Origin of the sequence: Flavobacterium anhuiense (assembly GCF_900101855.1) — a bacterium.
GTDB classification, from domain to species: Bacteria; Bacteroidota; Bacteroidia; order Flavobacteriales; family Flavobacteriaceae; genus Flavobacterium; species Flavobacterium anhuiense.
Map to the genome: position 1 here is coordinate 57,672 of NZ_FMVC01000011.1, position 43,574 is coordinate 101,245.

38 protein-coding genes (1 of these 38 only partly in view) are annotated in these 43,574 nt (G+C 34.0%); 9 read left to right on the forward strand and 29 right to left on the reverse strand.

The genetic code is table 11. From position 1 onward, the window contains the following. From BLP44_RS22545 to BLP44_RS22560, 4 genes are all read left to right on the forward strand, one after another. A protein-coding gene (locus tag BLP44_RS22545) for a Kelch repeat-containing protein (protein WP_091136583.1) crosses the window boundary here: on the forward strand, positions 1 to 408 show its final stretch. The gene continues 600 nt to the left of window position 1, outside the view; only the last 408 of its 1,008 coding nucleotides appear in the window; the start codon falls outside the window, past its left edge; its stop codon occupies positions 406 to 408. Then, on the forward strand, positions 395 to 727 hold the full coding sequence (locus BLP44_RS22550) for a DUF4907 domain-containing protein (RefSeq protein ID WP_008467334.1): 333 nt from the start codon (positions 395 to 397) through the stop codon (positions 725 to 727). The genes BLP44_RS22545 and BLP44_RS22550 overlap by 14 nt, the downstream gene beginning before the upstream one ends. Beyond that, positions 728 to 1,843, forward strand: a complete 1,116-nt coding sequence (locus tag BLP44_RS22555; RefSeq protein WP_091136586.1) for a sensor histidine kinase — start codon at positions 728 to 730, stop codon at positions 1,841 to 1,843. Between the two features lie 139 nt (positions 1,844 to 1,982). Beyond that, positions 1,983 to 2,732 carry a LytR/AlgR family response regulator transcription factor gene (locus BLP44_RS22560; RefSeq protein ID WP_240628185.1) on the forward strand — a complete coding sequence of 250 codons (750 nt, stop codon included), beginning with the start codon at positions 1,983 to 1,985 and terminating at the stop codon, positions 2,730 to 2,732. Between the two features lie 94 nt (positions 2,733 to 2,826). Here BLP44_RS22560 and BLP44_RS22565 read toward each other — a convergent pair whose 3' ends face one another. Together BLP44_RS22565 and BLP44_RS22570 are read right to left on the reverse strand one after the other, a co-directional pair. Then, positions 2,827 to 3,345, reverse strand: coding sequence for a gamma carbonic anhydrase family protein (locus BLP44_RS22565; protein WP_066032770.1), 519 nt, complete (start codon positions 3,343 to 3,345; stop codon positions 2,827 to 2,829). 11 nt (positions 3,346 to 3,356) lie between these two features. Further along, positions 3,357 to 4,346, reverse strand: coding sequence for a PorP/SprF family type IX secretion system membrane protein (locus BLP44_RS22570; protein ID WP_091136589.1), 990 nt, complete (start codon positions 4,344 to 4,346; stop codon positions 3,357 to 3,359). Positions 4,347 to 4,489: 143 nt separating this feature from the next. On the opposite strand from BLP44_RS22570, the gene BLP44_RS22575 reads away from it, so the two are divergent. From BLP44_RS22575 to BLP44_RS22585, 3 genes are all read left to right on the forward strand, one after another. Beyond that, positions 4,490 to 5,389 (forward strand): NifU family protein, encoded by a 900-nt coding sequence (locus tag BLP44_RS22575; RefSeq protein WP_008467344.1) that lies wholly within the window; start codon positions 4,490 to 4,492, stop codon positions 5,387 to 5,389. Between the two features lie 143 nt (positions 5,390 to 5,532). Continuing rightward, a complete protein-coding gene (locus BLP44_RS22580; RefSeq protein WP_008467346.1) occupies positions 5,533 to 5,940 on the forward strand; it encodes a YtxH domain-containing protein in 408 nt (135 codons plus the stop codon). An 86-nt stretch (positions 5,941 to 6,026) separates the two neighbouring features. After that, positions 6,027 to 6,839 (forward strand): mechanosensitive ion channel family protein, encoded by an 813-nt coding sequence (locus BLP44_RS22585; RefSeq protein ID WP_091136593.1) that lies wholly within the window; start codon positions 6,027 to 6,029, stop codon positions 6,837 to 6,839. A gap of 6 nt (positions 6,840 to 6,845) precedes the next feature. On the opposite strand, the gene tsaB is transcribed toward BLP44_RS22585, so the two are convergent. From tsaB to BLP44_RS22620, 7 genes are all read right to left on the reverse strand, one after another. Further along, positions 6,846 to 7,520 (reverse strand): tRNA (adenosine(37)-N6)-threonylcarbamoyltransferase complex dimerization subunit type 1 TsaB, encoded by a 675-nt coding sequence (gene tsaB, locus BLP44_RS22590; RefSeq protein WP_091136596.1) that lies wholly within the window; start codon positions 7,518 to 7,520, stop codon positions 6,846 to 6,848. 32 nt (positions 7,521 to 7,552) lie between these two features. Further along, positions 7,553 to 8,845, reverse strand: coding sequence for an efflux RND transporter periplasmic adaptor subunit (locus BLP44_RS22595; protein ID WP_066032778.1), 1,293 nt, complete (start codon positions 8,843 to 8,845; stop codon positions 7,553 to 7,555). Between the two features lie 6 nt (positions 8,846 to 8,851). Beyond that, the gene (locus BLP44_RS22600; RefSeq protein WP_008467352.1) at positions 8,852 to 10,303 is read right to left on the reverse strand and encodes a TolC family protein; all 1,452 of its coding nucleotides are present in this window, start codon (positions 10,301 to 10,303) and stop codon (positions 8,852 to 8,854) included. A gap of 84 nt (positions 10,304 to 10,387) precedes the next feature. After that, complete coding sequence (locus BLP44_RS22605; protein ID WP_066032780.1) at positions 10,388 to 11,509, reverse strand: efflux RND transporter periplasmic adaptor subunit; 1,122 nt, start codon at positions 11,507 to 11,509, stop codon at positions 10,388 to 10,390. Between the two features lie 37 nt (positions 11,510 to 11,546). Then, entirely contained in the window at positions 11,547 to 12,812 is a 1,266-nt protein-coding gene (locus BLP44_RS22610; RefSeq protein WP_008467355.1) for an ABC transporter permease, read from the reverse strand. A gap of 2 nt (positions 12,813 to 12,814) precedes the next feature. Further along, positions 12,815 to 14,059 (reverse strand): ABC transporter permease, encoded by a 1,245-nt coding sequence (locus BLP44_RS22615; protein ID WP_091136600.1) that lies wholly within the window; start codon positions 14,057 to 14,059, stop codon positions 12,815 to 12,817. Next, positions 14,052 to 14,753 (reverse strand): ABC transporter ATP-binding protein, encoded by a 702-nt coding sequence (locus BLP44_RS22620; protein WP_008467357.1) that lies wholly within the window; start codon positions 14,751 to 14,753, stop codon positions 14,052 to 14,054. Before BLP44_RS22620 ends, BLP44_RS22615 begins: the two co-directional genes overlap by 8 nt. Before the next feature lie 177 nt (positions 14,754 to 14,930). Between BLP44_RS22620 and BLP44_RS22625 the strand changes: the two genes are divergently transcribed. After that, complete coding sequence (locus BLP44_RS22625; RefSeq protein WP_091136603.1) at positions 14,931 to 16,337, forward strand: DUF4403 family protein; 1,407 nt, start codon at positions 14,931 to 14,933, stop codon at positions 16,335 to 16,337. 18 nt (positions 16,338 to 16,355) lie between these two features. Here the strand turns inward: BLP44_RS22625 and BLP44_RS22630 are convergent, their stop codons facing one another. From BLP44_RS22630 to BLP44_RS22710, 17 genes are all read right to left on the reverse strand, one after another. Beyond that, positions 16,356 to 16,616 carry a hypothetical protein gene (locus BLP44_RS22630; RefSeq protein WP_008467359.1) on the reverse strand — a complete coding sequence of 87 codons (261 nt, stop codon included), beginning with the start codon at positions 16,614 to 16,616 and terminating at the stop codon, positions 16,356 to 16,358. Beyond that, positions 16,606 to 17,148 carry a DUF420 domain-containing protein gene (locus BLP44_RS22635; RefSeq protein ID WP_008467360.1) on the reverse strand — a complete coding sequence of 181 codons (543 nt, stop codon included), beginning with the start codon at positions 17,146 to 17,148 and terminating at the stop codon, positions 16,606 to 16,608. The genes BLP44_RS22630 and BLP44_RS22635 overlap by 11 nt, the downstream gene beginning before the upstream one ends. Before the next feature lie 2 nt (positions 17,149 to 17,150). Beyond that, positions 17,151 to 17,837, reverse strand: a complete 687-nt coding sequence (locus BLP44_RS22640; protein ID WP_008467361.1) for an SCO family protein — start codon at positions 17,835 to 17,837, stop codon at positions 17,151 to 17,153. Between the two features lie 11 nt (positions 17,838 to 17,848). After that, positions 17,849 to 18,490, reverse strand: coding sequence for a hypothetical protein (locus BLP44_RS22645; protein ID WP_066032785.1), 642 nt, complete (start codon positions 18,488 to 18,490; stop codon positions 17,849 to 17,851). A gap of 79 nt (positions 18,491 to 18,569) precedes the next feature. Continuing rightward, complete coding sequence (locus tag BLP44_RS22650; RefSeq protein ID WP_008467363.1) at positions 18,570 to 18,920, reverse strand: cytochrome C oxidase subunit IV family protein; 351 nt, start codon at positions 18,918 to 18,920, stop codon at positions 18,570 to 18,572. An 18-nt stretch (positions 18,921 to 18,938) separates the two neighbouring features. Beyond that, the gene (locus BLP44_RS22655; RefSeq protein ID WP_066032786.1) at positions 18,939 to 19,922 is read right to left on the reverse strand and encodes a cytochrome c oxidase subunit 3; all 984 of its coding nucleotides are present in this window, start codon (positions 19,920 to 19,922) and stop codon (positions 18,939 to 18,941) included. Between the two features lie 42 nt (positions 19,923 to 19,964). Further along, on the reverse strand, positions 19,965 to 20,552 hold the full coding sequence (locus tag BLP44_RS22660; RefSeq protein ID WP_008467366.1) for a cytochrome c oxidase subunit 3: 588 nt from the start codon (positions 20,550 to 20,552) through the stop codon (positions 19,965 to 19,967). 2 nt (positions 20,553 to 20,554) lie between these two features. Further along, positions 20,555 to 21,457 carry a heme o synthase gene (gene cyoE / locus BLP44_RS22665; RefSeq protein ID WP_008467367.1) on the reverse strand — a complete coding sequence of 301 codons (903 nt, stop codon included), beginning with the start codon at positions 21,455 to 21,457 and terminating at the stop codon, positions 20,555 to 20,557. Between the two features lie 159 nt (positions 21,458 to 21,616). Beyond that, positions 21,617 to 23,740 carry an energy transducer TonB gene (locus BLP44_RS22670; RefSeq protein ID WP_091136606.1) on the reverse strand — a complete coding sequence of 708 codons (2,124 nt, stop codon included), beginning with the start codon at positions 23,738 to 23,740 and terminating at the stop codon, positions 21,617 to 21,619. Positions 23,741 to 23,759: 19 nt separating this feature from the next. Then, a complete protein-coding gene (deoC, locus tag BLP44_RS22675; protein WP_091136610.1) occupies positions 23,760 to 24,503 on the reverse strand; it encodes a deoxyribose-phosphate aldolase in 744 nt (247 codons plus the stop codon). Between the two features lie 114 nt (positions 24,504 to 24,617). Then, positions 24,618 to 25,001 carry a VanZ family protein gene (locus BLP44_RS22680; RefSeq protein ID WP_008467371.1) on the reverse strand — a complete coding sequence of 128 codons (384 nt, stop codon included), beginning with the start codon at positions 24,999 to 25,001 and terminating at the stop codon, positions 24,618 to 24,620. Then, the gene (gene gcvH, locus BLP44_RS22685; RefSeq protein WP_008467372.1) at positions 24,994 to 25,374 is read right to left on the reverse strand and encodes a glycine cleavage system protein GcvH; all 381 of its coding nucleotides are present in this window, start codon (positions 25,372 to 25,374) and stop codon (positions 24,994 to 24,996) included. Before gcvH ends, BLP44_RS22680 begins: the two co-directional genes overlap by 8 nt. A gap of 86 nt (positions 25,375 to 25,460) precedes the next feature. Next, positions 25,461 to 32,663, reverse strand: a complete 7,203-nt coding sequence (sov, locus tag BLP44_RS22690) for a T9SS outer membrane translocon Sov/SprA (protein ID WP_091136613.1) — start codon at positions 32,661 to 32,663, stop codon at positions 25,461 to 25,463. A 25-nt stretch (positions 32,664 to 32,688) separates the two neighbouring features. Then, positions 32,689 to 33,270: a Holliday junction branch migration protein RuvA gene (gene ruvA / locus BLP44_RS22695; RefSeq protein WP_008467374.1), complete on the reverse strand. Its 582-nt coding sequence runs from the start codon at positions 33,268 to 33,270 to the stop codon at positions 32,689 to 32,691. A gap of 79 nt (positions 33,271 to 33,349) precedes the next feature. Further along, positions 33,350 to 35,641: an NADP-dependent malic enzyme gene (locus BLP44_RS22700; protein ID WP_091136617.1), complete on the reverse strand. Its 2,292-nt coding sequence runs from the start codon at positions 35,639 to 35,641 to the stop codon at positions 33,350 to 33,352. 154 nt (positions 35,642 to 35,795) lie between these two features. Then, entirely contained in the window at positions 35,796 to 36,221 is a 426-nt protein-coding gene (locus BLP44_RS22705) for a CBS domain-containing protein (protein WP_008467377.1), read from the reverse strand. A gap of 280 nt (positions 36,222 to 36,501) precedes the next feature. After that, entirely contained in the window at positions 36,502 to 36,717 is a 216-nt protein-coding gene (locus tag BLP44_RS22710; protein ID WP_008467378.1) for a helix-turn-helix domain-containing protein, read from the reverse strand. A gap of 115 nt (positions 36,718 to 36,832) precedes the next feature. On the opposite strand from BLP44_RS22710, the gene BLP44_RS22715 reads away from it, so the two are divergent. Further along, entirely contained in the window at positions 36,833 to 37,174 is a 342-nt protein-coding gene (locus tag BLP44_RS22715) for a hypothetical protein (RefSeq protein WP_008467381.1), read from the forward strand. Between the two features lie 124 nt (positions 37,175 to 37,298). On the opposite strand, the gene BLP44_RS22720 is transcribed toward BLP44_RS22715, so the two are convergent. The 3 genes from BLP44_RS22720 to BLP44_RS22730 form a co-directional block, all read right to left on the reverse strand. Then, complete coding sequence (locus BLP44_RS22720; RefSeq protein WP_091136620.1) at positions 37,299 to 39,311, reverse strand: OmpA family protein; 2,013 nt, start codon at positions 39,309 to 39,311, stop codon at positions 37,299 to 37,301. Between the two features lie 8 nt (positions 39,312 to 39,319). Beyond that, positions 39,320 to 40,231: a PorP/SprF family type IX secretion system membrane protein gene (locus tag BLP44_RS22725; protein ID WP_091136623.1), complete on the reverse strand. Its 912-nt coding sequence runs from the start codon at positions 40,229 to 40,231 to the stop codon at positions 39,320 to 39,322. A gap of 47 nt (positions 40,232 to 40,278) precedes the next feature. Next, positions 40,279 to 43,574: T9SS type B sorting domain-containing protein (locus tag BLP44_RS22730; protein WP_091136627.1), on the reverse strand; the 3,296-nt coding region annotated here is incomplete at its 5' end.

Consider the following 43,574-nt stretch of genomic DNA (forward strand, 5'->3'; position numbering starts at 1 on the left):
GCATATTTAGTAACTGGTGTAAATAATGGTGTTTATCAAGAAGATTTCTGGGAGTTTGATCCATCAACAGATGTTTGGACAAGAAAACGTGATATTGATAAAGATACTGATGACGATTACAGCTACAACGACGATTATGCGATTGTACGTTCTAATGCTTCAAGTTTTTCTATGAATGGTTTAGGATATGTTGTAGGAGGTGAAAACATCAAAACAGTTTGGGAGTACAATCCGTCAACAGATTTGTGGACAGAAAGAACTCCAATGGAAGGTGCTACACGAACAGATGCTGTTGGTTTCTCAATAAATAATCGCGGATTCTATATGCTAGGAAGAGTTGGTTCTACGTACTTTGATGATGCTTGGGAATTTAAGCCATTAGACGAACAAAGCGATGACGATAATTAATATTAAACAATTCTTCTGGAGTAATATCCAGAAGAATTTAATGGTTTTTACAGTTCTTTTGCTTTTTGCTGCGTGTGCAAAAAAAGAAGCTTTAACTGCCACATCTTTTAAAACAAATTCTGGATGGGGATATTCAATTGCCTACAAAGAAAAAGTTTTAATCAAACAATCCATTATTCCCGTAATAAGCGATACTAAAAGTTTTGAAACAGAAAGTGATGCTCTAAAAGTTGCAGAGCTTGTAAAGCAAAAACTCAAACAAAACTTATCTCCAACGGTAACCAAAAATGAACTAATTTTATTAAAAATAAAATTATAAATGCAGATCGATACCATTAAAAATACAGGCTATAACAAAATATTATTCCATTTCATGATTTGGATTTTCTTTATTCTGACTTCATTAATTCAGTTTTATGAAAGTCCGTTTAAGCTCGACAATGATTTTTATGCCCAATGGCTTTCAGGGATTTTCTTGTTTTATCTGAACTATTTTTATTTGGTTCCAAATTATCTGCTGCAAAAAAAATATTGGCTGTACGGCGCATTTGCCATTGGTCTGATTGCGCTATTTATGGTAATACGATTAAATTATTTTATTCCTGAATTTAGACATTTAAGGCCCGAAAACATGATGCATGCTGACACCATTATTCGTGATCCGCATTTTTTTCCAAGAGGAGGCAGAATGCGTCACAGAATAGAAATGAGACAGCCATTTTTTTTCAAGATTGCTCCATCATTTTTCTATATCCTGATTATTACGATTTCTGCAATTATTAGAACATTAACTGAATTTTATAACAATCAGCAAAATAAACTGATTGCTGAAACTCATAGAACAAATACCGAATTAATTTATTTGCGCAAACAAACCAATCCGCATTTTTTATTTAATTCTTTAAACAGTATTTATTCTTTGGCACACAAAAAATCTGATTTGGTCCCTGATGCCATCGTAACCTTGTCTGAACTAATGCGCTATATGCTGTATGAAACAGACAATAAAACGGTGGCTTTAGAAAAAGAGGTCAATTATATTCAGAACTATATCGAATTGCAAAAACTGCGATTAAATAATATTGAAGACATTGTCATCAATGTTCATGGCGATACTAAAAACAAATTTATTGAGCCTTTACTATTGATTTCATTTGTTGAAAATGCTTTTAAATACGGAACTGATTACAAAGGCGCGGCTCACGTAAAAATCAAAATTTTGATTATAGACTACAATCTTGATTTTTGGATCGAAAATACAATCGAAAATTATGTGAAAGATCCTGAAAATTCAGGAATTGGATTAGTAAACATTCAAAGCCGTCTTGATCTTCTTTATCCAAACGCACACGAACTGACCATTACGCAAGATGATAACTATTACCGAGTCCATTTGAATTTAAAACTAGACGAAATTAAAACAGCAATAGATTAAAAAATGATTTCAGTGAGCAAAAAATCAAAATATTTTTTACTCACAAAATGATAACCGTTAATGCATAATTTTGATTTGTAAAAACCAGTATTTTATGAAAATTTTAAAACTTAATTTACTGGTTTCAAACTACTTTTGAATGCGAAATGAAATTTTAAAAACTAATCCAGAAAAGATGAAATGTGTAATTATTGATGACGAACCTTTAGCGGTAGAACTATTAGAGGATTTTGTCAAAAAAGTAGATACTCTTGAACTGATCAGCACTTTCAATAATGCTATCGATGCCGTTTCATTTATCAATCAAAATAATGTTGATTTGATTTTTCTGGATATTCAGATGCCCCATTTTTCTGGAATTGACTTTTTAAATACTATAGAGAAAAAACCTCTAGTTATTTTCACGACCGCCTATTCAGATTATGCTGTGGAGGGATTTAATCTTGGCGCGGTCGATTATTTAGTAAAACCGATTCCGTTTCATCGTTTTTTAAAAGCGGTAGTTCGTGCTCAGCAAGTTTTACAGCCTGTGGCAACTCCAGCACTTACAGAAAGCACTAATACGCCAGAAATTGAACAGGATTTTATGTTTGTTAGAGCTGAATATGAAAACGTAAAATTGAATTTTGCCGATATTCTTTTTATTGAAGGTCTTAAAGATTATGTCAAAATTTACACTACAGACAATAAATTTACACTGACATTAATCAGTTTAATCAAACTTGAAAATTTGCTTTCAAGCAAAGGTTTTGCGAGAATTCACAGATCGTATATTATTAATATCAAACATGTAAAATCAATTCAGAAAAACAAAGTGTTAATAAGCGATAAAAGAATTCCAATTAGCGAAAGTTATAAGAATACTTTCTTCGAAAAAATCAACCTTTAAATTTTTTAAATTGCAAATAAAAAAAATCCAAATTCCAAAAAGCTAAAACTCTTGGAATTTGGATTTTCTATTTTGAGATTTCCATTTGGAATTTCTATTCTTCGTTTTTGAACCAACTCGAATACATCACGTAATTATTCGAAATGCGTTCAATTTCGCCAGCAAAATCAGACTGATCGATGTCTTTAACTTTTTTGGCAGGAACACCGGCATAAATACTTCCAGAAGTTACCACCGTATTTTGTGTTACTACAGCTCCAGCAGCAATTATGGCATTGCTTTCTACCACGCAATTATCCATTACAATTGCTCCCATTCCGATTAAAACATTATCATGAATCGTACAACCGTGAACAATTGCATTGTGACCAATTGAAACGTTATTTCCTATAATCGTTGGGTGCTTTTGATACGTACAGTGAATTACAGCTCCATCTTGAATATTTACTTTGTTTCCAATTTTAATAAAATGAACATCTCCTCTCACAACAGCATTAAACCAAACACTGCAAGATGTTCCAAAAGATACATCTCCAACAATAGTAGCATTTTCGGCCACATAACAATCCTCTGGAATAAGAGGCGATTTTCCGTTTACAGATTTAATCAGCATAAAAAATAAATTTAGTTAATGGCAGGACAGTTACAGTCGTAGCGTTCTTTTTTACAGAATAAATTAATTCCTAAAGTAATTTGATGATATCCTCCAGTGTCAAACTTAACATCTCCCATTACTTGAGAATACGTATAAGCAAACATAAAGCTCTTGTAGTTAACCCCAATAATGGGCGTAAAGTATTGTAATTTTTGAGACGCTACACCGCTTCCTGAAATATATTGTGCTCCATCAAAACCTCTCCTATACGATAAAGCAGCCCACAGACTTCCAAAATCCATGTTTTTATAGGCTTTCATATTTATGTCGAGTGTTTTTTCTTTCGTCTGGTCAAACAGCTGAAAAAGGATCGAAGGCTCCCAAGTCCAATTATCATTTCTACCAAACACATAACCAGCGCTTAATAAAAACTTCCTCAAGTTATCACTTTCATAATCTGAATATAACTCTCTCCTCGTTTCCAATAGACCTTGAACTGTTGCATGTGCATAGAAATTCAAATAATTATAAGAAGCTCCAACATCAATATTGAAATAGGAATCTTTCTGAATAGAACCAAAAACTATTGGATCAAATGTGTTTCCAAATTTTGTTTCGTCTAATTGGTTTTGAATCAAACCTCCACTAATTCCAAAAGACAGCTGATTCAAATCCAGTTCATCTCTCGAAAACATAATATGATGCGCATAAGTTAGCTTTACCCCTTTTTCAGAATGGTATCCGTTTTTGTCATTAAAAACAATAATCCCAGCTCCAGAACGCTCTCCTATTCTTCCATTAAAACTCAAAGTTTGAAGCGATGGAGAATCTTCTTCACCAAACCATTGTTTTCTAGCTGTTAACCGCACTTTGGCACAATTGGCTGCGCCTGCCATAGAAGGGTGAATAAGGTAATAATTATCAGACAAATAATCAGAATAAACAGGGATTCCCTCTTGGGAATAAGAGTGAAAAACAGTAATGAGAAAAATTAATAAAACCCTGATTTTTAATTTCATAAAGACAAAATTCTTACTATATATTTTTCACTCTTTCAATTTAACACGATTTATTTGAAAAGAGTCTTAATTATTTCATTAAAAAATCAAATATAGCCATTAGTAGAAAATAACTTTAGTAAATTTGCAAAAAATATATTATCATGACTAAAATCACTATAAAAGAGACTCAAAATCCAACAATTTTAAAGTTTGAATTTGAGGATTTCATCACTCAAAATCAAAATTTTGAGTTCAAAAATATCGATGAAGCGCAAGCTTCTCCGCTAGCTCAGCAATTATTTTATCTGCCGTTTGTTAAAACAGTTTATATTTCTGGAAATTTTATCGCTATCGAAAGATACAGCATTGTAGATTGGGATGATGTAAAAGATGCTGTAGCAGAACAAATCAGCGCTTTTGTTGATAAAGGTGGCGTTATCATTAAAATTGATGAAACAAAACCAAAAAAACAGCCTATTACGGTATACGGAGAAACCACTCCAAATCCATCTGCATTGAAATTTGTTGTGAGCCGTATGCTTACTCGCAATGCCGTAGAATATAAAAATATTGATCAGACTGCTTCTTCTCCTTTAGCTCAGGAATTATTCAAATTTCCTTATGTGAAAGAAATTTTTATTGATGAAAATTACATTTCGGTTACAAAATATGAAATCAATAACTGGGACGAAATTACTTTAGAACTAAGAACTTTCATTAAACAATTTATTGAAAACGGAGGAACTGTTTTAGATGAAAGCTTAATCGAAACTAAAGCGAAAACTGAAGCAAAAAAAGATGAAGCTTTTGATAAGTTGGATGTTACATCACAGCAAATCATTAACATCTTAGAAGAATATGTAAAACCTGCGGTAGCTGCTGATGGAGGAAACATTGCTTTTGAATCTTATAATGAAGATGACAAAACGGTAAAAGTATTATTGCAAGGTGCTTGCAGCGGATGTCCTTCATCTACATTTACTTTAAAAAGCGGAATTGAGAATATGCTGAAAAGCATGCTGAATGATGAAGCTATTAAAGTGGAAGCTGTAAATGCTTAATCTCATAAAAACACAATTCAAAGCGTCTCCTTGAGGCGCTTTTTTTATTATTAAACACTAGTTATCAATTATTTATTATTAAAAAAACTAGTAATTCTATAAAATTAATTAATATTGTATTCTTAACCAATTAATTAAAAACCATGGGATTATCTTCATTTTTTAAAAATTTATTTGGCTCAACCAAAGAGTCTGTAACTGAATTGGCAAATAATGCCGAAGAGACTTTTGAACAAGCAAAAGAAGCTGCTGCACCGTATATTGAAAAAGCTGAAGCTTTTGCGGAAGAAACAATAGAAAAAGTAAAAGAAGTTTCGGATCCGATTATTGACCGCGCTTCAGAATATGCTGAAAAAGCAAAAGAAACTGTAAGCGAGTATGCAGATAAAGCATCTGAAGCCATAAATAACGTTGTAGATACTGTTAAGGAGAAAACGGCTTCTCTGGCTTCTGAAACCCCAGAAACTATTTCTGAAACCGTTGTTGATGTAAGCGAAAAATCTGTTGCAGAAACAGAAGAAATAGCCGACGAAGCTGCTGAGAAAGCATAAACACAGTTTTCTGATAATGTAAATATTTTTATATTTGCACCGCTAATATACCTTCTCTTTTGAGAAGGTTTTTTATTTTAAAAATCATGAATCTTAGTCCAGAACAAGTCAGTAAATACATCAGTCGATTTATTGACATTTTAGTTGATTATTCGCCAAAACTTATTTCTGCGTTTTTAATTCTATTTGTTGGTTTATATGCCATCAGATTAATCAACAGAATCATTCGAAAAGTAATGATTCAGCGAAATCTAGATCCTACATTAACAAAATTCCTAGCCGATATTTTATTGTGGGCGCTACGAATTTTATTATTTGTAACCTTTATTTCTAAATTAGGAATTGAAACCTCTTCGTTCGTAGCTATTTTAGGAGCAATGGGTCTTGCTGTTGGTTTATCATTGCAAGGATCACTTTCAAATTTTGCCGGCGGAATGCTTATTATCGTTTTCAAACCGTTTAAAGTTGGAGATACTATAGAAGCTCAAGGAGTTATTGCAACTGTTCTTGAAATTCAGATTTTTGTAACTAAGATGCTAACTGGAAATAATCAGACGGTATTTGTTCCGAATGGAGCTTTATCTAATGGAAACATTATTAATTACTCTATGCAAGGAGAAAGAAGAGCCGATTTGACTTTCTCTATTTCGTATGATTCTGACATCAGAAAGGCTAAAGAAGTACTTTTAGCAGTGTTGAACAATAATCCAAAAGTATTGAAAACCCCTGCGCCTGAAGTTTTTGTAAAAAACCTTTCTGCAAGTTCAATAGATTTTGCTGTACGTCCTTGGGCAAAAAACGCCAATTATGGAGCCGTTTTTTCAGAAACATTAGAAAATTGCAAAACAGCTTTAGATGAGGCAGGAATTGCTATTCAGCCTTACACAATACAGAAATAAAAAATATTATTCCTTTTTTGAAGGAGCAGTAATAATAAAATCTTTTAAATAATAAGGTTCAAAATAAGCGACATCTACAGTGTCGCTTTTTTGATACTTATCAAAACTGATTTTACTCATAGCTTGTGCTGATGGGTATTTTATATTTTCTAAAAACACAAAGTTGTCTTTAGTCAGAACCGTTTTACATTTTTCTGCACAATCGCCAACAAAGTAAAGTTTGTCTGTATATTCCTGAAATGAATTTTCATCAATAATTTCGGCTTTAATAGCTCTTTCGACAGTCAAATCAGAATTAAAAATGGCACTGTAAACTTCCATACGGCGCGCATCTAGCATAGGTATAATTTTTCCGTCTGTAACTCCTGCTTGCGATGCTAAAGTCTGCATCGTGTCAACAGCAATCAACGGAATATTTAAAGCATAACACAAGCCTTTTGCTGCCGAAACGCCAATTCTCAAACCTGTATACGATCCTGGGCCTTGGCTAACTGCAACAGCTTTTAAATCCTGCGCCGATATTCCCGCTTTTGCGATTACTTCTTCAATAAAGACATGAAGTTTTTCGGCATGCGAATATCCTTCATCAGCCAATTCGCTGCAAACAATGGTCTGACCATCTTTTGCAATAGATACTGAACAATTTTTAGTAGCCGTTTCGATATTGAGAATAAAAGACAAAGTATTAAATTTTAAATTATTGTGGTTTTATATTATTTCTTTGGAGCTTCAGCTTTCTTAAGCTTTACCTTGTCTCCAGAATTTAGTTCTTTAGAAACTGTTGTGTATGGACCTGTAATAACAACATCACCAGGTTTTAATCCCGACATTACTTCAATATTAGTATCGTCCTGAATTCCAGTTTTAATGATCCTAATTTTAGCTTTATCTCCAACTTTTACAAAAACACATTCGAATTTTTTATCGCTTTTTGGAGCTGCTTTTTTATCTTCATTTGGATCTTCAACCTTAAAATCTTTCACCGCCGTAGTATCTGATTTTACTACAACAGAACTAATTGGCACTGCCAAAACATTTGTTTTTGTTGTCGTAATAATATCGACTGTAGCCGTCATTCCAGGTCTGAAAGGAGAGTATGTGCTTGGCTTTCCTTCTAACAAATCTTGGTAAGAATCTTTAAGTATACGAACTTTAACTTTAAAATTAGTTACCTGATCTGAGGTTAAGGTAGTACTCGCAGAATTAGAAATGCTGGTTACAACACCTTTAAATTTCTTCTTCAAATAGGCATCCACTTCAACATTTGCTTCATCCCCTATTTTAATTTTTACAATGTCATTTTCATTCACATCAACTTCGACCTCCATATTGTTTAGGTTGGCAACACGCAAAAGCTCAGTTCCTGCCATTTGCTGCGTTCCTAAAACTCTTTCTCCCAATTCTACATTCAATACAGAAATAGTTCCGTCAGCAGGAGAATAAATCGTTGTACGTCCTAAGTTATCTCTGGCTTCTGTAACAGATGCCGAAGCACTTTGAACATTATAATAGGCGCTTTGTTTTGTTGCTTTTGCAACTTCAAAAGTAGAAACGGCTTTATCCCAATCTGATTTTGAGATTACTCCTTTGTCATACAATATTTTATTACGCTCATAATTTGCTTTTGCTTCCTTAAAACTGGCGTCAGATTGAGTAAGACTTGCTTTTGTTCCTGCTAAATTTGCAACAGATCTTTCTAATCCTGAAGTATATAAATCTGGATTTATTTTTACCAATAAATCGCCTTTTTTAACCACCTGCCCCTCTTTTACATTAAGTGAAATAATCTCGCCCGAAACCATCGAGGCAATTTTAACTTCAATTTCGGGTTGGATTTTCCCTGTTGCAGAAACTGTTTCAACAATTGTTGATGCCGTAACTTTTGCAGTTTCTACCTCTTTTCCTTCGTCCTTATTCCCTATTACTCCAGCCTTAGAAAGACCAACCAAAGCCACAATAAGTACTACTGCAGCACCTAATAAAGAATAAACTGTTTTTTTCTGCATAATAAATTATTTTGTAATAATTGGAACGATTGGAATTCCGAAATAAAACTCTAATATTTTAATTTTAAACATGTAATCGTATTTTGTTCTGATAACATCAGACTGCGCATTGGTCAATAAGGTTTGAGCTTGCGTAAAGTCAAATGAATTCATCAAACCGACATCATACTTTTCTTTTGCATAGTTGTAAGCTTGCTGTCTTGCTTCTAAAGTTACAGTAGCCGATTCATAAGTATTTAAAGCTCCTCTTGCATCGGTAAATGCTGTATAAACGTTACGCTGCAAATCTAAACTTTTTTGCTCTAAATCTATTTTAGATTTTTCTAAACTTACTTTATTACGTTCTACATTATTTCTAACTGAGAAACCATTAAAGATAGGCACAGAAAGCTGAAATCCGAAAGATTGTCCTTTGTTATCTTTAAATTGATCCAAAATTGGGTCTGCTTTTCCTAAAACAGGGATATAATTATCTTGTAAAACTGCTTGGTTTGTCCCTTGAACATATCCAATCTGAGAAGTTGGGTTTGTTGTATTTGGCGTTGATCCAACTATAATATCAGAATAACTTGCTCTTGTATTAAAACTGTAGAAGGCGCTTAAAGTTGGCTGATATGCTCCTTTAGCAATAGCAACGTTTTTCTCTGCAATCTCCAAATTTGTCTGGGCCAATTTTAACTCTGTTCTAGTTTCTTTCGCTTTATTATAGATTTCTATAGGACTTTGGGCTAATATATTGTTTTCATCCATCACATTTGTATCATCAACTACATCAAAATCAGCGAATTCTTTTAATTGTAAGAGCTGAGCCAAACTCAATTTAGAAATCAGTAAATTGTTTTCAGAAACTGCTATATTTTGTTTGTCTGTTGCAACGGTAGCTTTTAAGTCGAACAAATCTCCACGCGGAATGGTTCCTGCATTTACCATTTCTTCAGAACGAGCAAATCTTTTCTCATCGATTGCCAACTGTTCTTTCTTAACTTTTAAATCTTCTTTATTAGATAAAATTTGCAAAAATGCACTAGCCACATTTAAAGAAATGTCTTCTTGCATTTTTAATAGCTGATACTGTGAGGCAACGATACTTAATTTTGCTTTTCTCATAGTGTTTTGATTCTGCAGACCTTTGTAGATGTCAACTCCTGCATTTATTCCAACTGAAGAGTATTGTGTAGTTTGATTACGTAAAATACCCGTTGTAACGTCTTGATTCAAACCAATATTCCATGAGTGAGAAGCGCTCCCATTTACAGATGGAAGATAATTGCCTAATGCCGCTTTTTTATCAATATCAGCATTTTTTAAATCTAACTCTGATTGTTTTATCGTAATATTATTTTCGAGTGCATATCTTACACACTCTTCTAGTGTCCATTTCTTTGATTGCGCCTGTCCAGTTAATCCGAAACCGAATAACAATGCTATAACCAGACTATTATATTTATTTATTTTCATATACTTTTAATGAAGGCGCAGTAAACCGAACTACGCAAATTTAACATTTTTAAAACCAAAAAGATCCTTAACCTTCAAATTAGCTTATTTTTTTTCTTTGTCTCCTTCGTTAATTAAGCCTTGATTCCAGATTTTAATTTTATCTGTATCATTTACACCGCTTTTAACTTGAACGTAGATTCCGTCGCTTACCCCAAGAACTAAATCTCTTCTTTGAAATTTCTGTGGAGCAGTTTCAACTTCTACATAAGGCTTTTGTGTTTTTTTGTCAAATTGAACTAAAGACTCTTTAATTGCCAAAACTTTCTCTGCTTTTTCTAAAATAATTGAAGCATTGGCACTTAAACCAGCTCTAATAAAAGTATCATCTCTGTTAACCATTTGAGCTTTAATTTCAAACTGGATTGCTCCGTTTTCTGTAACTCCTTTTGGAGCAATATAATTTAAAACTGCATCAAATTTTTTATTTTCAATTGCACCAATTGTAATTTCAATTGGCATTTTTTCTTTAATTTTTCCAACTTCAGATTCATCAATTTTTCCAATAAAAATCATTCTTCCAACATCGGCAACACTTGCAATTGTAGTTCCTTCATTGAAGTTATTGCTTTCGATAACTTGGTTACCCACTTTTACAGGAACGTCTAACACCATTCCGTTCACTGTAGAACGAATTAACGTATTAGCATAACTTCCCAAAGAAGAAGTGGTTCCTGTTTTTACGATATCTAAACCTTGTTTTGCAGCCAAATAGTTTTGTTTCGCCTGATTGTAAGCTAACAAAGCTGCGTCATAATCATTTGCAGAAATTACATCTTTCTCAAACAATGTTTTCTGTCTTTTATAGATTTTTTCCTGATTATCTAATGCTATTTTAGCAGTTTGCACCTGATTCTGAGAATTGCTTACATTCGAAACGTTTGCTACAACTCTAATTTTAGCAATCATATCGCCGGCTTTAATTTTTTCACCCGCTTTGATGTACACTTCCTCAATAATCCCTGAGATATTTGGTTTGATTAGAACCTCTTCATCAGGCTGAATATTACCTGTCGCAATAGTATTTTTTACGATGGTCTTAATTTCTGCTTTTTCCGTTTTAAAAACAATCGGCGATTCTTGGTTTTTAGCATACAAATAGTAAAGCGCGCCAAAAAAAACAATTGCAATAAATATTAAAATGGTTACGGTTACTCCTTTTTTCATTTGTTCTGGGTTTAATCGATTTATTTTGATTGATAATTTATTCTGTTCTTAGTGCATCTACAGGTTTTACATTGATCGCAGTCTGTGCTGGGATAAATCCGGCAAGCAAACCAGATCCGACCAAGATGATTAATGCAACAAATACAACTCCTAAATCTACAGTTGGATTCGCAAACATAGTATTTTGATCTGGAGGCATCGAGTCTAATACCATATTTAAAACCGCTATAATTCCTGTGGCAACAGCAATTCCGAGCATACCCGAAATAATAGTTAAAAATATAGACTCCGTTAATATTTGACTTCTAATTGCTCCAGGTGTTGCACCTAAAGCTCTTCTGATTCCGATTTCTTTGGTACGTTCCTTAACCACAATCAACATGATATTCGAAATTCCGATTACGCCTGAAATTAAAACTAATGTCCCTACGAAATAGGCAATTACTTTTAAAATATTGAACAAGCTTTGCACTTTATTAAACTGCTCGTACAAATCAAAATTTCCAACTGCCCTATCATCTGTTGGATTTATAGAATGCAATGATTTTATAATCTCTAAAATTTTAGGCTTTAAATCGGTTATAGAAGTTTCATCTTTCGCGGTAAGCGCCATCCATCCTACTTTATCACCATAATTAAAGGCTTGCTGAAAGGTTGTAAAAGGAATAAAAATATTCTTTTGCTCCTGTTCTGCATTTCCTCCTTGTTGTTTGGATTTATAAACCCCGACCACCATAAAATTGATGCTGTTAATCTTGATATATGTTCCAACAGCTTCCTCTTCTTTTCCATAAAGTTCACTGATAACCCCTTTTCCAATTACGCAGACTTTTCTTCTTTGCTCAATATCCTGCTGATTTACAAATCTTCCTTTAATGATATCCATTGGCTGCTGTTTAATCAGCTCTGGATAATCTCCATAAATTGTGAAAGCCGAAGTTTTAGTGCCTCTTACAACGTTATTTGTTCCGTTAAAATCACCTAGCTGATTTCTTGGCGAAACATATAATAAATCTGGCAATGCTGCTTTTAAAGCTGTTACATCACTATTTCTAAAATCGTAACGTCTTGTTTTTGGCAAACCTTTATAAGCTTTAGAAGTGGTCTGGCTCCACATAAACATAGTATTGGTCGCAATTCCATCAAAACCTTTTTTAATACCATTTTCCAAGCCATTACCAGCAGCAAGTAAAATTACCAAGATAAAAATACCCCAAAAAACACCAAAAGCCGTCAGGATAGTCCTGAAAGGGTTGGCGGTTAAGGCCTGTAAAATCTCGTCCCAATTATCTTTTTTAAACATAATTATTCGTCTCTAAGTGCTACAATAGGTTTAATTTTGGCTGCTCTGTAGGCTGGGAAAAATCCTGCCATTGCTCCTGCAAAAACAAGTAATACCAAAGTAGTTAAAGCTACACTAAAATCTACTTCAGGATTTCTGAAATATTCACTCTGAACCATCGGCCCAACAAATTCCAATAATGCAAGACTGGCCAATAGTCCAACAAAACCTGCAATGGTAGTAATAAAGATAGATTCATGCAGAATCATCGTGATAATTGAAAAAGGCGAAGCTCCCAATGCTTTTCTAATTCCAATTTCTTTTGTTCGTTCTTTTACAATAATAAGCATGATATTACTTACTCCAACCACCCCTGCAATGATGGTACAAATACCTACCCACCAGAAAAACAATCTTATATATAAGTTTAAATCATAAAACTGTTTGGCATCTTTAACTGAATTGTAGACTCCTACACCACCATCATCCTCAGGAGCCACAACATTTTTACTCTTTAATAAATCTTTTAAATCTTGTGTAAATTTTTCTGACTGCGCCAAGGCCTCATCATAATCTCGTGTCTTTTTTAAAGTAAAAAACAAATTGCTGATTTTGTCGCCTCCGCCAAATGTTTTCTGGACTGTAGTCAATGGCAGATAAGCACGAGTTTCTTCTCTTTCTCCTCCTGGATCCGTAAAAACTCCCACTACTTTAAAGTTGATATTGTTAATCAGAATTTCTTCCCCTATTGCCTCTTTGTCTTTAAGCAAATCGTTTTTAAGTTTCATTCCAATGACAGCCACTTTTGCATTACTTTCTAAATCCTTAGCATTGATATAGCGACCTTGAACTATGGTTAAATTTTCTATTCCACCATAATCTGGATTTACACCTCTAAACTGGTAACTTCCAGATTCCTTTCCGTAAGCAAAAGCCTGTCCCCAGTAATTATTGGTTGAAGCTCTCAGATCTAATTTATCTTCAAATTTCTGTACCGATTGATTGTAATCGCTATTGCGAAATTGAATCTGTCTTCCTGGATTTAATCCTTTGTATTCTTTAGTTGTTGTTCCAGACCAAACTTCAATAATTCCAGCTGCATCACGCTCAAATTGTTTTTCAATTCCGTTTTGCAAACCTTTACCTGCCCCAAGCAGGATCACCAAAATAAAAATTCCTGAAGCCACAGAAACACCTGTTAAGAATGTTCTTAAACGGTTTTTAGAAATGGCTTCAAATATTTCCTGCCAGCGTTCAATATTAAACATAAGACGAAGCTCTAACTTGTTCTACTTTTTTATCATCGATAATTAATCCATCTTTTAGGACTACATTTCTTTTGCACATTGCTGCAATATCAGGTTCGTGTGTAACAATCAAAATTGTTTTTCCCTCATCATTAATTCCTTGAATAAGTTCCATAACTTCATAAGAGGTTTTAGTATCTAATGCCCCTGTAGGCTCATCGGCAAGCAAAACTTTCGGGTTTGATGCCAATGCTCTTGCAATAGCCACACGCTGTTTTTGACCTCCAGAAAGTTCATTTGGCAAGTGGTGAACGTGAGAACCTAAACCTACTTTTTCCAAATATTTCATTGCAATATCGTAACGTTCTTTTCTTTTAACACCTTGATAGTATAGCGGCATTGCAACGTTGTCTAATGCAGATTTATAATTAATTAAATTAAAAGATTGGAAAACAAAACCTAAAAATTTGTTACGGTATTTTGAAGCAAGGGTTTCATTTAATTTTTTTATTGGAGTTTTATCTAAAATATAACTTCCAGAATCGGCTTCATCCAAAATTCCCAAGATGTTAAGAAGTGTTGATTTACCAGAACCAGACGATCCCATAATCGCAACCAATTCTCCTTCTTCTATATTAAAATTAATGCCTTTTAATACATGTAATTCTGAACTTCCCATCTTATAGGATTTGTGTAAATCTTTAATTTCGATCATGGTATTGTTAAATTTTTTAGACAATAATAACGTTTTTATTAAGTAATTTATGATAATAAAAAGTTAATACTTTTGTTACCTATTTTGTATTAGACTGCATTTTTTTGTTATTGTTACACTTTTTAAATAAAATATGATTGTTTTCGTAATTTTACCTCGTAATAAAAATCATCTTAAATGAAGCTTAGTTCTATTATTTCAATGTTTATAGTACTTGCGGTACTAACGAGCTGTTCATCGGCTCAAAAATTAGAAACATTAAAACCTGAACCAGACGATGCCAGTCCGTTAATTTATGACAGCAATCCTTCTTTTATCAACCTTCCTATAACCATCAAATTAAGCGATATTGAAAATCAGACCAACTCTTTGCTTAACGGTTTAATTTATGAAGACAACAACATCGAAGACGATGATATCGAAATGAAAATCTGGAAACAGGCTCCAATTAAGATTCAAAATGATCCTTCAAATCTTGACAAAAGAATCAGGACCATTTTACCGCTTAAAGCGAATATCAAGTACCGAATTGGCACAAAAAAACTGGGAGTAGAATTGTACGATGTGAGAGAATTTAACTTAAACGGAGTTATAACACTTTCCAGCGAAACGGCTTTAACCAATTGGAAACTGACCACCAAAACAGAGTTTAAATCTCTAGATTGGAACGAAAGTCCAACTATGACCATATTTGGCAAGAACATGCCAATTACGTATTTGATAAATCCTGCGATTTCTATTTTTAAAAGCAAATTGGAAAAGAAAATAGACGAAGCAATTGAAAAATCAATGGATTTTAAACCTAATGTTCTTCAAGCGGTTGAAAAAATCTGCACTCCTTTTCAGATGAGTGACACTTACGAAAGCTGGTTACGAATTGTCCCTATCGAAATATATTCGACAAATGCCAAACTTAAAAACGATTCATTCCTACTTGACATGGGTATGAAATGCAACATGGAAACTATCGTTGGCAAACAGCCAGAATCAAAATATAGCGCTAGTAAAATTGTTCTGAAACCTGTTGCTAAAATTCCAAATCAGATTTCTGCCAATATTGCCGCCATTTCAAGTTATGTAGATGCCTCTAAAATTATGACCAAGAATTTTGCAGGTCAGGAATTTGGTTCTGGCAGTAAAAAAGTGACTGTAAAAAATGTTTCTATCTGGCATAAAGATGGCAAAATGGTAATTGCTCTAGACGTTTTAGGCTCTATCAACGGAACACTTTATCTGAATGGCTTCCCTTCATACAATGCTCAGACAAAAGAAATTTACTTTGAAAAATTAGATTATGTTTTGGACACCAAAAGCAAATTGATGCGTACAGCAAACTGGCTGGCACAAGGATATATTCTTAGAAAAATGGAAGAAAGCTGCCGATATTCTATTCAGCCGAATTTGGATGAAGGCAAAAAAAGCATGGCAAGCTACCTGAAGAATTACTCGCCAATGCCAGGCGTATTTGTTAACGGAAAAATAGAAGATATTCAGTTTGATAAAATTCAGCTAACCAATCAGGCCATTATAGCTTTCATCAAAATAAACGGAACAGTGAATGTCTCAGTTAACGGACTTAAATAAAAAAAAAGCAGTGTAAAATTACACTGCTTTTTTCTTTTTAGAATACATTCGATAAATCAAATATCCTATTATCAATACGAGTAAATATGGAATCACCATTAGGTAAACAATCCCGTCATTTACTGCTTCAGCTTTTTTAATATTAGAATCTCCACCTAACGCAGCACGACACATCGCACATTGAGCATTAACTGAAATTCCAATTAAAAATATACAAATCCCAAGAATGAAACTTTGGAATTTGGAATTTGATTTTTGGATTTTATTTTTAGTGTACATAATAAGGCGAAATCATTAAATAAACAATCACTCCCGTTACTGCCACATATAACCAAAGCGGAAAAGTGATTTTAGCAATTTTTCTATGTCGGTCAAAACGTTGCGCAAGCGCTCTTACATACGTAATTAAAACAAGCGGAATAATGGCAATTGACAGTAAAATATGCGTTATAAGAATAAAGAAATAAATGTAACGCAACGCCCCTTCTCCTCCATACTTTGTAGAATCCGAAGTCATATGATACGCTACATACATAACCAAAAACGCAACCGACAATGCAATTGCAAAAGTCATTAATCTTTCGTGTAATTTTTGGTTTCCCTTTTTAATTGCTAAAACAGCCCAAACCAGTACTACAGCTGTAATACCATTTGTAGTTGCATAAATAGGAGGTAAAAAAGATAGGGGCTCTACATTAACTCCAAAATCTTTTAATTTAACTCCAAACAAAATTGCTACAACAACAGGGATTATTATTGAAACCGCAATAATAAATTTGCTAAATTTTTTCTCTAAAGTATTATCTTCCATTTTTATTCTGCTAATAAAATTTTAATGTCTTCTTGAATATCTCTTACTCCTTTTTTATCTAGACCATCATAATAAATATTCGGATTTCCATATTCATCTTTTCTGCAGCGGATGTTTCCGTCTTTATCAATTAAAGCAAACAAACCAGAATGCTCAAATCCACCGCTTACTTTATCATTTTCTCCTGCATAAAGATTAAAGCCTTTATTAGACAAATCCATAATTACGTTTCTGTCTCCAGTCAAGAAATTCCAATTAGAAGACTTTACTCCAAGTAATTTCGCGTGATCTTTTAAAACCTGTGGCGTATCATGTTTTGGATCGATTGTAATCGAAACAATTCCAAAGTTCGGATTTCCGAAAAAGGTCTTTTCTATCTCCAGCATACTCATATTCATCTTTGGACAAATTGATGGGCAAGTTGTGAAGAAGAATTCCAAAACATATACTTTTCCTTTATAGGTTTCATTTGAAACTTTAACATTATCTTGGTTTGTCAATTCGAATTTTGGCGCTGGGCCAATTGTCAAAAGTTTAGCTTCTTTGGAAGATTTTGCTCCAACATTATCCAAACGGTTTCCTTTTACTACGTCCCCGTTTTTAATTCTATCAACAATTTTAGGTACGGCGTAAATCCCAAAAATCAGAATGACAAAAGAGATCCCAATATATGATTTGTTTTTAAACATTATAAATGATATTAAAGTTGCTTTGTAGCGTTATGATTCTTCTTTAAAGCGGCGCGGTATTCATAAAGGATAATCTTAAAGTCATCCAGCATTTCATTGCTTAACTCAGACGGATGAAAAGTATCGTAGCCTTCTTTGTATTCTTTGGGGTCTTTTCTTCCTCTTAGATTACGTTCTTTATCGATAATATAAACATTGGAAGTTCCAAGATTCTCATTCAGTTTTTCTTTTAAATGTAATCCGTCATAAAATTTCTGAATATCTTCTTTTGAAGCAAAAACAAAGTTCCAGTTTTTAACATCTGTAAAAGGAGACAAAGCATCAACAATTTTTTGAGCTTCCGCTTCAGTTCCAGTTGGACACAGCACTACAAACTGAAGATCTTCAAAACCATTATAACGTTTGTAGATTTTTTCGTTTAAGTTGAAATAATTACCTCTATTTTCAAGAATGTTTGTACCAGAAAAACCTAATACAGTAATTTTTTTATCAAGGGAGATTTTTTTTCCGTTTAATGAATTCCAATTTCCAAAATCAGCCACTTTAGGTGTTATTACAGGAAGTGTCGTAAAACTATTTACGCCAGAAGCAAAAAATAAATACGCTACAATTGGCAATACAAAAAGTACAAAGAGAACTATATTTTTTTTCATTGTATTAACGGAGAATTATTGAGGTACAAAAATAAAAAAATCCCGATGTTATCGGGACTCTTTTCGAATTAATATCATGTTAAAAATTCCATTTAATAGTAGAATCTTTAAAAACCCCATAAATATAATGTCCTTCTGTTAACAGAATAAACAATAAATATAAAACTAGGAAGATAACAGGAGAAACTACAGACCATCTAAGGCTGCTTTTTTCACCTTCCATGTGCATAAATGCCCATACAATATAATATGCTTTGAAAATTGTAAGGATATAGAAAATCCAGTTTAACAAATTCAAACCAATAAAATGAGTAAATTCTAATGATGCAGGTTTGTAGATACCTAAGATAACTTCAATTGTAGTTACTACTGAAAGCAATCCGAAAACAAACCAGATTCTTTTTGTATTTGATACGTGCTCGTGTGACATAATAATTAAATTCTAAAATTAAACTAGGTAGAAAACTGTAAATACAAATACCCAAACTAAATCTACGAAGTGCCAGTATAATCCAACTTTTTCTACCATCTCGTAGCTTCTTCTCTTCTCGTAAGTACCTAATAATACATTAAAGAAAATAATGATATTGATGATAACTCCAGAGAATACGTGGAATCCGTGGAAACCTGTAATAAAGAAGAAGAAATCAGCAAATAATTTATTACCGTACTCGTTTCTAATCAAGTTAGCACCTTCTACTACATATTTAGCACTAGCTAAATGTTTTTCAGATTCTTCTCTTGATAAGATTGTCTTTTTCTTTTTATCTGTAAGTTTTTCTGTTCTAATTAAAATTTCAGGATGAGCTTTAAAACCAGCCTGAACTTCAGCAACTGTGTAAGTAGGAAGAGTCTGAGCATCTTCCATAAACCAAGTCGATTTGCTTCTTGTCAAAGCTTCTCTTTGCTCTGGCAATTTAACAGCAAAATCAGCTAAAGCTACTCTTTTACCATCTTTATCCACAAATTGAAGTAAACTTCCTCCAACTGTTTCAACTGCTCCATATTCTCCTTTAATGAAGTTTTTCCATTCCCAAGCTTGAGAACCAACGAAAATTAAACCTCCAATAATAGTTAAGAACATATAGATTGCAACTTTTGTCTTTTTCAATTGGTGTCCTGCATCAACAGCTAATACCATTGTCACAGAAGAAAAGATCAAAATAAAAGTCATTAAAGCTACATAATACATTGGAGCCGCAACACCATGCATAAATGGGAAGTGAGTAAACACTTCATCAGCCAAAGGCCAAGTTTCGATAAATTTAAATCTAGAAAAACCATAAGCTCCTAGAAATCCAGAGAATGTTAAGGCATCTGATACGATAAAAAACCACATCATCATTTTACCATAACTTGCTCCTAAAGGCTCATTGTGACCGCCTCCCCAAGTTTTTTCGTCGTTGTTTGCAGTAGTAACTGTCGCTCCCATAAAAGATATTCGTTAAAAAGTTCCCAAATTTACGTTTTTTTCTTATTTAAAGAAATATAAAAATAAAAATAAATATACCCATAATAAATCCAAAAAGTGCCAATACATCGCACCTAGCTCTATCCCAAGAGTTTGAGTCGAATTGTATTTTTGTTTAAAATGATTATAAATTATAATTAAAAGTGAAATTAATCCGCCAGCCAAGTGCAACAAGTGTGTAACTGTCACCACATAAAGGAAAGTTGTAGTAATCGAACTACCTTCTCCTGTAAAGTAATACCCTTCAGCAACGATTTGTCCAAATCCTTTGAATTGCAATACCACAAATAAAACCCCTAAAGCTAAAGTTCCAAGAAGCAATCCTGTAACTGCGCTTCTATTGTCTTTCTGAATAGCTTTTTTTGCCAAGTGAAAAGTAACGCTACAAGCAATAATTACTGCTGTACTCCAATAGAAAGCAGAAGGAAGTTCAAAATTTTTCAACCAGTCTGCTCTTGATTTACTTACTACAAATGCGCTTGTCAAACCAGCAAACATCATGGTCATACTAACCATTGCGAAAAGCAGAATCAGTTTTGCTGATTTTGATTTTCTTACTTGTTCTTCATTTGTTTTTAATGTCATTTCCATAACTATCTTAAAAATTTATCTACTATAAATACAATCTGCAGAAGTGAGATGTAAGAAACACTCACCAGCATTAATGTTCTCGCAGCTTTTGGAGTTCTCAGCTTATACAAACGAACTGCATAAAAAAGCATCCAAATCCCCAACAGAAACACTAAAACCGCTGCAATTGGAGAAATAAACAATTGTCCCGTAAAACCTAATACTGGTAATAACGAAGCTATAATAAGCCAAATTGTATACAATATGATTTGCAATGCTGTCCCTTTATCTTTTTTACCTGTCGGAAGCATAAAAATTCCTGCTTTCTCATAGTCTTCATATAAAAACCATCCGATAGACCAAAAGTGTGGAAACTGCCAAAAAAATTGAATTAAAAATAAAGTTCCTGCCTCAATACCAAATTCGCCTGTCGCCGCTACCCATCCCAACATGAACGGAATCGCACCAGGAAAAGCTCCAACAAAAACAGATAACGAAGTTACTGTTTTTAATGGCGTATAAACACTTGTGTATAAGAATATAGAAATCGCAGCAAACATTGCCGACTTTGCGTTTATCGTATAAAGAAGCGCAATTCCAACAATAGTAAGCAGGCTCGCCACTAACAAAGCCACTTTAGGAGACATACGCCCTGAAGGAACGGGACGATTTTTAGTACGATCCATTAAAGAATCGATATCTTTTTCTATTACTTGATTGAAAGCGTTTGAAGCTCCCACCATACAGTAGCCGCCAACTGCCAAAACAGCCAAAACACTCCATTTAAAAGGATGATCAGCATCTACTCCCAATAAATATCCAGCAATAGAAGAGAACAAAACACTAATAGCCAAACCCGCTTTAGTAATCTCCTTAAAATCTAGAAATATTGATTTGATTGATAATGTATTTTTTGCAGCGTTCAATACCGTTGTATTTTGTGTATTTTTTTTGAGTGGTGCAAATGTACAAATTAGATTGTAGAATATTAACCTATAAAAATAGATTTTTTTCAATAAAACCTTTACAAATTAAGATCTCAGCATTCTTTAACACTATTATTTCGAAAAATCTTATTAAAAAGACTAGTAATCGAAATACCAGTTAAAAATATCTGAACGTAAACCAATACTAAACCAAGTGGTACTTTGTTTAAAAGTTGTCGCTGTTTCTTGAGTCGGGTCAAAATTTCTGTAGATTAAACTTCCAAACAATTTCAAATTTGTCATTGGGTTAATTAAATATCCTCCTTGAATATCAGCAATAAAAACATTAGTTTTATTTCCTTGTCCAATTTTGACACCTGTATCATAAGGACGTTTTACATCGTAGCTTTTATAAATATTTCCGCCATAGTTATAAGAGTCTGTAGTGGTATCAAAATCTAAGCCTCTTGTGCCAACAGTCAGTTTGGCATCGGCAAGCCAGCGCCCTTTATGATATCTTGCAATTGCAATAAGTTCTTTAAAATTACCTCCCCATTGGTGTCCAACACTCTGATTGTTGTGTCCGTAATTTGTAATAACGGCACTGTGCGAGTATACATAAGGACGCACTCGGTTATACTCAACCTGCACTAACAAATCTTTTACATTAAATGCATTAAAGTATTTTGCTCCAAACTGAAATCCAAATTTGTTTTTCCAGCTTTGATTTCCTGCCCCAACATCAGAAACAGAAAACTCGTCAATCAAAAACTGCGAATACAGATTTATACTATTATTCCATTTGTATTTACCTGTAATTCCTAAAAGCGCGTTTCCACTTTTAGATGAAGAACCAAATTCTACCGCTCTGTAGAAGATAATCGGATTCACAAAATTAGCATCAAAACCTCTGTTATTAGTATTTGTCCAAACTACAGATTCAAAAAAACCTAAGTTTACTCTATTCGAAACATTCCAGCTCAAATAGTGATTGGCCATGAATTTTGTTGCGTAAGTCTTTTCGGCCGTTACTTCTGGACGAACATCTTTCATCCACATATACGTATTGGTGTATTTGATTTTCCAGAATTTGGTATTCAGTTTAAAATATGGATACGGACTTGTTCCATCGCTTTCTAACAAAGAACGATAACCGTCACCAATAAAATTTCTTCCGTAACCCAATTGAAAATCAAATATTTTTCCTGGTGCGAAAGTAATATTCGCTTCCGCTAAAGGAAAATCGTAAGCATCTGTTTTGAATCTTTTTGCAATTCCAACTCCTGGAATGATCGCTGGATTTCCTCCTGATGGCTTAATAGATTCAGCATAATCATTAAAATACCCTGCAAATCTTCCTTGGCTTTCAAAAAATGTAGTAGTAAAGTTGATTTGTTTTCCTAAACCTCCTCTAAAATTAAGAGCTCTGGTATTTACGTAAGTGTAAGAAGCGTCCAAATCTGAAGCTTTACCCATTTGTAAGTCTACAATCGGATTTAAGGCAAACCAATAGTCTTCTCCCTGAATCTGCACTAAATTTTCATTCCACCATTTTCTTCCTAACCAAGTCGATGTCTTTTTCTGCAACGATTCATTCACTGCTCTCAAATTATAATACTTTGAAACCTCAGCATACGTATATGGCTTAGAAGCTGTATGGTTATTGCTTCCAACTTGATTCATCTCTGCATCAAACTGAGCATAATAACTATGCGAAAAAGGAATATTTAAATGACTTTCAAATTCTGGATTATTGTATTTTTTGTATACAATACTATCCAATTCTGTCATTGGTTTTTCGGCTGGTTTTAAAATTTCTGCCGCCGCCTGAGCTTCTGCTTCAAGCTGTGCCGCACTTTTTAGCGGAATATCGATAGAAATTGTATATTTAGAATACGTTGGTTTTCCGTTGTAAGTTGAAGGTTTTATTTTTGGAAATGTCCCAAAAACCCTTTTAGCTTCTTCAGACAATTCTTCTGTTTCTGCAGAGACATAAATTACTTTAAATTCTCCTTCTGCATTTACTTCAAAAAGTAATTTTACTGCCCCTTTATAATTGCTCTGTTTTAATTTTTCTGGCACTTGAAAATTGTTAAAAACAAAATCTTGAACTTCTTTATAAAAACAGATTTCTAATTTTTTACTATCTAAATTTTCGCAGTTAGGAAAAACTGGAAACATTTCTGCCGTAAAACCAGGTTGAACCGAAGAATTACCATTTTGCTGAGAAAAAACAATAGAGAATGAAAAAATTAAGACAAGGGACAAAAAAAACTTATTCACTTAAAATTGGGGTATTTATTTAATATTGATTTGGGGAAATTTCTCCGTTGGCAATTGCTTTCGCAGCCGAAGTACCGATACGTTTTACTCCTAAACGAATCATCTCAGCCGCTTCTTCAAACGAACGGACTCCGCCGGCAGCTTTTATTGAAAGCGGCGAAGCATTTTCGAGCATCATAATTATGGCTGGAACCGTTGCTCCATTCGGAAGGTCATTTTCTGTTTTGTAAAAACCAGTAGAAGATTTTACAAAAACCGATTCAAAATCATCTTCTTTAAAATTAGATACTACAACATGTTTTATTAAAGCAGATAACTGAATAATTTCTTTATCTGTTAAGGCTGCAACTTCAATAATCCATTTTACTGTTTTATCGTTTGCCAGTCCAATTTGTGTTCCGATCAGGATTTCTTTTTTTACTAAATCGAGATCGCCATTTTTGAATGCTTCGTAATTACATACAAAATCTAAATCATCTGCTCCGTTAGCAATGGCTTCATTTGCTTCTTTAATCTTCTCTTCTAGGCTTGACTTTCCTTCAGGAAAATCGATTACGGTTCCAACTAACAAAACAGAATTGGCTTCTACAATCATTTCTTTTGCCATTGCCACATATTCCGGGCGAATCATAATCAGCTTGAAACCTTCTTGAATTGCTTCGGCAATTGCATTTTTGACCACAATAGTATTTTCTGCTTCCGAAAGACCAGCTTGCGATGCAGTTTTTAAATACGTAGAGTCCAAATATTGCTTTACATTCATTATGATTAAAGTTGCAGGAAATCAGCACAAAAGTACATTTTATATTGAAAAAACATAGCTTTTTAACTGCTTGATTTTCTTGTAATAAAAAACCCACCGAAGTGGGTTTTATAATTATATTTTATCGATTTGCTTTTTAAATCCTATTGCAGAGAAAACTGCCACAACTGCTCCAAGCGCATTTGCCAAAACATCTGTAACATCTGAAGCTCTTGTAACTGTAAGAGCACTTTGGAGAATTTCGATTGTGATTCCAAAAAAGACAGAAAATATAAAAGAAATCAAATACGCTTTATAATCGTCTGCATCTTTTCCTTTTAATTCTTTTTTGAAAAATAAAATCCATGAAATTGTAAATCCAAAATGAAAACAGAAATGGACAATTTTATCAATACTTGGAAAATTAACCGCTGGTATATTACTAGAATCTGTAAGACAAAAATAAGTAATGATTCCAGAGCAGATAATTGCCCAAATTAATAAGAGTTGTTTAGGCACCGATTAAATTTTTATAAGCTTCATCAGACAATAAAGAATCTATTTCTGATGCATCAGCAATTTTTATTTTAATCATCCATCCAGCTCCGTAAGGATCTGAGTTTACTGTCTCAGGAGCACTTTCTAAATCGTCATTAAAAGCAATGATTTCACCTGTTAATGGCAAGAATAAATCAGAAACTGTTTTTACAGCCTCAACAGTTCCAAAAACCTCATCTTTTGAAAGTGTCTGATCTAAAGTTTCTACTTCAACATACACGATATCTCCTAACTCTTTTTGTGCAAAATGAGTGATTCCCACTGTTGCAACATCACCTTCGATGCTAACCCATTCGTGATCTTTTGTGTACTTTAAATTTGCTGGTATGCTCATAATAGTTGTGTTTGAAAATTGATTGTTTAAAATTTAAGCCACAAATGTAATAATCTTCTAATAAAATCTAGTTTAGAAACTCAAATTTAATTTCCGAAATTATAACGAAGTGTGAAACCTGATCTGATATTCGTTAAAGGGAAAGAAGTCGAAATAACTGCTTTCGAAAACGAATGGTCATAATAGAATATTGCTGTTAAGTTTTTACTGAATGCATAATCTGCCGTCAATTTCAACGTCCAGATATTCTGTCCTGCTGCCAGCTGATTATTATCGTAATCTAAATAGCGAACCAAAGTTTCGTTATTTCTATATGAAAAATCAGCTTTAATATTGATATCGCTCTTAATAATTCCAGTTGGATTATCTGCCAATCTTGATGAAATGATTACATCTTTAAAACGGTATCCTACTCCTACAACGTATTCTACTCCTCTTACTTCGGTCAATAAATTATTGTCAAAACTCATAGACAAAGCACGGTCTTTTTTAACTTCTGTCAATAATCGGAATGAATTCTTCAACTCAAAATCAACTCTAAGAAGTGGACTAAACTGTTCCACTAAGTTGACATTAGACATTATGGTTTTATTGAAGAAGTTCGTATTTACATCTTGGCCCGTTGGATTTTCATAATAATCAAAATTAGATCTAAACTGGCTAATCGTATATGATGCTCTATAATTATGCTGTAAAGAAAAACGTCTAAAATGATCTTTGAAATATTTATAGCGCATTAATCCATTATACTTCACATTCCAGTTCGGAATAGGGAAACTTCTAAAAATACCTGTTGAGCTCTTAGAAGCGTCTGCTCCAGTATAAGCCGCCATAAACGAAGGCAATAAGACAGCCTGATTACTTTTTGAGAAACCAATAGGATATCCTTCATTGGCAACATATATTTTATAATTAGGATCTGTTTCAGCTGGAATTGGATTATTTGCATCTCCATATCTAGGAATTTCTCCACCACCATAATGCTGCTCTGCCAAACGATTTGCAATAACCAAACGGTTGCTTCTAAAATCATCAAATGCAGACGATTCCGTTTCTGTACTTGTTGAAAAAGCCGTTTTAATTAATACGGTCGAAATAGAAAACATTCCGTACGTATATGGAGACAACGGCAAATATTCATTTGTTGCAGGATCTACACTATATTGTTCTGATGAATTTTCAGAATAAGCACGATCCATGGCCAAATCAATTTTTAAATCTGGCAGTAAATCTACGTTCGCTGTTACTTTCAAAAGCTTGTTGCTTACTTGCGTAAAGTTTTGGTTGAAATTCTGATAACTTGTCAGCCATCCATTTTTAGCCGCTTCAAAACGCACATCATCTTGGCTACCGAAAACGAATCCTAAAGAAGGTTTAGATGTACCAAAGAAACCTACACCAGGAATGTAACCTGGTAAAACTGTTCCGCTGTTTTTGGTATAGTTAATCTGAACGTTTTTAATACTTGTCAACACTCCTATCAAACCATCATAAAACGGGTTACTGCTTGTAACTGGTTTAGCCGTGTTTACAATTTTCTCACCTGGCTTTGGCGGCGCAGCAGGTTTTGCTTTTGCTGGTTTTGAACCTGGTGTTAGACCTAAATATTTATACAGCGTATTCATATTTAATGTCGTAGAGAAAGTGTTCGAATTTGCATTTTGAACTGTATTTCCTAAGTCCCAAGACACTCCATTTTCGTCAACATATTGCGAAAGCGCAGTTGATGATCTCTGCCAGTTATAATCGGCTGTATAAGAATAAGTCGCTTTTACAAAACTAAATATTGGAATTTTATTAATTGGAATATCATAATTCAAAACCAATTGCTGTAAATGCTGATTTGGTATACCAATGTCAAAATAATCATCCCAGATATTAAAATCTTCTTTTGGAGTATTATCGTCGTTCAAGAAGTTTCTAACAATATTGTTTGATGCTGCTGTATAGTTCAGTTTTAATGATTTTGTCAAATTAAATCCAAATCCATATTGGTAATTAAATGCAAAATTTCTTCTATAAAGCGGATCAAGTCCGATGCCCTGAACGTCTTCAACTTGTCTATATTGCTGACGGTTGCTTTGTCTTAAAATATTAGTATTAAACGAGATATTTGAAGGAAGATAATTAAAGTTAAAGTCACTCAGCATTTTCCAATAATCACTTTTTTTCATGAACTGGGTTTGCTTAAACGGCACCACCTCCTTTGGTTGGAAAGTATAAGCATAGTTTACAGCTGTATTAGATTGTTCGTCATTGTAATTTTCAACTTCATAATCATGTCTTTCTACCTGATTGTACGATTGAGAAAAAGTAAAGTTTTCTACATCATAAACATGCGGTTTTTTCTCTGGCGCTCTATCTTTTCGTACTCCAATAAAATTGATGCTTTTACGCTTAGTGTAATCAACTGCACGTGTTCTAATATTTTCTTTTTCTGCTGGATCTGTAGTTTCTTTAATCAATTGATCTAACTTGATATCCTGATTAAATGGATCGTATTCTGGCGTAATAACTTCTTCTCCAATTGCATAATTGAACGGAAGATTAATACCCCATTTTGGAGGCAGCAATTTTCCTAAATTTATATTGGTTACAATGTTATACTGCTGAATATCTTCACGGTCTCTTTCGTTTGCCCCCTGTTCCAAAGAACCAAAACCAATCGTGCTCTTTTTACCAGACGCAGACAATGTCATTAAGTCGGCCATATTGGTGTCTACATTCAATAATGCAGCCATACCACCCTTGTTTTCTAAGTCTGACATACGAAGTTCGTTAAACCAAACTTCTCCCATAATATCTTTATGATTAGCCGCACTTTTTACTCCGACCATCAAATTTCGAACTAAACCAAAGTTTGGATTTCCTTTAATACCCAATGTTAATTTACCGTCTTGGTCACCGCCTTCAACATCGGGATCTCGATCTGGATAATAAATACCATTTATATCTCTTTTTGGCGAATTGATATCGATATTCATTCCTAAAATCTTCATTCTTGTCAATAAAGACAAAGCTAAATCAATATTATTTTCTTCTAGCCAAACCTGATCTGCACTGATGGTACAAGATCCGCCTGTTCTTGTTACTTTTAATGGAATCTCTACCTGATAAAAGTTTTGCGTAAAGTCGTTACCAAAACGAATAAATCCGATCATTTCATCATCTAAAAGCTGAGTTTCATTTGGAAGCGATTCTGCGTGAAGGAACATTTTCAGCTTTTTGTACTGACGCATATCAACACTTACATTCTTGAAAACCGCTCTAGAATCTTGATATTCTAATCCTGTACCTCCAATTCTAACTGCTAACGACTGCTCATTTTGATTAATGATTGTATTGTTATTGTACAATTGCTCTCTTTGAACTCCCGGCGGAATAACATAGTTTACAGGACATTTTGTACCGTTTTCTTGAATATTTACAGCCGCAACATCAAATTGGGTTCCATCATCATCAGGATTAGTGTCGTTTGCATCTAACGTCCCTGTGTATTTTCTCCATTCTCCTCTAACTAGATCTAAAGCTCCAAAACGAACTGTCATTTGATCATTAAATCCAGTCATAAACATACGCATGAAACGAATCGATCTAAAGTCTGTAATATTTCCGATGGTATTTTGAGGTTTAGAAACTGGAATTTTAAATTGAATCCATCTTGCATTGGTTGAACCTCCATTCGGAAGCTCTACGTTTTGAACGTCTCTAATATCTGTAATGTAATTTTCTCCAACCTGCATTCCCGGTCTCATATCAATACTGTATTCATAATACGCATTGATTGTACTCATGGTATTGTCACGATTAATATCTTCAACATCTGGAAGAGTTGTCGAACCACGGTTCGGATCATCAACACTTACTGCAGAGTTTCCTTCTGTTCCGTTGTATCTTTTATATCGCTGTAAAACGCCTCCTTCTGTATTTAAGAAGTATTTATAGTTATCCGCCGCAGGATCTTCTTCTCCTGCATAGTTGGTATAAATCGATGCTTCTTTTGCATCTGGCAAACCGTCTAAACCGACATCTTGATTCTTACGATTGTCTGGATTGGTATCAAATGCATAAATCAGGGATTGAGATGCTGGCACGTCTCCCCAAATTGGCTGAGGGTTTACCATAATTTGATCTGGTCCTAAACCATTTTCGTATTGTTTTCTTCCGTCTTTTAAAACGTCTTCGGAAACTTCACCTAAATTGAAATAGATTTTTCCGTTGTTAGTTGGCAATGCTTGTCCAGTACCAACATAAGGATCAAGAACCCAAAACTGAATATATTCAACATTCCCCTGCTCAAAGTTAGTAGAGTTTAGCGCACGCATAATTCCACCAAAATTGGCAGATGGATTGCCTAAAGCAAAATCAGGGTTGTTATTATATGGTCCTCTATCTGATGGATAATAGGTTAAATCCAAAGTATTAATCACCTGAATCTGTCCTTGTGCAATATCTGTATTTGGATAAAGCTCTTTACTATAAATTCTTCTAGTTGTATTTAAAGATAAATCATCATTTGAAATTCCAGATGGTTTTGAAGTATAAAAAATCGGGTCAATACTATACCAAGACAACTTAGCACGTTTGTAACCGTACTCTAGTGTATTTGAATTAGCGTTAAAAGTGTTATCGTTAGCCGAATTAATAAATGGCGTCGAAGCCAGACTCCAAGCATAAGCAGATCTCATATCGATCGTAGTCTGAGTTCCTTCAAAATCATCAATATAAATAGTAGCCTCGCCTTCGAAATCACTTGCTTTTGGAGCGTCTGGCTTCAAAAATGCAATTTCCCCACGAATTGAAAGATGAGAAGGAACATCCGTATCTATATTTGGCAATTTATTGGCTAATCTTGTTAAAAAAGGAACTTCTGTTGAGTAATTTCCATTAAAACCAAAAATGGTATTATTTACAGATTCTTGTCCGTAGCTTGATTTTTGAGTAAAAGGACGCTCTGTCATTTTTAAGAAAGTACCTCCAACAACAAACTTTTCAGAGATTTTATGTTCAATATTGAATCCCATGAATCGTCTTGTCTGTTGTCCAAAAATTGAATTGTTCTCTAACGAAACCTCAATTGGAGTATTAGAAGCTTGAAGTGACGGATCTAATATCTGTACTCTTCCTAATTGATAATCGACACTATAATCTATACCTTCTACCAAAACTCGTCCTGCAGCTGTTACAACCACAGATCCTTGAGGCACGTTGAAGGCGCCAATAGGAATTCCATTACTTCCAGAAGATTTATACTTACCTCTTAATAAGAATTTGTTTTTATCGCTATCCTGCAAAGCCCCCGCCTGAGTGTTTCGATACATATTTCTAAACACATACTTTCTCTGGTTTGGGTTGTATGTACTTGGATCATTATAATTTTCACCAGTTCCTGTGTTTAATTTTCTAAATAAAAGTTCTCCAAAAGGTTCTTTTGTCGTAAAAATAATTCGTGCGTTCTGTACATCTACAGTTACTCCTGGCACATAATCAAAGAATCCGTCTCCTCCGGTCTGCGGGTCATTATTGTAATTTAAACGGTCAAGATTAAAAACATTCAATAATGGCGTTTGATCTAATTTATCATCTGGTGCAGGATTTGGAGGGAAAGAGCTTCCTTGAACTGGCGTAATATAATTGATTGGAGATGGATCTGTATAAAGAATATTAAGTCTGAAATCTTCTTGTTTGATTTGGTAGGCTTGCGGAATTTGATAGACGTTTTTCATCATCAAGTTCCAAACCGGATTCTGTACGTTTGTCAAACTACTTTTCAGCATTTTCAAAACCAAACTCTGTGTTATAATAGCTTGATTTCCATTATTATTTCCTGTAACTACCGTTCCATCGACACCATCACTACCAAATTCCCCAACTTGGTACACTTTTCCTCCAACCGTATATTCAAATGCAACTGCCAAAATCTCATCATTAGCCAAGCGTTGCTGTAAAGAGATATAACCCAATTGTGGATTAAAAGTATATTCTTGCGTCGTTAATTTTCTAGCATTTTCTAGAACAGAATAATCTGTGCCTTCATTTGTATTCGCATTATTAAATCCAGATTTTGCGGTTACAATTTCTCTAATGTTAGAATTTAAATAGCTTCCCGGTTTTCCAATTGCTGCAGGATCGTATTTATTATTGGTATTGTCTGTTGGAGAATCTATAGGGTTATTAAAGAAACCTGTTGGATCTGTAATTACAACCACTTCGTCATCTGGAACTCCAGAAACCTGGCCTTCTCCTAAATCCTGAAGTGCAATAATATTTCTTAAGTTGTTATTTCCTGTTGTGATTCTGTTTTGCTTATTGGTTACCCAAACTTCAATCCTTGTAACTTGAACGCGGCTGTCGATTAATGGATAATTTTTTAGCGAAGCATCATACTTATTTCTAAAGTATTGTGATAAGAAGAAATGTCGGTCATTATCATAATCTAAAGCAAATAAATCAAAGTTTTGCACGGTTCCGCCACCTTCTGCGACTATACTTTTGGTTTGAGACTTTTGTTCTGAGAAAACTCCAGTAACAGTTGTCTTACCAAATTGCAGCTGTGCTTTGACCCCAAATAAACTTTGCGCACCTCGAATAAGTGTACTGTTTAAAGGCATGCTGACGTTACCTACCTCAACTTTCTGAACAATGTCGTCTTCTGAAGGCGTATACGCCAGTTTAAATAAGTTCTGAAAAGCAAACGTTGATTGTGTATCGTAGTTGGCATTTACTTCAAGACGAGTTCCAATTTTACCCATCAAACTCATACTGATCCTTTGATCAAAATCAAAAGTGAGTGAAGATCTGTTTCTTGGCGAAAATGAAGGATTATCTTGTTTGGTATATCGCAAACCCAAGTCCATTTCCACCGATCCTGTGGGTTTTACATCTATAGTATTACTCCCAAAAATACTTTCGAACAAACTCGAATTGATATAATATCTTGGCAATAAATCTTTTTTGGCAGCTTCGGCACCAGCTTTTTTGCCATCAATGGCATCTGATTTTTTTCTAAAATAATTTCGTCTAGATTCTTTTAGAACTAAATCTTCGTATTCTTTTGGCGTTAAAATTAAAGGGTAATTGATAGAAAAACCATCTACAGAAGTGGTGTAAATATAGCGATCTGTAATAGGATCGTACTTATATGCCGAAAGTACACTTGGAGGATCTTCTAGATCTATCTTACCTACTGAAAACTGAGTTTTAGTTGTATCTTGAGTTACCGGTGTAACCTGTGCACGCAAAACATTACCGCAGAGCAATACCAGCAACAAAATACAAATTTTACGCATAGAATTCTTTTATATAAAATGAAAATTATAAGCTTTTTAAAGCCTTTTTGATAATTGTTTCAGCAGTAGCTTCAGGATCTTCTTTTACGATTCTTTCTACCACTTTTTCAGAAGCTTTTCGCACAAAACCTAGAACTTCTAGAGCAGATAACGCTTCATCTCGATTTCTATTGTTTTGAACAGCAAAAACTTCATCTATATCATACAATTTAACAACTTTTTCCTTTAAATCAAGTATAACCCTTTGTGCTGTTTTGTTTCCAATCCCTTTGATAGACTGAATTATACCTACATCTCCAGATGCAATGGCATTTATAATTTGCTTTGGCTCTATAGACGAAAGCATTGTTCTTGCGATTCCAGCTCCGATTCCTGAAACAGAAATCAGCATCCTGAAAATTTCACGCTCGGTTTTTTCGGCAAAACCATATAAAGTATGCGCATCTTCCTTAATTTGAAGATGCGTATACAATTTTATATTTTCAGAATTTGGAATTAAAGAGAAGGTATGCAGCGATATATTCACCTGATAACCAACTCCTCCACAATCAATTACAACCTCTGTAGGATTCTTTTCTACTAATCTCCCCTGCAAATGTGCTATCATAAATATAGTTTATTAGTATCAAATATAACAAAAATGCCATAAAACTACGACAAATTTGTTCAATCCTTGTAAGAACGTTTTATTGTGTTATTTTATTCTTTTTAATTTCTTTTTCCTGTGCATCAATAACAGCAATTGCAGCCATATTCACCATTTCTTCAACGCTAGCACCTAATTGGAAAATGTGAACTGGTTTACCCATACCCATCATAATAGGTCCAATTGAGTTCACTTTATACAATTCTTTTAATAATTTATAAGTGATATTTGCTGACTCTAAATTAGGGAAAACCAACGTATTTACTTTTTTTCCAGCTAATTTAGAAAATGGGAATTTCTCTTGAAGCATTTCTGGATTCAAAGCAAAATCTGCCTGAATTTCTCCATCAACAATTAATTCTGGATGATTTTTATGCAAGTAAGCTACAGCTTCTCTCACTTTTGATGCGCTCTCACTTGTTGAAGAACCGAAGTTTGAGAATGAAACCATTGCAATAACTGGCTCAATTCCGAACATTTTTGCTGTTTTTGCCGTCATAATCGCAATATTAATCAAATCTTGTGCAGATGGATTAATGTTGATTGCTGTGTCAGACAAGAACATTGGTCCGCGAGATGTAAGCATCATGTTTGCAGTTGCAATAAGTGAAGCGTTCTGTGCTTTTGGAATTAATTGCATCATAGGTTTTACAACAGAAGGATAACTTCTTGAGTGCCCTGTTACCAATGCATCTGCCTCTCCTTCATTAACCATCATGGCTGCAAAATAGTTTCTTTCACGCATGAATTTTTCTGCATCCAGTTTAGAAACACCTCTTCTTCCTCTTGTTTCCCAGAATGATTTCGCAAATCGGTTACGTCTTTCTACTTCTTCATCTGTTTTAGGATCAATGATTTCAAGATCAGCATCAAAACCTAATTCTTGTTTCAATTCTAAAATCACTTCTTTGTTTCCTAATAAAATTGGGAATCCGATTCCGTCTTCGTAAACAATTTGAGCTGCTTTTAAAACGTTTAATTGATCTGCCTCTGCAAAAACAATTCTTTTCGGATCTAATTTAGCACGGTTGGTAATCAAACGCACCATTTTGTTATCGTTACCCATACGTTCGCGCAACACATCTTCATAAGCTGCCCAATCTGTAATAGGATTTTTTGCTACTCCAGATTCCATTGCTGCTCTTGCAACTGCAGGCGCTACAACAGTAATCAATCTAGGATCGAATGGTTTAGGAATGATATATTCTTGTCCAAAACCAAGTTTTGTTGCACCATAAGCTACGTTAACTTGTTCTGGAACCGGTTCTTTTGCCAAAATAGCTAAAGCTTTTACAGCCGCCATTTTCATTTCTTCGTTGATTTTTGTCGCTCTTACGTCTAGTGCTCCTCTAAAAATATAAGGGAAACCTAATACGTTATTTACCTGATTAGGAAAATCTGAACGTCCCGTAGCCATAATAACATCTTTACGAGTTTCTACAGCCAAATTATAGTCGATTTCCGGATTTGGATTTGCCATTGCAAAAACAATCGGATTGTTTGACATTGTCAATAACATTTCTGGTGAAAGAATATCTCCAGAAGATAATCCGATGAAAACATCTGCACCTTTTACGGCTTCTTCTAAAGGAATTTTAGCTCCGTCGATAGCATATTTTAATTGTAAATCTGAAAGTGCTGAATTGTCTTTTGTTAAAAGTCCTTTACTGTTGTACATTAAAATGTTCTCTACTTTTACTCCAAGTGAAACATATAAATCTGTACAAGCAATTGCAGCAGATCCTGCACCAGAAACTACCATTTTTACATCTTCAGCTTTTTTTCCTGCCAATTCAAGTGCATTGATTAAAGCGGCAGAAGATATAATTGCTGTTCCGTGCTGATCGTCGTGCATAACTGGAATGTCCAATTCTTCGATCAATCTTCTTTCGATTTCAAAAGATTCTGGAGCTTTAATATCTTCCAGATTGATACCTCCAAAAGTTGGAGCAATATTTTTTACAGTCTGAATGAATTCTTCAACATTTTCTGTATCAATTTCGATATCAAAAACATCAATGTCTGAGAAAATTTTAAACAATAAACCTTTTCCTTCCATTACAGGTTTTCCTGCTTCTGGACCAATATTTCCAAGTCCTAAAACAGCTGTACCGTTTGAAATTACGGCTACTAAATTTCCTTTTGCTGTATATTTATAAACGTCTTCTTTGTTTGCTGCGATTTCTAAGCATGGTTCTGCAACTCCTGGCGAATAGGCCAATGATAAGTCTCTCTGTGTTGCATATTTTTTTGTTGGAACTACCTGAATTTTTCCTGGAGTTGGTTCTGCGTGATACAGTAACGCTTCTCTTCTTTTACTCTCTTTGTTCATTGTTTTTAGCTTTTATTCTAGCTTACAAAGATATAAGTCTTGTTTTAAAATGGCGTCTTTTTAGCGTTTTCTTTTCCTAAAATCTATTCGAATAAATAAAAAAAGTCCAATAGAAATTGGACTCGTTTGAATTTTTATCGTTTTTAGGTGTGCTTTATTGAGAAATATAAGAATTCAAATGGTTGATTGTGTCTTTCTGAATTTCTATAATTGCCTTCACTACATCGCTAATTGAAATGACTCCAACCACATTTCCGTCTTCTAAAACAGGCAAGTGTCTTATTCTTTTTTCGCTCATAAGTTCCATACAATCTTCAAGATTATCTGAAAGTTTTACTGTAAAAACATGACTTTCCATAATCTCATGAACAAAAGTTTCTTTTGAAGATTTATCTTTCAGTACAATTTTTCGGGCGTAATCTCTCTCCGATAATATTCCTTTTAAAACATTATCATCCATCACTAAAATTGCCCCAATGTTTTTTTCTCCCATAACTTTTAACGCATCATAAACCGTTAAATTGGAGAAAATAGAATAAACATTTCTTCCTTTTGCTTTAAGTATTTGATCTACAGTCATAATGAAAAATTTTTAGATTTATAAAGTTAAAACAAAAACCAACACAATCTGCAACGAAATCGATTTTTTAAAATCATAACCAATTCATTTTAAACATAATACATCAAAATTTAAATTTTCAAAATTATAGTGTAAAGAATGAATTTGTTTAGAATTGTTTTTTGAGGAAAATTAGATTTTTTAACTTTTACCAACCAGAAACTCCTAGCGGAGTTTTTTTCATTTTTTGACCATTAACGATACTCTAGCCTACTGGGAATCAAGGAAATAATATTTTAGATTAAAAATCAAGCAATTCACTTATTGAAATTTCTAACCCTTTAGCCAGTGCAAGTAAATAAATATAAGTAGGATTAAATTCACCTGCTTCAACTTTATGTATAGATTGTTGATCTTTCAATATCAACAATCCTAGTTTAGCTTGTGATAATCCTTTGGCATTTCTAAGCTCTTTAATTCGAGCTCCTAAACGCTTTAATTCTTCTGACTGCTCCACTTCTTTTAATTTCAGACAATTTGCGTTTTCTATTTATTATTTTTAACATACTATAGTATGTTATTTAAAGTTTTTCGTACATTTGAATTTCATCATAGAAATACTAAACATTATTATGGAAGCGACCGAAATCAAAAATTTAGATAATCTAAAAAAATTAACCACTTTATATTTTCATACTTTAAAACCAGCAAATGATAAAACCGATTCAAATGTTGCTCAGATTAAATTTCAAAATTATTCTGAAATGGGTTATTTCATTTCCGACATGCTGAAAATGTGTATTTTGGCTTTAGATCAAAACGCTCATAATTTTTTAGAGAATAATAAAAAACAGTCTATAAATGTGAGTTTAATATTAGAAACTATATTGCAATTAATTCCTTTGGATGAATTTGAATTTTTAAGTGAGATTAATGAAATAGTAATGAACGATTCTAATTGTATTAATTCATAAATAAAACATTATTTCACTGATTTTATTAACCAATCAAATGTCCCGTAGGGATTATTTCTAAACAAAAAAACCTTTTCTAAAATTTAGAAAAGGCTTTTTGTAATTTATAAAGAAATGATTTTTATTACATCGCAACAATAATAAACTCGCTTCGTCTATTTTGCATGTGTTGTTTTTCTGTACATTTTACACCATCGGCACATTTGTTTACTAATTGCGTTTCTCCATAACCTTTTGCAGTTAGTCTGTCTTCGCTGATTCCTTTTTGAATTAACCAATTTTTAGTTGACTGCGCTCTTTTTTCTGAAAGAATCTGATTGCTTTCTGACGAAGAACGGCTGTCTGTATGCGAACGAATATCAAGTTTCATAGCTGGATATTCATTTAAAAGATTTACCACTTTCATTAATTGCGATTCTGATGTTTTCTTAATTGTTGCTTTACCCAAATCAAAGAAATTCATAGGCAGATTTAACAGTTTTGCAATATCTACTCCTACTCTTATAGAACCCACTTTCACTGGACTGATTGTCGTTTTTTTAATCGCTACAGTTTTTGCTGCAAGTGGCTTAAATACTTTATTTAATGCAATCATTTGAGTAGTTTCTCCTTTTTCTTTAAGGATTGCTACCACAACTTCTTTGGCATTATAATCGTTTTTAGCCGTTCTAATAGTATATTTTTTACCGCATCTTAAATCAGGAAAAATGTAATTTCCTTTTTCGTCTGTAGTGATTGTTCCAACTGGATCAAATTTTTCATTAAACAAAGTCAGAGAAGTATTGGGCAATATCTCATTTGTTTCTGCATCGGTAACCGTTCCAAATAAATTTTGTTCGCAGATTAATCTTCTTGTTTCTGTAAATCTATAAATATCATCTAAACCTAGTCCGTTTTCTCTGTTTGAAGAAAAATAACCGCTTCTGCTTTTACTGTCAATGCTAAAAGCAAAATCGTCTTGCTTGCTGTTTACAGGTTCTCCAACATTTAAAACGTCATCAAAAGTTCCGTTTGCTTTTATACGAGAAGCAAAAATATCCAATCCGCCTAAGCCTGGACGTCCGTCAGAAGCAAAATACAATTCGTTTTCTCCAGAAATGAAAGGAAAAGTTTCTCTTCCTTCTGTATTGATTGTTGGCCCAAGATTTTCTGGAGCACCAAAAGTTCCATCTTGATTGATTGCAACTTTATAAATATCAGACTGCCCTAACGTTCCCGGCATATCTGATGCGAAATACAACGTTTTTTCGTCCACACTTAAAGCTGGATGCGCCGTACTATATTGGTCGCTGTTGAACGGAAGTTCTTTTACATTTTGCCATGTGTTATCGATAAGTTCGGCTTTATATAATTTAAGAAGCGTTACGTTTTTATCATTGCTTCTTCTTTTACCGTCTGTAAAATTATTTCGCGTGAAATACATCGTACGTCCATCTTTTGTAAAAATCGGACTTGACTCATTGAAATTGTCTTTTTTCCTCTTTACTAAAAGCTCTGGTTTTCCAACGCTTCCGTCTGGCATTAAATCGGCCGTATATAGTCTAGAAAATGATCTGTTTGTCCATTGAAAATTGGATTTCACAACTCCGCCCGTATCGCGCGCAGAAGTAAAAACAATTTTGTTATTGTAAACAACGCTTCCGTAATCTGAATATCTAGAATTGACTCCTGCATCGGCTATTTGAAATCGGCCTGAGTTTTCTTTGATATCTTCTAGATAGTTTTTATCGCTTCTGATTAAATCTGCTCTTTTTTCTGCACTTGCCTTATGATTGAATTTCTGTAAAATCTCATCAGACTTACGATAATCTCCAGCTGATTTTAATGATTGTGCATATCGATATAAATATTCAGCATCTTGGTTTTCGTTTATTATAAATAATTGCTCATACCATTTTAATGCGCTTTTGAGTTCTCCATTAAAATAATATGAATTTGCCAAACGCTGAATTATTCCTTGATCGGTAGTCTGCTCAGTTACCAAACTCTCGTAAACTTTTATGGCATCCGCGTAAGCGTACTCTTCGTATTTTTTATCTGCATATTTTATGTTCATGTTTGTGAATGGTTTTTGTGCATTCACATTTGAAATAAAACTAGACAGTAAAAAGATCAAAATTAATTTTATAGCTTTCATAGGTTGTATTAAAAGAATCTTGGGGATATCATTTTATTGTAATTATTGAAGAATTCGAATCTTAAGAAAATCTCATGAGATCCAGAATTGTATTTTCTTAACTGTGTAGTTTCATGATCGTAACCATAACCTATATACATTCCTTTTGTCACTTGAAATCCTGCCATTGCACTCACAGATGCGCTCCAACGATAAGCAAGTCCTAAAACGAATTTGTCATTGAACATGAAGTTTCCCGAAACATCTACTTGCAAAGGTGCTCCTTCTACCATTTTGGCCATTAAAGCCGGTTTGAATTTTATGTATTCTAAACGATCCAAATTAAATACGTAACCTGCTATTAAATAATAATTGATTTTCTCTTTGAAAATAGCCACGTCGTTTGAATCATAACGATTTGTTTCTATAAAATTAGGAACCGATAATCCGATGTATGCTCTGTCTGAATGATAATAAATTCCAGCTCCAACGTTTGGTGAAAATTTATTTTTTAGATTCTGAAATTGCGGGTCATCTTGATCTTCATAACTCAATTTATTAATATCGATATTGAAAAGATTGGCTGTTCCTTTTATACCAAAAGATAAATTCCATGATTCTGAAGTTGGAATCGTATAAGACAAATCTGCCGATAAAGTATTCTCTACGGTTGGTCCAATTTTATCATTTACCAAAGAAACTCCAAGTCCTAAATCGCTATTTTTTAAAGGTGTATTAACCGAAAACGTACTCGTTTCTGGCGCTCCATCTAATCCAATCCATTGCGTACGATACAAACCAAAAACGCTTAAAGCTCCACGTGAACCTGCATACGCTGGATTGACTTCGATTGTGTTGTACATGTATTGCGTGTATTGCGCGTCTTGCTGCGCATTGGACACAATCGAAAAAAACATAAAAACTAAAATTAATTTTTTCATTTATTAAGCTTTAAAACGGCTTAGCCTAAACTAAGCCGTATTCCATTTTATTTATTAAGGTATAAGTAACCAGATTCTTGGTGAGACTTCTGAGCGCTGTCTTTGTATTTTAAGATATAGAAATACGTTCCAACCGGAAGACCATCTGTTTGTTTGATTGTAGAGCGTCCGTTAGAATATCCAACAAAAACTCTATCATTATTGTTATACTGATCTATACTGAAAACCAAAACTCCCCAACGGTTATAAATTTCAACCGTATTGTCTGGATAACATTCTATTCCTCTGATGTAGAATCTTGCATTCTTACTGTCTCCGTTTGGAGAGAAAGCATTCATTACTTTAATAGAACATCCGTTTAAGTCCAAGACTGTTGGACTATCTCCGCTATTGCTTGCATCGTCTGACTGATCTTCAACTACAACTCCTCTTACACTGCTTCCTTTTACGGTTGCCTGATTACTCACACTGCCTCGGTTAATATCTTCTTGAGTGATTTTGTAAATCGCTGTGAAATTCGTTTCATTAGATTCGTTTACACCCAAATTAATTGCTTGTCCTGAAACTACAACTCCTGGCAATGGATCGTTTATTGTGATTCCAACAAGAGGTACATTTCCTGTATTGGTTACTGTAAATTTGTATGTAATGGTTTCTCCTGCATTTGCAAAACCGCTCTTATTTTCGTCATTGAAAACCGCTGTTTTGATAACCGAAATAGCTGGCACTTCAACAAAAACATTTAATACGGCTGTTGAACAATTTGTACCATTCGCTTTTTCACAAACCTGATAAGTCAACGGATAATTTCCTCCTGGTGTGTTTGGCTTAACATTTACTGTTCCGTCAGCATTCCATTCAAAATATGGACTTTCTGTTACAGATTTAATTGTAACATCTGCAGGATTTATTGGCTTACCGTTGATCAAGTCGTTGTCTAAAACATTTACAAATTCTAATGAACCGTTAATTCCGTCGGCACTAACATCATTATCATTGTTCAGAATAATTTTGTTATCTGTCGGCGTAGCTGGATCTACAACATTGTCTACTATAATCTTAATTACTGCTTGACTGCAATTTGATGTATTTGCAGCTTCACAAATCTGATAAGTCAATTCGTAAACCCCATCTGCTGTATTTGCAGCGATGTTGATTGAACCGTCTGCATTCAATGAAATATTTGGATGCACAACCGGTACTGATAAAATAACATCTGAAGCTTTTATTTTTGCTCCATTTAATAAGTCATTTTCAAAAATATTAATCGTAGCATTTGCTCCTTTTTTCACATTTATAGGTCCTGCTTCATCATTATTTGCTTTAATGCTAAATGTTGGACGAGCATTACAATCTGGCGTTGCTGGCGGATAAGCCACAGAAACTGTAACTGTCGGATTTAATGAAAACTGAATTTTTACTCCATTTCTGGTAGCCTCAAATCCGTCTGCTCCTTCTGCCCATATTCCGTTATTTAAAATCCATCCTGGCCAATCTGTTCCATTTTGTTTGCTATCAATCTCAGCTCCAGGCCATAAAATGTTTCCGCTTAATGGCAGATTTGTCTGAGTTGCCACAACATTATTATTACTATCAATCCATTTAACTGTTAATAAGTTATTTGTCGTGAAATTATCTGGCGTAACAGTATAATTAACATAAGGAACATTGTTTGAGCAATAGCTATTTGCAACTACTGTCATTTTTGGTTCTGTTACGGTAACTTTTACAACATTTGAATCACAGTTATTTGGATTTAATTTTTCGCATATAGTGTATGTCAATTCATACTCTCCTGCAGGCGCATTAGGTGCTAGTACAACATTTCCGTCTGCATCAACAGTTAAGTATCCTTTTGGATCTGCTTGAGTTAGTTTAAGATCTACATCAGATGGCACTAATTTATTTCCATCTTTAGTATCATTCTCAAAAACGTTGATTACTTTCTGCGGAACGTTTACTCCAACTGCCGGCACAAGATCTTCATTCGCTATAAGATTTCCACCTGTAACTTTTATTATTGTAATTACAGAATCACAATTTGTTGGATTTGTGTTTTCACAGATTTTATACTCCACATTATAATCCGCTGCTGGCGTATTTGGTGCAACAGTGATAGTGTAATCTGAATTTAACGTTAAACCTGTCGGAAGCGTTCCGATAATTTCAAACTTAACTTCTCCTGCTGCTGTTCCAACTGTGATTGGGCTTCCGTTTAATTTATCATTTGCAATTAATGAAATTGTTGTTCCTCCGATATTTCCGTTTATTGAAGCTATAACATCTTCAACCGCATCTATTACTGGCGTTCCTACTGTTACCTTCACAGTATTTGAACTGCAGTTGTCCAGATTCAGTTTCTCGCAGATTTCATAAGTCAATTCATAAGTTCCTGCTGGAGGATTAGCTCCTAAAACAATGTTTCCATTGGCATCTACAGTCAGATATCCTTTCGGATCTGCCGCTGTAATTTTCAGCGTAACATCTGCTGGGTCTAACGGCTGCGCATTTTTAGTGTCATTGTCAAAAACATTTTTACCTAATGTCTGAGGAGCATTCGATCCTAAAACTGATGGAATTTCATCTGCATTTGCAACCAGATTTCCTGCCGTAACCGGTACGGTAATAGTTACTGAATCGCAATTTGTTGGATTTGTGTTTTCGCAGATTTTATATTCAACATTATAGTTTCCTTTTGGCGTGTTTGGCGCAACTGTAATCGTGTAGTCTGAATTTAGCGTCAGTCCTGTCGGAAGCGTTCCGATAATTTCAAACTTAACTTCTCCAGCTGCTGTTCCAACTGCAATAGGGTTTCCGTTTAAAGTGTCATTTGAAATTAATGAAATCGTAGTTCCTCCGATATTTCCGTTTATCGAAGCTATAGCATCTTCAACTGCATCGATTACTGGCGTTCCTACTATCACTTTCACAGTGTTTGAACTGCAGTTGTCCGGGTTCAATTTCTCGCAGATTTCATAAGTCAGCTCGTAATCTCCCGCTGGAGGATTGGCTCCCAAAACAATGTTTCCGTTTGCATCAACAGTCAGATATCCTTTTGGATCTGCAACCGTAGTTTTCAGTGTAACATCCGATGGATTTAAAGGCTGGGCATTTTTAGTGTCATTGGCAAAAACATTTTTCCCTAATGTCTGAGGAGCATTCGATCCTAAAACTGACGGAATTTCATCTGCATTTGCCACAAGATTCCCTGCCGTAACCGGTACGGTAATAGTTACTGAATCGCAGTTTGCTGGATTAGTGTTTTCGCAGATTTTATATTCGACATTGTAATTTCCTTTTGGCGTGTTTGGCGCAACTGTAATCGTGTAATCTGAATTTAAAG

What these genes read in the sequence shown, in the direction of transcription:
- BLP44_RS22550 (WP_008467334.1), top strand. Translation starts at nt 395, where the DNA reads ATGACGATAATTAATATTAAACAATTCTTCTGGAGTAATATCCAGAAG.
- BLP44_RS22555 (WP_091136586.1), top strand. Translation starts at nt 728, where the DNA reads ATGCAGATCGATACCATTAAAAATACAGGCTATAACAAAATATTATTC.
- BLP44_RS22560 (WP_240628185.1), top strand. Translation starts at nt 1,983, where the DNA reads ATGCGAAATGAAATTTTAAAAACTAATCCAGAAAAGATGAAATGTGTA.
- BLP44_RS22565 (WP_066032770.1), bottom strand. Translation starts at nt 3,345, where the DNA reads ATGCTGATTAAATCTGTAAACGGAAAATCGCCTCTTATTCCAGAGGAT.
- BLP44_RS22570 (WP_091136589.1), bottom strand. Translation starts at nt 4,346, where the DNA reads ATGAAATTAAAAATCAGGGTTTTATTAATTTTTCTCATTACTGTTTTT.
- BLP44_RS22575 (WP_008467344.1), top strand. Translation starts at nt 4,490, where the DNA reads ATGACTAAAATCACTATAAAAGAGACTCAAAATCCAACAATTTTAAAG.
- BLP44_RS22580 (WP_008467346.1), top strand. Translation starts at nt 5,533, where the DNA reads ATGGGATTATCTTCATTTTTTAAAAATTTATTTGGCTCAACCAAAGAG.
- BLP44_RS22585 (WP_091136593.1), top strand. Translation starts at nt 6,027, where the DNA reads ATGAATCTTAGTCCAGAACAAGTCAGTAAATACATCAGTCGATTTATT.
- BLP44_RS22595 (WP_066032778.1), bottom strand. Translation starts at nt 8,845, where the DNA reads ATGCAGAAAAAAACAGTTTATTCTTTATTAGGTGCTGCAGTAGTACTT.
- BLP44_RS22600 (WP_008467352.1), bottom strand. Translation starts at nt 10,303, where the DNA reads ATGAAAATAAATAAATATAATAGTCTGGTTATAGCATTGTTATTCGGT.
- BLP44_RS22605 (WP_066032780.1), bottom strand. Translation starts at nt 11,509, where the DNA reads ATGAAAAAAGGAGTAACCGTAACCATTTTAATATTTATTGCAATTGTT.
- BLP44_RS22610 (WP_008467355.1), bottom strand. Translation starts at nt 12,812, where the DNA reads ATGTTTAAAAAAGATAATTGGGACGAGATTTTACAGGCCTTAACCGCC.
- BLP44_RS22615 (WP_091136600.1), bottom strand. Translation starts at nt 14,059, where the DNA reads ATGTTTAATATTGAACGCTGGCAGGAAATATTTGAAGCCATTTCTAAA.
- BLP44_RS22620 (WP_008467357.1), bottom strand. Translation starts at nt 14,753, where the DNA reads ATGATCGAAATTAAAGATTTACACAAATCCTATAAGATGGGAAGTTCA.
- BLP44_RS22625 (WP_091136603.1), top strand. Translation starts at nt 14,931, where the DNA reads ATGAAGCTTAGTTCTATTATTTCAATGTTTATAGTACTTGCGGTACTA.
- BLP44_RS22630 (WP_008467359.1), bottom strand. Translation starts at nt 16,616, where the DNA reads ATGTACACTAAAAATAAAATCCAAAAATCAAATTCCAAATTCCAAAGT.
- BLP44_RS22635 (WP_008467360.1), bottom strand. Translation starts at nt 17,148, where the DNA reads ATGGAAGATAATACTTTAGAGAAAAAATTTAGCAAATTTATTATTGCG.
- BLP44_RS22640 (WP_008467361.1), bottom strand. Translation starts at nt 17,837, where the DNA reads ATGTTTAAAAACAAATCATATATTGGGATCTCTTTTGTCATTCTGATT.
- BLP44_RS22645 (WP_066032785.1), bottom strand. Translation starts at nt 18,490, where the DNA reads ATGAAAAAAAATATAGTTCTCTTTGTACTTTTTGTATTGCCAATTGTA.
- BLP44_RS22650 (WP_008467363.1), bottom strand. Translation starts at nt 18,920, where the DNA reads ATGTCACACGAGCACGTATCAAATACAAAAAGAATCTGGTTTGTTTTC.
- BLP44_RS22655 (WP_066032786.1), bottom strand. Translation starts at nt 19,922, where the DNA reads ATGGGAGCGACAGTTACTACTGCAAACAACGACGAAAAAACTTGGGGA.
- BLP44_RS22660 (WP_008467366.1), bottom strand. Translation starts at nt 20,552, where the DNA reads ATGGAAATGACATTAAAAACAAATGAAGAACAAGTAAGAAAATCAAAA.
- deoC (WP_091136610.1), bottom strand. Translation starts at nt 24,503, where the DNA reads ATGAATGTAAAGCAATATTTGGACTCTACGTATTTAAAAACTGCATCG.
- gcvH (WP_008467372.1), bottom strand. Translation starts at nt 25,374, where the DNA reads ATGAGCATACCAGCAAATTTAAAGTACACAAAAGATCACGAATGGGTT.
- sov (WP_091136613.1), bottom strand. Translation starts at nt 32,663, where the DNA reads ATGCGTAAAATTTGTATTTTGTTGCTGGTATTGCTCTGCGGTAATGTT.
- ruvA (WP_008467374.1), bottom strand. Translation starts at nt 33,270, where the DNA reads ATGATAGCACATTTGCAGGGGAGATTAGTAGAAAAGAATCCTACAGAG.
- BLP44_RS22700 (WP_091136617.1), bottom strand. Translation starts at nt 35,641, where the DNA reads ATGAACAAAGAGAGTAAAAGAAGAGAAGCGTTACTGTATCACGCAGAA.
- BLP44_RS22705 (WP_008467377.1), bottom strand. Translation starts at nt 36,221, where the DNA reads ATGACTGTAGATCAAATACTTAAAGCAAAAGGAAGAAATGTTTATTCT.
- BLP44_RS22715 (WP_008467381.1), top strand. Translation starts at nt 36,833, where the DNA reads ATGGAAGCGACCGAAATCAAAAATTTAGATAATCTAAAAAAATTAACC.
- BLP44_RS22720 (WP_091136620.1), bottom strand. Translation starts at nt 39,311, where the DNA reads ATGAAAGCTATAAAATTAATTTTGATCTTTTTACTGTCTAGTTTTATT.
- BLP44_RS22725 (WP_091136623.1), bottom strand. Translation starts at nt 40,231, where the DNA reads ATGAAAAAATTAATTTTAGTTTTTATGTTTTTTTCGATTGTGTCCAAT.